This window comes from Ruegeria sp. HKCCE4148, from assembly GCF_017872495.1.
In the GTDB taxonomy this organism is placed as follows: domain Bacteria; phylum Pseudomonadota; class Alphaproteobacteria; order Rhodobacterales; family Rhodobacteraceae; genus Ruegeria.
The window spans coordinates 971,081-1,025,706 of record NZ_JAEDOS010000001.1 but is presented as its reverse complement, the minus strand read 5'-3'; the positions used below and the strand labels follow the sequence as shown (position 1 = coordinate 1,025,706).

Below are 54,626 nucleotides of genomic sequence, written 5' to 3'. Positions count from 1 at the left end.
TATCACTTGGCGCCTTCACTTTCTGAGAACAGAGGAGTCCACTGTGCCAACACCTCTTTTTAAGCCCGGTCATTCTGGCAATCCCGGCGGGCGACCCAAGCTGGACCCCGAGACAAGAAAGTTGATCCAGTCGAACGGCGAGATCGCTGTGAAACGCATGAACGATCTTTTGTCGATGGATGAGCTCTTCAATCGCATAGATGGGAACGGCGAATTTGTATCGGGAAAACTCTCTGGCAAAGAACAAATCGCTTTGTTGGCCTTAGCTCAGGACCGAGCCTTCGGACGCGCTGATGGCGTAAGCATCACACACACCCACAGCGGAACTGTAGGCATGAGCGTCAATCCAACACAGCGGCTCAAAGACATCAGCGACCGCCTTCCAGAGAGATTGGCTCAACAGAAGGTGATTGAGTCAAGACTGGATGACGACGAATAGTCTCCAACCATCACGTAGCTACTGCCGGGTTTAGAGGTTTGGGTTTGTGCCTACAGGCCATGCGCCCGCGCACGTAAGCCGCCTCGAGTTGACGACCCTATGTCGTATTTGATAGAAAAGCCGCCCTTTTCCAAAAAATTAGGAGGACCTGCAGATGTGGGTAGCATTCTCGACGCCCGAGGGTTCGGGCTTTTTCTCTGCCGTTGCAAAGGATGAGTACGGCAAAACCAGCGGGCCGAACATCGGTTCTCGCGTCTGTCTGCGGTTCCGCCGCGCTCAGGACGCCGAACTTCTGCGCGATTATGGTATGGACGGCGAGGTGATCGAAACACCGAGCGGCGACTATCGTTTCCGGGCGTTCATTCCACGCAACCACCTCGTGACCGTGCTGATGAACTTGGGCGACCGAATGGCCTACCCCAATTTCAAGGACAGCATTCCCGAGGACGATGTGGCGTTCGAGGGCGCATGCCACAAGGCGTGGGGGGTGTTCGGCGACTTACAGGATGGCGGGCCATACGGTGCAGGACAGTGATTGCACCGCTCTGACAATCGCTATATGAGACGCCTCGTGACTTTATCGTCGCCAAAAGCCACAAAACAGTGACGAGTGACACCGAGACGTCATAAAAAATTACTGTTTTCAAAATCTTAAATGGCGATACCCGCAACCGGGCGTTCAGTGGGCGCCAAACCGACGAGGAGAGCCGAACCATGGCCTTGGATTCAAAATCCGTCTCACTCACCTTCCCCGATGGCAATGCACGATCTTATGACGCAGGTATCACGCCCGCGCAGGTGGCCGCCGATATCTCGACCTCGCTGGCCAAAAAGGCTATCTCGGCCACCGTTGACGGCCAGCACTGGGACCTGCAATGGCCCATCGAAGCCGACGCGCAGATCGCAATCCACACCATGAAGGATGAAGATCAGGCCAATGAGCTGATCCGCCACGATCTGGCGCATATCATGGCGCGCGCCGTTCAGGAAATCTGGCCAGCCACCAAAGTCACCATCGGCCCTGTCATCGAAAATGGCTGGTACTATGATTTTGACCGGACCGAGCCGTTCACGCCCGAAGATCTCGGCCTGATCGAGAAAAAGATGAAAGAGATCATCAACAAGCGCGACCCCGTGACCACCGAGGTTTGGGACCGTGACCGCGCGATCGAATTTTATAAGGCCAATAATGAGCCTTATAAGGTCGAATTGATCGAATCCATCCCGGGCGACGAACCGCTGCGCATGTACTGGCATGGTCACTGGCAGGATCTCTGCCGAGGTCCACACCTGCAGCACACCGGTCAAGTGCCGGGCGACGCGTTCAAGCTGATGTCCATCGCTGGTGCCTATTGGCGTGGCGACAGTGACCGCGCGATGTTGCAGCGCATCTATGGCGTGGCCTTCACCGGCAAAGAAAAGCTAAAAGCCCACCTGCACATGTTGGAAGAGGCTGCCAAACGCGACCACCGCAAGCTTGGTCGTGAAATGGACCTGTTCCACATGCAGGAAGAGGCCCCCGGGCAGATTTTCTGGCATCCCAACGGTTGGACCATCTACACGCAATTGCAGGACTACATGCGCCGCCAGCAACGCAAGGGCGGCTATGTCGAGGTCAACACCCCTCAGGTCGTTGACCGCAAACTGTGGGAAGCCTCGGGTCACTGGGACAAATATCAGGAAAACATGTTCATCGTCGAAGTGGACGAAGAACATGCGCGTGAAAAGGCTATCAATGCCCTGAAACCGATGAACTGTCCGTGTCACGTGCAGATTTTCAATCAGGGTTTGAAATCCTATCGTGACCTGCCTCTGCGGATGGCAGAATTCGGATCATGCAACCGTTATGAGCCCTCGGGTGCCCTGCACGGTATCATGCGCGTGCGCGGCTTTACGCAGGATGATGGTCACATCTTCTGCACCGAAGATCAGATTGAATCCGAAACTGCCGAATTCATTCGCTTCCTTTCCGAAATCTACAAAGACCTCGGGTTCGAAAACTTCTCGGTCAAATTTTCGGATAGGCCCGAAAAGCGCTCTGGATCGGATGAGGTTTGGGACAAGGCCGAAGCTGCCCTGCTCAGCGCGACCCGTGCGGCGGGGATCGAACCGGAACTCAACTCCGGTGAAGGCGCGTTCTACGGCCCGAAGCTTGAATTTGTTCTGACCGATGCAATTGGCCGTGACTGGCAGTGCGGAACGCACCAGGTGGACTTTGTTCTGCCTGAACGTTTGGATGCGACTTATATCGGAGCCGACGGCGGCAAACACCGCCCTGTGATGTTGCACCGGGCAACTTTGGGTTCGTTCGAACGTTTCATCGGCATACTGATCGAGGAACACGCAGGCAAGCTGCCCTTCTGGCTGGCCCCGCGTCAGGTCGTGGTCGCCTCGATCACGTCCGAGGCCGACGCCTATGTTGCCGAGGTTGTTGAGACCCTGCGCGCCGCCGGGGTGCGGGCCGAAGCAGATATTCGCAACGAGAAGATCAACTACAAGGTCCGCGAGCACTCGGTTGGCAAAGTGCCGGTGATTCTGGCCGTTGGTCACCGCGAAGTTGAAGAACGCACCGTCAGCGTCCGGCGTCTGGGTGAAAAACAGACGCAGGTTCAACCGCTTGATGTTGTAACAAATGAGCTTTCGCACGCCGCCACACCACCAGATCTGCTGTAACAATCAGCGGCATATCGCTGGAAATCCGGCCCTTGAAACGGGGCCGGATTGTAACATTTCACTCTTTATTCATCAAAAACAATGTATTAGGCTTCAAGAGGGCGTGCCGCCCCCTGACGCGCTTGTGAGACACGGGCTCGTGAATTTAACTCTGGCCGACAAGCCACTAGTTTTGTCAGTGTCACAAGCAGACATACCCAGTCATCAAGAGGATCACCGAGATGTCGAACACAGCTAAATCCCTGGTTATCGCAACCGCAGTCGCAGCCGCCGTATCGGGTGCTGCAACCACAGCAACCGCACAAGCCAAAGAAAAGTGCTATGGCGTGTCTCTGGCCGGTCAGAACGACTGCGCAGCAGGCCCCGGCACCACATGTGCGGGTACCTCGACCGTTGACTATCAAGGCAACGCATGGACGCTGGTTGACGCTGGCACCTGCGCGGATATCGAACTTCCGGCACAGGCAGACGGCACACCGCGCAAAGGTTCACTGGAAGCCCAGGACCGCGACCTGCCGGCATAAGGTCGACCAAACGGATCAAGGGGGCGGGCCAGTTCGCCCGCCCCTTCCCTTTCGTGATCAAGGAACTGACCCATGTTGGATGATGCGCTCCGCTCGAACCGCCTGCCCGCTGCACCGGGCGTGGGGTACAAGCCGCAACACTTCGCTCAGATACTTGACCATGCACAGCCCGTTTCATGGCTGGAAATCCATGCCGAAAACTACATGGGCGATGGCGGACGCCCCTTGGCGCAACTGCGCCACCTTTCAGAACACTTTCCGATCTCGGTCCATGGCGTTGGCCTGTCCATCGGTGGCGATGGCCCATTGGATCCCGAACATCTGGCCCGCCTGAAACATCTGGTCGGCTGGCTGAAGCCCGCCAGTTTTTCCGAACATCTGGCCTGGTCCACCCATGACAGCCACTTTTACAACGACCTCTTGCCGCTTCCCTACACGGACGAGACGCTGACACGGGTCTGCGAGCACATCGATCAGGTGCAGGACACCGTTGGTCAACAGATGCTGCTTGAAAACCCATCCAGCTATCTGGCTTTTGAAGAAAGCACTTGGTCCGAGCCCGATTTCCTGCGCGAGATTGCCCAACGCACTGGTTGCGGCCTGTTGCTGGACGTGAACAACGTCTTTGTCTCTGCCACTAATCTGGACTTCTCGCCGCAAGGTTACATCGACGCCTATCCGCTTGAGAAACTGGGCGAAATCCATCTGGGCGGCCATGACGAAGATGAAGACGACCACGGCCATCCGCTTTTGATTGACAGTCATGGGCGCGAGGTCGTTGATCCGGTTTGGGCCTTGCTAGACTACGTCCTTGAACAATCCGGTCCCAAGCCGCTGCTGGTCGAATGGGACACCGATGTTCCCGACTGGCCGGTTTTGCGCGAGGAAGCGGTTCGCGCTCAGGCCGCACTGGACAAGGTACCGGCATGAGCGTGTCCCAGTCCGAGTTTCGCGCCGCCATGATGGATGCGTCCACGCCGGTTCCAGATGGGTTGCTAGACGCTGAGGCGCAACCGGCGGGCCGCAGGTTTAGTGTGTACCGCAACAACGTCGCGGTTTCCCTGACCGAAGCAATGCATCAGGCCTTCCCCGTTATCACCAAGCTGTTGGGCCCGCAGAACATGGACGGATTGGCCGGGATGTTCCTGCGCCAACATCCCCCGTCATCTCCGCTCATGATGTTCTATGGCGAGGCATTTCCTGGTTTTCTGGCCGGAATGCAGCAGCTTGCCCATCTTGGATACTTGCCCGACATTGCCCGGTTGGAATTGGCCTTGCGCCGGTCCTACCACGCGGCAGACAGTCAACCTGCACCCGCAGATGCATTGGCAGTTGATCCTGAACAGGTGATGCAGGCGCGATTGCAATTTGCCCCAGCTATGCACGTGATCCGATCGGACTGGCCGATTCATTCGATCTGGCGTTTCAACTCCGAAGCCGACGCGCCAAAACCTCAGGCGCGCGCCGAGGACGTACTGATCACGCGCCCTGAATACGATCCTGATCCTCATTTGCTGCCGTCAGGCGGGGCCGACTGGATTGGCCATATGCAAATCGGGGACACAATCGGTGCAGCGTTCGAAAAAGCCGCTGCCGAGGCACCCGAGTTTGACCTGGGAACCACTCTGGCACTGCTTTTGCAGGGCGGTGCTGTAACTTCCGTGACTATCGAAAGGCCGAAGACATGACTGCCCTGATCTCACTTCACAACTCTGCTCTTGAGAAGGTGGACAATGCGTCCAACTGGCTGACTCCGACACTTGCCCGGCTGGTCTTCATTGCAGTTCTGTTGGTTTACTACTGGAACTCAGCCATGCTGAAGATCGACGGTTCGATCTTTTCGCCATCCAGCGGAGCCTTCGGCCAGATTTTCCCCAAGGCTGCGGAAGCGGTGCTGTGGGATGTTTCGCAGATGACATTCTTCCAGCGTATCGTCATTTTCTTCGGAACAGTCGCTGAATTTGTTCTGCCTGCCCTGCTGCTGGTTGGGCTTTTCACACGCCTTGCCGCGTTGGGAATGATTGGATTCATATGGGTGCAAACCCTGGTTGACGTCACCGGCCACGGCGTGAAACTGGGCAGCCTGTTCGACGCGGCTCCCTCTATCATGGATCAGCGCACATTGTGGACCTTCCTGATGCTGGTCATTGTGATCAACGGCGCAGGACCGCTTTCGCTGGACCGTCTCCTGCGCCTGAAATGATCTAGAAATGTGCTTTGGGCTGGTCCGGTTTTCCTGCCGCCAGCCCAAGGAAGCCCGCAACGCTGGCGAATGCGATCGGGAACATGGTGAAGACACCAAACCCAAACGCATAGTACATAGTACCGGCTGAAATCAGCAGCAAAACCCCACTAATCAGAGCTCGCGCAGGCGCCATTGCCCCTCCGGCAATCGCCAGCAAGGGCGCGATAATCGAAAGGGCCTGGATCAGGCCAGGGTTATCGACCTGGCTTAAAACCCCATCAATCTCGCCAACATGGTCGACGACAACCACTTTGGCATACCCGAAAAAACCGACGATCATACCGATCAGCCCGGCAATAACGCCCAAAATCATTGCGGCATTGCGCATTGAAAATCCTCACTTCTGATCTTGGGCAAATAAGCACCCATTTAGGAAATGCCAAGCTGGGTGCGGGTTTCAGCGGTCCAGCCCAACAGAAGCTTACCGTCCTTCTCGATCAACGGGCGCTTCATCAACGTCGGGTGTTCTTTTAGCAGCTCCATCGGTGCTTTTTCGCGCTGGCTCTGGTCCAAACCGCGCCAAGTGGTTGACCTGGTATTGAGCAGAGCATTGCCGAACTCGACAAAAGCTTGCGACAGCACAGAGCCCGGAACACCATCCTGCCGGACATCAACAAGCTCTGCATCTGGCAACGATTTCAGAGCCTTACGACACGTGTCGCAAGTCTTTAACCCATAAAGCTTCATCTTTTTGATACTCCCGCTCGTGCTTCGATTTTAGGCAATCACGCCCGTTTTTGGCAGTTATTCTTGATTTTTTACTTCACCGTGCAATGTTGAAAAAGGTGAAACATGTAAATTGGACTGTTCTGCAAACGCGAAACAGTTGGGTTTACGATGACGCCAACCACAGCCCCCACCAATTTGTGGGACAATGCGCAAGTAGAAGGAGACACGGGACATGCCAACCGGCACCGTGAAATGGTTCAATACCACGAAAGGCTATGGGTTTATTGCCCCTGATGAGGGGGGCAAGGATGTGTTTGTTCATATCTCGGCCGTAGAACGGTCCGGCCTCACCGGACTCGCAGACAATCAAAAAGTCTCATACGAGTTGCAGGACGGACGCGACGGCCGCCAAATGGCAGCTGATTTGAAGCCGTTGTAACGCCACCCGCCTCGCGCGGAGTGAAAAATTTCAGGATGACGGCCAATTTCCGGCCGTCACCCGCCCCCCACCGGAATTGTTCCATTACCCTCGCGCGGGCTTTGACCTGTCGTGAGAAAACCAGTTGTCGCCCATGGCAACGATGCAGGACGTGCCGGTCGCATAGGTCACTACCATCGTCCAATCGCCGCGCTGGTTTGACCAAACTTCCATGATTTGTTCAGGTCCACGAACGCCAGTGGCCACGCGCTTGGACGCAAATTGGCCTTTTAATTTCTGGTGCAACCGGGGCGTCGGCTCACAGAGAATTTCAGCGATAGGAGACTGAGACTGCGCTGGCAAAGCTAGGCCAAAGACCAAACAAAAAGCAGTTTTAAAAACATGGGTCATGGAACCAACGTAACGATTCCATGACACAATGTATAGACAAGTGCTATGCGTTAATGCGCATTACTTACGAATGATCGCTTCGAACTCGCGCCATTCACGGGCAGTCATGCCAGAGTTTTCTTGCGTGACCGTCTCGCCAGCCAACATGTTCCGAAGGCTCTCCACCATCTGCGCGGAAAGGTTGACTGCGCCCAACCGGTAATCCTCGAACGCTTTGTAAGCAAACGGCACCCAGTCGGCGACGATCTTGCACATCGCATCCGCATATACGCGGATTTCGTATTGCGCATGAGGGTCCGCACGCAGACGCAGGAAATGGAACAGATTGTGCAAGTCGACCTTCCAATACCACTGTGTGTAGATATTCGCAGGAAGGTTCATCCGGGCCAGTTCACGCGCCAGACCCTGTTGCCCATCCTGGCTGATCATGGCCTCGTAATTGTCGTAGCAGCGGGTGCTGTCAGCTTTCAGGATTTCCAGGACACGGGCGGCTTCTTCGCCTTCCAACGCTGATCCGCGACCCTGATTGTTCACCTCAGACTGTGCTGCCACATGTTCGGGTGCAGGGATATAAAACTCGCGATCCAGAATCGAATAACGCGCTGAGTATTCGTTCACATTGGCCGTACGATGCCGAATCCACTGACGCGCCACGAAAACGGGCAGTTTTACATGCAGTTTGACCTCGCACATTTCGAACGGGGTCGAATGCCAGTGCCGCATCAAATACCGGATCAGTCCTTCGTCGTTCTGAACCGATTTGGTGCCTTTGCCGTAAGAAACACGGGCTGCCTGACAGATCGCTGCGTCATCGCCCATATAGTCGATCACGCGGACAAAGCCGTGGTCCAGAACCTGATGAGCGGTGTACAAATGGTCTTCCATTCCCGCTGAAACGACGCGACGTGTTGGATGCGATTGGGCGCGTTGCGCTTCGATCTCGGCCTGGTGGTCGGCGGACAGCGGCATGAAATCTTCCTTTCTGGCAATGAGTCGCCTTCTACTATATCTCGCTAATCGCAGCATCGGAACCGCGATATATGCCGCAACCTGCGCAATTTTTGATTTCGGTCGCAGGGCGCTCTCGACACATCAAACCAGTGCGCTAAGCTGCTGGCAAAACTAATCGAAAAAGGATGGCCGCAATGGCGCTGACATATCTGCACACTATGGTCCGGGTGAAGGATCTGGAAAAATCCATAGCGTTTTATGAGCTTTTGGGTCTCAAGGAAACGCGTCGGTATGACAGCGAAGCGGGGCGGTTCTCATTGATTTTCATGGCCCCTCCCGGCCAGGAAGACGCTCCGATTGAGCTGACGTACAACTGGGATGGCGATGATGACCTGCCCAGCGACAGCCGTCATTTTGGACACTTGGCTTATGGTGTCGATAACATCTACGAAGTGTGCCAGCATTTGCAGAACAATGGCGTGACCATCAATCGCCCTCCTCGCGATGGGCGCATGGCGTTTGTCCGTTCACCTGACAACATCTCGGTTGAGTTGCTGCAAAATGGCGACGCGCTTGAGCCGGCCGAGCCCTGGGCCAGCATGGAGAGCACTGGCCACTGGTGATCAGGTGGGTCATAACACTGGGGCTGGCCCTTGTGACCAGCCCAATCCAGGCCGAGCAGTGCCGTTTGGCACTGGCCCTGGCGATGGACATTTCAGTTTCGGTCGACGACGCGGAAGACATTTTGCAGCGACAGGGACTGGCTGCGGCACTTCTGGCACCTGAAGTGCAAGAAGCTTTCTTCTCATCTCCTCTACCTGTTGCATTGGCCGTCTATGAATGGAGCGGGCAAAGTACCCAGCACGTTATCCTCGACTGGCACTTGATCGAAAATCACAGAGATCTTGCGGCTGCGGCGACCCGGATAAGTCAGTCGATCCGGTCCAATGAAGGCTTGGCAACGGCCATGGGGCACGCTTTGCGGTTCGGGGCAGAACTATTCCAAAGCGCGCCTCCCTGTCTATTTCACACCATAGATCTGTCAGGAGACGGGTCCAACAATGACGGCTATGGACCCCAAATCGCGTATCAACGGTTCTTTGACCATGACATCGTCGTCAATGGCCTGGTGATAAACGCCGCTGATTTCGAAGGGGAACTTTTTCTCATCCCTTTTTTCGAAAACAACGTCCTGCATGGCCCGGGCGCCTTTCTGGAAGTCGCACAAGGCTTTGAAGACTTCGAACGCGCGATGCGTAGAAAACTGGAGCGGGAACTGAGCGGGCTGCAAATTGGTTCAGTACAGGTCGACGACCAATGACGGCGCGCCTGCTGGTCATTCTGTTTTGCCTGTTTTCAGAGCCCGCCCTTGCACAATGCCGGCATGCCTTGGCTTTGGGTCTGGATGTGTCGGCATCTGTCGATAGCGGTGAATACAGGTTGCAGGTCGAAGGTTTGGCTGCTGCTCTGCGCGATCCCGAAGTAAGCCAACTGATGCTGGCGAACGGTTCAACATCCATGCGGTTGGCGATTTTTGAATGGACGGAACCAGGGCATGAGAGGATGCTACTGAACTGGACCGAAATTCAAACCGCTGCCGATCTGAATGCAATCAGCCAGCGCCTCATCCAAACCTCGCGAAAGGCGACGGCCCAAGGGACGGCAGTGGGCGCTGCTATGGTGTTTGGGGTGGACCTGCTGAACCAGCAAAGAACATGCTGGCGGCGCACCCTGGATTTATCCGGTGACGGCAAACACAACCTCGGACCTCATCCGCGAGATGTGCGAACAGCCTTGCGCGACAGCGGTGTTACGATCAATGGGCTTGTTATTGGTGCGGATGATCCAAGTTCAGGTGACAGGCGCTATGTGCAAGTTGGAGAACTGTCGGCTTACTACAATACGTGGGTTATATCCGGTCCAAACGCGTTCGTTGAAGTCGCCCTCGGGTTTGAGGCCTACGCAGAGGCCATGACCCGCAAACTGATCCGAGAACTAGACAGTCTCGTTCTGTCCGAAGCCAGCCCTGATCAGTAGATATACCTGATTTGGTCGGTCCAGTACCGTTCGACGCGGCGTAGCGATGTCGTGATGTCTTCAATCCCTTCTAGTTCCAGCACCCCCCTGCCCTGAAGACCTTCGGCATGGCGCGCAAACAGATCGGAAACGATATCGCGGATTTCCCTGCCACGCGGCGTCAGGCGCACGCGCACGGATCGGCGGTCGATCTCACACCGTTGGTGGTGCATATATCCCATCTCAACCAGTTTCTTAAGGTTGTAGCTGACATTGCTGCCTTGATAGTAGCCGCGGCTTTTCAATTCACCCGCCGTGACTTCATGATCACCAATGTTGAACAACAGCAGCGCCTGTACAGCGTTGATTTCCAATACGCCGACGCGCTCAAACTCATCCTTGATGACGTCCAACAGCAACCTGTGCAACCGTTCCACAAGGGCCAGCGCCTCAAGATAGCTGGTCATAAAGCCCTTGGTTCCCGGTCCGGAGACCTGCATTTCCATACTCATCCGACCCTCCGATTCAGTCGTGCTGTTTGGGACACGATGAATGGAAAGTCCGAAAATTCAGTTAAGTTGGAATGTCCCTTACTTCTGAAAAGTTTGCGCGATGTTCGACACAAGATCTGCGAACTTTTGAGGCGGCGGCACCTGCCCTGTCACCCATTGATAAAGATCCTGATCGTTTTCATGAAGCAGCGCGTCAAAGACATCCAACCCAGCGTCGTCCATGTCGGCGAGATTGCGATCTGCATAGGCCGACAGGATAATATCCATTTCCTTGATTCCACGCCGCATCGAGCGCATTTTCATACGCTTGATCCGCACCTCCCGGGGTTCGCTCAATGCTTCTGCTCCAACATCAGGCGCATTTTCTTCTCAAGCCGCGCCGCACGCTCGGCGCAGGCGCGCATTTCCCCGCGAATGGCGCGCAACTCAGCGACTGCGGTGGACAACTCCATGCCGCCTTCACCTTCTTCGACCGGAGCATCCATGCCTTCGCCTTCACCGGTCAGAAGCCACATGATCGACACGTTGACCATCCCGGCCATCATCGACAAGCGGTTCGCCCGAGGCTCGGACAGATCGTTTTCCCAATCGGAAACAGTTGCCTTTTTTACCCCAAGTCGACGCGCCAATTGCACCTGTGTCATGCCCGCAGCTTCGCGCGCCCCTGCCAGGCGATCCCCAAATGTCGCAGAATCCGGACCATACCAGTCGTTTTCATCAGTCACTTGGGTCTCCAATTCAGAGTTTCTATACAACTTGAACGTCTTTCAGGCGCACCCTATGACAGTCGGGTTGAACATACAAACCGAGGCCGACTATGAGTTTCCTGTCTGCGACACTGTCACGCGTCAAACCATCGCCCACCATCGCCATGACGGCAAAAGCAGCCGAATTGAAGGCCGCCGGGCGAGACGTTATCGGCCTCAGCGCGGGTGAGCCAGATTTCGACACGCCACAGAACATAAAAGACGCAGCCGTTGCGGCCATCGCAGCAGGAAAGACCAAGTACACCGCACCCGACGGTATCCCCGAGCTGAAACAGGCAGCTTGCGCCAAGATGAAGCGTGATCATGGGCTGGACTATGCGCCTGCGCAAATCTCGGTAGGCACCGGTGGCAAGCAGACGCTGTACAACGCTCTGATGGCCACGATGAATGAGGGTGATGAGGTCGTAATCCCCGCCCCTTACTGGGTCAGCTATCCAGATATGGTCTTGCTGGCGGGTGGTACGCCGGTGATTGCGGAAACGTCGCTGCAAACCAATTTCAAACTGACTGCCGATCAGCTTGAAGCAGCGATCACGCCAAAAACCAAATGGTTTATCTTTAACTCTCCATCGAACCCCACCGGTGCGGGCTATAGCCGTGAAGAGCTGAAAGAGCTGACAGATGTTTTGATGCGCCATCCCCATGTCTGGATCATGTCGGACGATATGTATGAGCACCTTGCTTATGACGGGTTTGAATTCTGCACCCCCGCCGAAGTGGAGCCCCGCCTGTATGACCGGACGCTCACCTGCAACGGGGTTTCCAAAGCGTATGCGATGACGGGTTGGCGCATCGGCTATGCCGCAGGTCCGGTCGAGATCATCGCGGCGATGCGCAAAATCCAGTCTCAATCCACGTCGAACCCCTGTACGGTCAGCCAATGGGCAGCGGTTGAGGCGTTGAACGGCACGCAGGAATTTCTGGCCCCAAATAACGAGATGTTTAAACGCCGCCGCGATCTTGTCGTGCGGATGCTGAACGAGATCGACGGCATCACCTGCCCGACGCCGGAGGGTGCGTTTTATGTTTATCCCTCAATCGCCGGGCTGATTGGTAAAACAACTCCTGCCGGAACGGTCATCGACACGGACGAAGCTTTTGCTACTGCCCTGTTGGAAGAGGCAGATGTTGCCATTGTCTTCGGCGCTGCCTTTGGTCTTTCGCCAAATTTCCGGGTCAGCTACGCTACGTCCGATGCGGCGCTGACCGAGGCTTGCAGCCGCATTCAGCGTTTCTGTGCTTCCTTGAGGTGACCATGTCTGCCGATCTTCCCGAATATTACTTTCGCATCCGTGAAAACGGGGCTGCAGTGTTTCGGGTCGATACGGAAAATCGCCAACGTCGAATTGAGATGGACCAGATTGCGGTCATCAATATCCGAAATGGCGACGTCAAACCGCAAGGACAGCGAACACTTTCAGACCAGGATCACGCTGAAATAGACCGGTGGATGCAAGAGCGCCGGGCCTTGTTGGCCCAGCGCGATATCGACGACATACACCGCGCCGTGGACTACCTGAACCTGACCACACAATGGGCTCAGTCTAAGGCAACTGACGCGCAATTGGAAGACGTGACTGACAGGTTGCTTATGGCAATGCATGACCTGCGCACCGTCCTGGTTCGTAAAAAGGCAGACCGGCTGAGCAAGGATTAAGCTGGCTCAGCCGCTGCGGGCATTTGACGAACCGAGTGCATCCAGAACCGGGCCATCAACAACACGGCTGCGAAGGCCAGACCGAGCACCAGCCCAAGCCAGACACCGATGCCGTCCATCTGACGGACAAAACCAAAATAGTACGACGCCGGGATTCCAACGACCCAATAGCTGAGCGCTGCCATGACCATGGGAATCTTGGCATCCTGCAACCCGCGCAGCAGGCCCAGCGCAATGACCTGCGCCCCATCGACCAGTTGAAACAAAGCTGCCATTGCCAACAACCCGGTTCCAATGGCCAGGATTTGTCCACGCTGGGGATCATCCGCCTCCATGAACAGGGAAATCAATGGTTCAGCACAGGTCAGAAACAGGATGACTGTGAAAACAGACATAACCAGCGACATGCCCGTCACCGCAATTGCGCCTTTCTCCAGATGCGCCCGATCCCGACGTCCAAGCGCATTTCCGGCCCGGATGGTGGCCGCATTTGACAACCCCAGATGCACCATGAAAGTGGCCGACGCGAGGTTCAGCGCGATCCCATGCGCCGCCAGCGGAACCTGCCCCAACCAACCCATCATCACAGCCGATGTTGCAAACAGCGACACCTCGGCCAACGTGGTCAGGCCAATCGGGACCCCAAGCTTCCATACACTGGCGAACATCTCCCAATCCGGTCGCCAGAAACGCTGAAAAAGGCTGTGTTCCGGCAGTGTTCGAACAACGTAGATGACAACAGCGATTAGCGAAACGACCTGCGTCGCGATTGAGGCGATTGCTGCACCCATCACACCCAATTCCGGTGCCCCCCAATTGCCGAAGATCAGCGCATAGTTGGTCACCGCGTTCACAAATGCCGCCGCGACTGTGATCCACAGCACGATCTGCGTTCGCTCCAAGGCCGCAAGGTAGGATTTGAGCACCATCACGATAAGGGCCGGAAACAACCCCCAACCAGCTACGCGCAAATACTCGGATGCTGTTTCAGCAACCTGCGGCTCCTGCTTCATGGCGATCAGGATTGGATAAGACCACCACAGCAACGGCATGACCACTATTGCGTACAGCAAAGACAGCCAAAGACCCATGCGGGTTGAGCGGCGGATGCTGGTTTCGTCCCCTTCCGCCGCAGCGGTGGCAACCATTGGCATGACCGCCCAGCCGAACCCGGCCCCAAACAAAAACAGCACAAAGTAATAGCTGCTGGCCAACGTGACCGCAGCAAGTGCCTCGACCCCGTACCAACCCAGCATGATGGTATCGGTCAAACCGATGGCAAACTGCGCCAGATGACCACCGACCAGCGGCAAGCCAAGCACGGCAATCGCCCGAAAATGGGCGGGGTATGTCATCACTTTTGTCATTGCACCAGCCATATGCGCGGGCTTGGCGCGGGACAAGAGCGGATCAATAAAATTTCACTATGAGACTATAGCGCCCGCCTCACCATTAAAAACGGGCGCGTTGAGGATTAGCGGGCATCCGGATGCAATGTTGCGCCCAGAATATGCTCGGACCGGTGGATGACGTGGTGGGCTTGTCCAACGATCAATGGATCAGGCTCCCCCACTACGTTCAAGTTCTTGCCTGGGTAATCCAGCGTCGACAGGAAATGACGCATACAATTCAGGCGCGCGCGTTTCTTGTCATTCGACTTGATGATCGTCCATGGCGCGTCTGCGGTGTCTGTATAAAAGAACATCGCCTCTTTCGCCTCGGTATAGTCGTCCCATTTGCTGAGGCTGGCCTTGTCGATCGGCGACAGCTTCCACTGCTTCAGAGGATCGGTCTCGCGGCTTTTGAAACGGCGCTGCTGCTCTTCCTGCGTGACCGAGAACCAGTACTTGTACAGCTGAATACCCGAGCGCACCAGCATCCGTTCCAGTTCCGGCGTCTGGCGCATGAATTCCAGATACTCGTTAGGCGAGCAGAATCCCATCACCCGCTCAACACCCGCGCGGTTGTACCAAGACCGGTCATAGAACACCATTTCCCCAACCGTCGGCAGTTCCTGAAGGTAGCGCTGATAGTACCACTGCCCCTTTTCTTCCCAGGTCGGTTTGTTCAAAGCGACCACACGCGCCTGACGCGGATTCAGGTGTTCCATAAACCGTTTGATCGTACCGCCCTTGCCAGCGGCATCGCGGCCTTCGAACAACAAAACAAAACGCTGCCCCGTGTCCTGCGCCCATAGCTGAACCTTCAAAAGCTCCGCCTGCAGCTTTGCCTTCTGCGCCTCATAGGTCGACCGCGCCATCTTGCGGCCATAGGGGTATTTTCCGCTTTCGAACGCCTGCCGGATCTTTTCGGGGCTGGGTTCTGCCGCGTTTGCCGCCTCGACCTCTACGGCTTTGATCTGAGGGGATTTTGCTTCGACCGGAGCAATGGCTTCCATACAACTTATCCTTTTTCTGCTGTCCTGAATGAGGGCTAGCAGAAACGCCGAATATCCGCTTTGATTGGTGTCAAATTGATGCCTCAAAAACCCATAAATTCCTCAGCGGATCAGAGGTTCCGATGCACACATCTTTTGCCAACCTCAATGGCCAGCCATTTTACGTCCGAACTTGGGGCAAACCGGAAGCGCCACCGCTTTTGATGCTGCATGGTTTCCCGGAATTCGGCGGCGCGTGGGCGGATCTCACCCCTTATCTGGCGGATCGCTTCTACTGCATTGCACCGGACCAACGTGGATATGGCCAAAGCTGGTGCCCTGAAGGGGTGCAGAGCTATGCCCTATCTCAACTGGTGTCCGACATGGCCGCTTTGATTCAGAGCCACGGTGCACCGTTTACCATACTAGGTCATGACTGGGGCGCGTCGGTGGCCTATGGCCTTGCAATGTATCGGCCAGATCTCGTGAGGCAACTTATCATAGCCAACGGCGTGCATCCGGTTCCGTTTCAACGCGCCATGGCCGCAGGCGGTGCGCAATCAGAGGCCTCGCAATACATCAACCAACTGCGGGCGCCCGATGCAGCGCAAAAATTGTCCGAAAACAACTTTGCATTGCTTGAAAGGTTCTTTCGCCACGGCATGGGACTGGATTGGCTGATCGAAAGCCGGATGGCCGAATACCGAGTCGAATGGGCGCGACCAGACCGGTTAGAGGCGATGCTGAACTGGTATCGCGCCTCTCCACTGGTTGTCGCTCAGCCGGGGCTTCCCGCAACAGACCTGCCGGATCTACCCTTTGATCGACTGCACGTCCGATGTCCGCATTTGTTGCTTTGGGGACCAGATGACAAAGCCCTTTTGCCCGAGGCAACTGAAGGCTTGGAAACCTTCGCGCCCAACCTAACCCGGATCACGATCCCTGAAACTGATCACTGGCTGCATCACCAAAAACCGCAGGACGTTGCACAGGCCATTCTGGATTGGGTCCAAACGGCCTGACCTTTCTAGTGTCTTAACGATGCCCCCAATCGTCGGGGTTGTCAGAATTGTTCGGCGACAAACCCAATTCGTCGCCATCGGTTGAACATCCCAACCCCAGCACCGTCCGGTTTGCATAAGAGAAGTACGAACAGACCTGATTGACCTCAAGGATCTCTCCGTCGTCCCATCCGGCCTCGCGCAGGGCGATCACATCCGCCTCGACCATATCCCCCGGCGTTTCGGTCAGTTTACGGGCATAGATCATGGCAGCCAGCTGCGCTGCATCCAGCGGAGCAGCAGCCGGATCGCGCGCCTCAATCGCCGCCCGGATCGCTTTGCCTTTCGCTTCATCGCCAAGTAACCGCTGTAAGCCGGCAAAATGATGTTCCACGCAGTACCCGCAACGGTTCAGAGAGCTCACCCACACGCCCAGGACCTCAAGAAACCATTTCGGGATCTTGTTGCCCGAGTGATGCAGCACTGCCTTGTAGATCGCCATATGACCTTCCATCGAATGCGGCCGCAGGCTGTGCGCCATCATGATGTTGTCCACATTGTTGTCTGGGCCTGTCACACGGTCGTAGAGTTTGCGCAGCCTGCCCGTGGCCTCAGCGAAGGGGATGGTTTTGATCCAGCTCATTTGGGGTCCTGTTGTAGTGTTTGCTTAATGGCCAGAGACTATGAGCGCTTTGAGCTGGTGGCGAGACGAATTCGGCAAATCACGACGATGAGCCCAATCTGGACATAGATGAGCGTTCATGCGCAGTGTCATTCATGCCGCTGACGCAAGACTTGAAGCTAATTTTGGAAACTGTCCTGCCAACCGATCCCAGTTTTCGGCGGGTCAATGAGGCTGAAGTAGACAGCTACATCAATGACTGCCGGCGATGCGCTTTGGCGGGCTCCATTGACGCTTTTTTGTTGTCCGCGATGCGCCTGTTGGCACTTCCAAACAATGGTCACACACGGCTGATCCCGAATGATGCGATCTCGGTGCTACCGCTGAGGTTTGTGAGCATAGGGCGTTCCGTTCAAGTCATTGCGGCGGCATCAGGAGAAACTGCACTGCGAGGAGAGTTGATAGCAGTCAACGGTGCGGCTTTGAGCCAAATCGAAGCCGCGGCAGAGAAATTTCTGGCGGGAACGTCCCAAAGAAAACGGGTCGTCGGACCGCTTCTTCTGGCTTGGCCATACGCATTGGCACGTTTGGGTTTTTCTGCAAAAGACGCGACGACCGAGTATCGTGTGCGGAACAAAAATGGGCAGATAACCAAACTGAAAATGGCGAACAGAAATACTGCTCCTGCCTCGTCGCTCTACCCCAGAAACGAGCACGGCAAGACTGATCCCGCCTGGGAACCCGAAACCTTCGTAGCGATAAAGGGCTGGCAAGGGCTTGGGCTTTCGATGCAGTTGCCAAGTTTCTTTGACCCTGGTGAAACTGCACTTCCTAAAGCCATCTCAGGTGCAGCGGACCGCGTGAGAGCCTGCTCAAACAAAACGCTCTTAATTGACGTTCGCGGAAACACCGGCGGCAATTTTCTTATGGCGATGCCCTTGATCGAGGCGATTTCGCAAAGCGCAATTGAGCAGGTTGTGGTGCTTGTCGATAAATTCACGTTCTCCGCAGCGATCGTGTTTGTAGCCATCCTGAAACATCGTTTGGGACATCGACTCAAACTCATCGGGGAAGAAATGGGCGACGGTTTGATGTTCTTTGCCGAAGGCGGCTTGCTCAACTTGCCGACGAGCGGAGCCGTCGTGCGGTATTCGTCAGCCTTTCACGACTGGGAAGGTGGAACGTCTGGCGAAACCACACCGCCCGAAATAGCCCGGCAAATCGTACCCGCAGGAGCACTGAATTTGGACCGGGAATGGGTCGAGGGACCTATTGGTGAGGATGCACAAGGCGCGTTCTATCAACGCGTTCTCAAAAGTATGAGCGATTAGACGAACGGCCGTCAAATCCTGCAGCGCTGTCAAAAGCAAAGCCAGGCGTCGCAAGCACAGCAATGAGTCCGTTTGGTGCCCAGCGCAACCCAAAGCTTCCACAACACCTCGCGCCCCTCTTCCCCCGGACCACGTCACCTGCCATAATAGGAGAAACTCAAAAACAAGAGCAGCACCCATGCCCGACGATCTGTTGACGCCCGAAGCGACCAATACCTATGACGCCTCCTCGATCGAGGTGCTTGAAGGGCTGGAACCGGTCCGCAAACGCCCCGGCATGTATATCGGCGGCACCGATGAGCGCGCGCTGCATCATATGGTGGCTGAAATCCTCGACAACTCGATGGACGAGGCAGTGGCGGGCCATGCCAACCGGATCGAGGTCGAGCTGCACGCGGATTACGCGCTGACCGTGCGCGACAACGGGCGCGGCATTCCGATTGATCCGCACCCCAAGTTCCCCGACAAATCCGCGCTTGAGGTTATCCTGTGTACCCTGCACGCGGGTGGTAAATTCTCGGGCAAGGCATACCAGACCTCGGGCGGTCTGCACGGTGTGGGTGCATCCGTGGTGAACGCGCTGTCGGATTCAATGGTCGTGCAGGTGGCGCGTGACAAGACGCTTTTCGAACAGCGGTTCTCACGTGGTGTTCCGCTGGGCCCCGTGGAAAAGGTCGGCGCGGCCCCCAACCGGCGCGGCACGACCGTCACCTTTCACGCGGATGCGGACATCTTCGGCCACCACAAGTTCAAACCCGCACGCCTGTTCAAATCCATCCGCTCCAAGGCCTACCTGTTCTCGGGCGTCGAAATCCGCTGGAAATCCGCCATCGACGACGGTGAAACACCGACCGAGGCCACCTTCCACTTCCCCGGCGGCCTGTCGGATTACCTGAAAGAGACGATGAACGGCTCGTCCACCTATGCCGAGCAGCCCTTTGCAGGTACCGTCGATTTCAACGAAAAATTCGGAACCCCCGGTAAGGTCGAATGGGCGATCAACTGGACGCCCTCGCGCGATGGGTTCATCCAATCCTACTGTAACACCGTGCCCACGCCCGAAGGCGGCACCCATGTGGCGGGGTTCTGGGCCGCGATCCTAAAGGGGATCAAGGCTTACGGAGAACTGATCAACAACAAGAAGGCCGGTCAGATCACTCGCGATGACTTGATCACCGGCGGCTGCGCGCTGGTATCTTGCTTTATCCGCGAACCGGAATTCGTAGGCCAGACCAAAGACCGTCTGGCCACGGTCGAGGCCCAGCGGCTGGTCGAAAACTCGGTCCGAGACCATTTCGACAACTGGTTGGCCGCCGACACGAAATCCGCCGGCGCGATCCTGGATTTCCTCATCCTGCGAGCTGAGGAACGCCTGCGCCGACGGGCCGAGAAGGAAACACAACGCAAGTCCGCCACTAAGAAACTTCGTCTTCCCGGCAAGTTGGTGGACTGTAGTAGTTCAACACGGGACGGCACGGAATTATTCATCGTCGAGGGCGATTCTGCGGGCGGTTCGGCAAAAATGGGTCGGGACCGAAAAACGCAGGCCCTACTGCCCCTGCGCGGTAAGATTCTGAACGTGCTGGGCGCGGCCAGTTCGAAACTGGGCACCAACGCCGAGATCAACGATCTGACCCAAGCGCTGGGTGTGGGTCTTGGCACCAAATTCAACGTCGACGACCTGCGCTATGACAAGGTCATCATCATGACCGACGCGGATGTGGACGGGGCGCATATCGCCTCGCTGCTGATGACGTTCTTCTTTACCCAGATGCGCCCGATGATCGACGCGGGCCACCTGTACCTCGCCTGCCCGCCTCTGTACCGCCTGACCCAAGGCGCCAAACGCGTTTATTGTCTGGATGAGGCCGAGCGCGACGAGTGGCTTGAGAAAGGTCTCGGCGGCAAGGGCAAGATCGACGTATCGCGTTTCAAAGGTCTGGGCGAGATGGACGCCAAGGACCTGAAAGAGACCACAATGGACCCCAAATCCCGGAAATTGATCCGGGTCACCATCGACGAGGACGAACCCGGCGAGACCGGTGATCTGGTCGAGCGCCTGATGGGCAAAAAACCCGAACTGCGGTTCCAGTATATTCAGGAGAACGCGCGGTTTGTGGAGGAGTTGGATGTTTGACCAACTATCTTGATACACGCCGGAATCGACTGCCCTTTTCAAAAACTGAGAAGATTGCATCTTTTGCTTTCTCCCAAGCATCCGAACTGGAGTAGATCAAGTCGTAGTCTTTGAGAACTACCTGCTCCACATCAGCGCCGAGCAAAAACTCAGCCCGTAACTGCTCGCGCTTAAGACCGATAGAATTTGCCGATTTGGCAAACAGATTAACAACTCCGGGGGGTAGCATTGACCTTCTGGGTTGGAATGCGGCTTCCGTCGCATCGAAAGGCTTACCGTTTGATAGCGCAACGTTGTTTGGACCATTGAGAGAAATGAACAAGTGTCGTGCGGAGCCTGTCAAAACCGCCTGGTAGTTTGCAGTCTTTCGCGCCTTCTCTATCTCAACAAACAAAGAATTTGCATAAAGTCCAAGCTGACGGTTTTTCAGATGCAAGGCTATTTGGCTTGTCAAATTACAGCTCCAACTTTGGTTTCGTAAGATGCGTGTTCGCACCCGGTACTTTGCCTGCAATGATTTTGGTGTAAACACCCTTCCTACCTAAAACGAAACTTCGCGCCCGGCCCGAGGGCGCGTGCTTGATGCTGCGCATCTAGCATTGTTTGGATAGGAAGACGCACCAACCCCACACACGCCTTCAAAAAACCAAAATCTACTGCAATTCAAATCCCTTCGGTTTACTAATCAAACCAAGACCCGGCTTCCTTGTGACAAGCTGGCTTGGATTTAACGATTAAGGATTTGCAATGGCCCGCCTTTATGACAGTCGAAAACGTGTTCTCGTAACCGGTGGGGCCGGTTTTCTGGGCTCGCATCTGTGCGACCGGCTTCTGGATCAGGGGCACGAGGTTTTGTGCGTCGACAACCTGTTCACCGGCACCAAGCGCAACATTGACCATCTGCACAACAACCCGCGGTTCGAGTTCATGCGCCATGATGTAACCTTCCCGCTGTTTGTGGAGGTCGACGAGATCTATAACCTCGCCTGTCCGGCCTCACCCGTGCATTACCAGCACGACCCGGTGCAGACGACCAAGACCAGCGTGCATGGCGCGATCAACATGCTGGGGCTGGCGAAGCGGCTGAAATGCAAGATCTTTCAGGCCTCAACTTCTGAGGTCTATGGCGATCCGACCATCCATCCGCAGACCGAAGATTATTGGGGTAACGTCAACCCGGTTGGTCCGCGCTCTTGCTATGACGAGGGCAAGCGCTGCGCCGAGACGTTGTTTTTCGACTATCACCGGCAGATGGGGTTAGAGATCAAGGTGGCTCGCATCTTCAACACCTACGGCCCCCGAATGCACCCTGCCGATGGGCGCGTCGTGTCGAACTTCATCATGCAGGCCCTGACGGGTGAGCCGATCACGATCTTTGGCGACGGTACACAAACCCGGTCTTTCTGTTATGTGGATGATCTGATCGAAGGGTTCATCCGGTTGATGGAGACCGACAAAGACGTCACCGGCCCGGTCAATCTGGGCAATCCCAATGAATTCTCGATGAACGAGCTGGCCAGTGAGGTTCAGGCGCTTGTGGGCACCGACACACCGATCAGTTTCAAGGACCTTCCGCAGGATGACCCCAAGCAACGCCAGCCCGACATCACTCTGGCCCGGACCTTGCTGAACTGGGAACCCAAGGTGCAGTTGAAGGAAGGGTTGGAAGCAACAATCAGCTATTTCAGAAAGCTACAGTCCGAAGCCGCGTCCCACTGAACAAGGGGGTGCATTCCCCCTATTGGACAGGATAGCTCAGGTCTGTGCCTGGGCATCAACAGGCTGGCACGCAGGAACGGTGGCAACTTCTTGTTGCCTAAACCTTTGACCCCGTTCACACTTACCGCAACATACCAACAATGGCTTGAGGTCCGGGCGTCCAATAATTTTTTACCGACTACGATTTTAAGACGGGAGGACGACATGAAAACTTTAACCTTCGGACTGGCCCTGACCCTGCTGGCCTCACAAGCCCCTGCGCAGCAGATGCTCAGCACTGCATCCCCCATTCCGGACGGGGCCGAAAGCCGGTTTTGTTATTACGAAGGCATGGCCTATTCCGAAGACGCCTTTGTCTTGATGGTCGGCGATAACACAGTCACGACCACAGTCAGCACGGTTCAGGAACGCTTGCTGCGCTGCCACCGCAACAGCGACGGCACTTTGAAATGGAAACCACAGAGCACATTCTCGACCAACAACTAAGCGCTGCGCCCCTGATCAGACAGCGAGTCCAATCAAAGCAACCCCAGCGGCCATGAGCACGGCGGCCCCCAGCCGTCGTATCCAATTGCCTTCTTTGAGGAAGATGAACCCGATCAGCGCAGCAAAGATGACCGAGGTTTCCCGCAGCGCCGAGACAGCGCCCAATGGGGCAAAGTTCTTGGCATAAAGCACCAGCCCATAGGCGGTCATCGAAACCAGCCCGCCCAGAATGCCTGTCATCCAGACCTTGGTCGGCAGGTATCTCAAGCTTGCACGCTTCTTAATCCCGACAAAGCCTGCAATGAACAGATGCAGGAAAGCCCCCCAGGCCCAATAGCTGAGCGTATTGCCTGACAGCCGAACGCCGATCCCATCCACAACCGAGTAGATCGAAATACAGAACCCGGTGCCCAGCGCAAAGCCCAACGCGCTGCGCCCCACGCCCGAGCGCAGCGCCTTCCAACTGCTTAGCTGAATGCCAAATGCAATCAGGGCAATGCCACCCCAAGCTTGCAAGGGCAGCACCTCCCCTACCAGAAGCATCGCCCAAAGCGAAACCAGTGCCGGAACGATGCCCCGCGCAATGGGGTAGACCACACTCAGATCGCCATGCTGATAGGCTTTGCCCAGCATGAAGTAATACCCGAAATGCACAACGGTCGAGAGCAGGATGTAAATAAAGCTTTCAGCACTGGGCAATGGCAGGACCATCACCATCACGGCTGCCGGCAACACGTGGCCCAAAGCAACAAGGCCCAACATCGTCGTGCGATCCGCCGCTGTCTTGACGATGGCGTTCCAGACCGCATGCAGCAGTGCCGCAGACAGAATGATAAGGATGACAAACAGGGTCATGCCCGGACCTTTCCCGCAGATACTATGCGCAAAAAGGGTCTCTGGCCCTATTCACTTGGCGCGATCTCGGCCAAAACGCCGATTTTTGTCAACCCGGTTTCACATGGGCTGTTGACCAAGCCAGCTTTCGATTTGCTCAGCAGGCCCCTGCCAGCCCGGCTCCATAAACAGAAAATGTGCGTGGTCCGGAATCAGCAAAAAGGTTCCGCGTTTCCCGTACCGCTCTGCCAATGCGCGGCAGGTGTCGGGGTTTACCGCCCGGTCTTCTGCACCGGAAACGACTAGAACCGGGCAGTCGACCTTTTCGAAATCGACCTTTATCGCGTGATCGTCATCAAACATCCAAAAGAACATTTCGAACATCACGCGCCCGCTTTCAGCCCCCAATTGATCGAACACGGCGTGTTGCTGGGCCACGTCCATTTTATTTAGGGCAAAGGGCGCCATCAGGTCGAACTCAACCCGCATGGGCTGTTTCCAGAAGGCCCCGCCTTCCATCAACGCCCGCGGCACGGCGCGTTCGTCGTCTGTTTCTGGCAACGTGCCCCAGGGTGCATTCGGATTAATCAACACGATAGCGTTGGCCAAACCGCGTGAGGCCACCTGCTGCGCGACAACACCCGCGATGGCGTGACCCAGCAGAACCGGCTTGCTGTCCAGACCCTGTACAATTTCCGCTATGTCATTGGTGTAATCCAACACGCTGGTTTCAGTCAGCCCGGGGTCAGGGTCTGCTTTCGGATCACCGCCATGATGGCGCAAGGCGGGGGTGTGTACAGTCCATCCCCGATCCCGAAAGAAGGTCGCGTAATCTTGCATACACCAGGGTCCGGCAAATGCCCCATGAATCAGAACAATTTCTTTTGTCATCGAAATCTCCCGTGGCTCTTCGGTCAGTATGAGCATCCGGTAAGATGTTACAACTGCCCGTGATCCCTGTTGCAGGACGCAGGTCAGGTCCTAAGATCGAATTCATGAGTTTTGTGACCGACAACCAACTGCCTTTGCTGATTCTGTTTTTTGTAGTGGGATCGATCGGAACGGCATTTCTGTTCCGCAAACCGGCGGGGCATCGGGCTTGGAAGCTGGCCGACCTGGTTTGGGTCGTTCTGGGCGGCATTGGGGCGCTGGTCGCTGTTCTGGCCGGGCTGTACACCTCGGACAGCTCTCGGTTGGATCGTCAGATCGACGTGGCCTATGCGGCCACTCTGGCTTTTGATCGCGACGCGGCACGGTTTCGCCTGCGCTTTTGTGATCCTGCCTTTGATCCGGACACGGCCGTTTTGTGCGACAAGGTCGAGTTCCTGTCGGCTTCAACGGCCAGCAATTCAGAATTGCCGTTGTTCATTGCCGTCACCAATGAGGTCGCCCCATTACAAGGCCTGCATTTCCTGTTCGGACGTCAAGCCAAGGATGACATGGATGAAATGCGCAGCGCTGCCGCGCAGGCTGACGCCTTCGATATCGACCAGTTTCTGGTCTTCACCTCGCTGGACGACGAAACGCAGACCGCTATCGACAACATGCGCCGGAAAGTACCAGCCATTGCCGGGGACTACCTGATCCTGGCCCAAAGCTATGATGATCTGATCGATCAGGTCGGCAAATTGAAAGACGAATGGGAATATTTGCAGGCCAATGCTCATATACTGGTTCTGCAAATCGTGGCCCTTTGCCTTGTCAGCTTTGCGGCCCCGTTTCGGTTGGGGAAATCGCTGGTCGAGCTGCGTACGACACTTATCGCCGATACGCCTGCGCCAACACCTGCGGATCCGTCCCCAGAAAATAACGCAGCAGAGTCCACAGATTCCGACTACCCCGCCGAATCCAGCCCGCCTGCTCATACCGCTCCGCGCTCGTAAAGGCACGCGCATCCAGAAGTGTGATCCGGGGTAAACTACGTACCAGCGCCACGTCCTCCATCAAAGGTTGGTCGGGATAGCCGCCTGCAGCGTGATAGATTTCGCGTGGCACCAAAAGCCCCTGATCCCCATACGGCAGCCTGAAAACCCGGCTGCGCAGATTGGCCCAGCCCGAGACCCATCCCGGCGCAATACCCCGCGCTCGGAAAGCCAACCGGAAAGCCGCAGGTCCTGTGCTGGATAGATGGGCGCTCACCGCCTCGCTCCAGCCCCTTTCCAATACGGTGTCAGCATGCAGGATCAGCACCCAATCCCCACCAGCCTCTGCGCAACCCCGTCGCAACTGCCCGCCGCGCGAAGGCGTACCTGTCACAATCCGGGCTCCGGCCTCTTCCGCGATTTCCAGTGTTAGGTCGGCAGACCCGCCATCGCTTATGATTAGGTCCCGGATTAGCCCGGCGTGCAGCCCTTCCATCAATGCCCCAAGGCATTCGGGCAAGGCATCGGCAGCGTTCAGGGTCGGAATAACAACAGAGATCGGGGCTGGCACGTCTGATACCCTCTGGTCTTGGCGGCGGATCTTCCTATATCACGAGGCCAAGGGAAATGACGAGGACCAAGCCATGCCCACCCGCCGCATCCTGCGCCTGACCGGCTCGGACACCGAAAGCTTTTTGCAGGACCTGATCACCAATGACATTCAGGGTTTAAATGACGGGCTTGTTTATGCCGCGCTGTTGACGCCGCAAGGCAAGTATCTGGCAGACTTCTTCCTCAAGCGCGATGGCGATGGCGTTCTGCTGGATGTGGCCGAGCACCTTGCCGATGATCTGATCAAACGTCTGAGCATGTACAAGCTGCGTGCAGATGTGGCGATCGAAAGCACCGACCTGAACCTGCACCGCGGGTCAGGTTGCGCGCCAGAGAACGCGTTGCCCGACCCGCGGCACCCTGCCTTGGGCTGGCGTATGTATTCTGCGGCACCCGAACAGGATGATGGCACCGATTTCGATGCCCTGCGCGTTCAGCACTGCATTCCCGAAGCGGGTACTGAGCTGACCCAGGACAGCTATATCCTCGAATCTGGGTTCGAAGCGCTGAACGGCGTGGATTTCAAAAAGGGCTGCTATGTAGGTCAGGAAGTGACCGCGCGCATGAAGCACAAGACCGAATTGCGTAAGGGCCTGCGTCGCGTTGTTGTCGACGGCACCGCGCCCGTGGGGACCGAGATCACAGCCAACGGCAAATCGGCCGGCACCCTGTTCACTCAATCTGGGGGCCACGCCATCGCCTATTTGCGTTTCGACCGCGCAGGCGGCGAAATGCAGGCGGGCGAGGCGACGGTGCGACTTACCGACTAAGTACCGCTTGTTGCCTAATCAGCACGAACTCCTCGTCGACACACATCCCCAAGTTTGAACCTGTTCCCCAGCCCTGCCAAACTGAGGGAAACAGGTCAAACCGGATACACCCATGTTTCGACTATATTCCGCGATCTGGCGCGCCAGTGCCGGACGGCAGATCATCCTTATCGTACTGTCCATCGCCATTGCGGCGCTTGCCGCCGTTCCGCTGGAGTTTCAACGCGATATCGTCAACCATCTGACGGCGGATGATGTCGGCACTGAAAAGCTGATCCAATTGGGTATTGGTATGATGGCCGTTATCCTGCTGAGCCTGGGGCTGAAATGGGTTTTAGGGTACCGCGCGGGTACCTTAGGTGAAGACATGATCCGACTGATCCGGCAGCGCCTGCTATGGCGTTCAACCGATCTGAAGGAAACGGGCGCGGACCTGCGCAAAGGCACCATGACCACGGCCATTTCCGCCGAAGCCGAAGAACTGGGGAAATTTGCGGGCGGCGCATTCTCGGATCCGGTGGTTCAGATCGGTACGCTGATAAGCGTAATCGGCTATATTTCATCCACGCAACCGGGACTTGGGCTGATCGCCTTCTCGATGATCGTGCCGCAGATCATCATCGTTCTGGTTTCGCAACGCAAAGTGAACACTTTCGTGGCAGAGCGTGTCCATATCCTGCGCGGCGCCACAGACCGGCTGACGACCGAGGATATGGAAGCGGTTGAGCGGGACATCAACATTATGTTTGACGACATTTATGACACGCGGCGACGTATGTTCCTGTGGAAACTGTCGGCCAAATTCCTGCTAAGCGTGATCAACGGAGCGGGAACCGTCGGCATTCTGATGTTGGGCGGTTATCTGGTGTTACAGGGGAAAACGGATGTGGGCACCGTTGTGGCCGCCGCCAGTGGCCTTAGCCGTATACAGGGGCCGACTGCATTTCTGATCGCTTTCTATCGCCAGGTCAGCGCCAATCGCATCAAGTATGAACTGATGCTGGAACTGTTTGGACCCGACCCAACACGGTATCGTCATCGCCCTAACGCATAAAAAAAGACCGCGCGGCGAATGCCTGCGCGGTCTCTTGTAAAAAGTGACGAAACGTCACGCGCGTTCGGAATACTCCATCGTTTCGGTATTCACGACGATCATTTCGTCCTGTCCGATGAAAGGCGGCACCATGACCTTCACGCCGTTGTCCAGTACCGCAGGCTTAAACGAATTTGCCGCCGTCTGGCCCTTTACGACAGGCTCGGTCTCGACGATCTGGCAAGTCACTTTCTGCGGCAGCGTCGCGTTCAGCGCTTCGCTTTCGTAGAATTCAACGACGATGGTCATGCCATCTTGCAGGAACGGACGACGTTCGCCCAGCAAATCTGCTGGCAATTCAATCTGTTCGTAGGTCTCGGTATCCATGAACACCAGCATCCCGTCGGATTCGTACAGGAATTGCTGGTCCTTCTGTTCCAGGCGGACGCGTTCAACCTTGTCCGCTGACCGGAAGCGTTCGTTCAATTTCGAGCCATTGCGCAGGTTGCGCAGTTCCACTTGGGCAAATGCCCCGCCTTTGCCGGGCTTTACATGGTCTACCTTGACCGCTGCCCACAGGCCGTCGTTATGCTCAAGCACATTGCCGGGGCGAATTTCGTTCCCATTTATCTTGGGCATTACATAAATCCTTCACAAACGGTTGATGCATCAGTTGCGGTCCCTATATCTGGCGGGACCACACCTGACAAGACAACGACACCTAGTGCTGCACTTGCAGCAAGCCATGCAAGTGACGCAACGCAACTATGCATTTTAGCTGTATCCGAATCGCACCTAATAGGTCATAAGGACCCTCACGCCGAAAATGCAAGAGCAAGAACAACAAGGAAGACGAGATGAGAGATTTCGTTGACGGCACTGCCTTTAACAACGAGCAAGGCAATCGTGCGCGCAAACTTTTCGCGGCCGTTGTGTTGGCTGCACTTGACGATGCTATCGCCGACGACAAGAAATACGGCAATGGCCCCGAACAAATCGCCCGCTGGGCACGTTCGCGCGATGGTCGCGAGGTGTTGTCCTGCGCAGGTATTGACCCTAACGAACGGGTTGTCAGCGGACTGATGGAGTTCGTTGGCCGTGGCGTGCGGACCTCGGTCGCATTGTCACGCGAAGAAAGCGAGCGTCGCAATGCCGCTCAGCAGGCTGAAGCCGCCTGATCCCAGGCGATTTCGCACCAGAAAAAACGCGCTCTGCCCGTCAAAGCGCGTTTTTCTTTGCTTTGTTTCGCGGTTTTCGCGCCTAAAAAAACAACAGCCACTGGCGCGCCACCCAAATTTCAGCCGCCAACATGATACCAAACATGGCCCTGCCCCAAACAGGCAGGCCACGCTGCCAAAGCACAACATAGGCGGCCAAACACACTGCCGCAGAAACTGGTGCCACCCACAAAGCGTGATGGCTGCTGTCCCAATAGCTGACTGGGCTGTGAAACACCCAATCGCTCAGAGGCCAGAACTGGGGTCGTCCGTCACCGGCGTGCAGGAAGAAGTCTGTCGCTAGATGCAAAAGACCTGCCGCAGCCCCGACAGCGACAAAGTGCCAGCGACGCCAAACTGCCAATATCAGTGCACACCCCCAGATGATAAAGGAGTTGTCGATGGCAAAGACGGTCTGCCAGGCCTGCGAATAGTACAGTTGCCCAAAGACCACCTGTTCCGGAATACCCAGAACAAACAGCGACACCGTCGCCATGAGATACAGAGACAGATCCGGCAGCACCGCCCCGAGCAAGGCGGCCAACAAGATACGCCCCTGCGGCGGCCGGGCAAAAGCGGCGGCACCGATCAAAAGATGCGCTGGCGTGTTCATCCGGGGCTTTCCCTTCCGGTTCAAATCAGGTCATCTGCGCCCCGACATATAGGAGACAAACCATGGTTCGCGCCATCATGATTCAAGGCACTGGCAGCAATGTCGGAAAATCGGTTCTTGTGGCCGGGCTTGCGCGGGCCTTTACCCGGCGAGGCATGCGGATTGCTCCGTTTAAACCACAAAACATGTCGAACAACGCAGCGGTCACCGAGAACGGGGGCGAGATCGGCCGCGCGCAAGCGCTTCAGGCCCGTGCAGCGCGGCGGGCGACCCATACTGACATGAACCCCATCCTGCTAAAGCCCGAGACGGACACTGGCGCTCAAATCATCGTGCAAGGGCAGCGCGCGGGAACTATGAAGGCCGGAGATTACCGCAAGGACAAGTCCAAGCTGCTGGGGGCCGCGCTGGAAAGCTTCGACCGGCTTTGTGCAGATGCTGATCTGGTCCTGATCGAAGGCGCGGGAAGTCCAGCCGAAACCAATCTGCGCAAGGGTGATATCGCCAATATGGGCTTTGCCTGTACCGCAGGTATTCCGGTGGTTCTGGTCGGTGACATTCATCGCGGCGGCGTGATCGCGCAGATCGTCGGCACGCAGGCCGTGCTGGACGACGGCGATCTGGCCCAGATTCGGGGCTTTGCCGTTAACCGGTTCAAAGGGGATGTGTCCTTGTTCGACGAAGGGCGCGACGACATTGCCGTCCGCACAGGCTGGCCGTGTTTGGGCGTGGTTCCATGGTTTCACGACGCATGGAAATTGCCTGCCGAGGATATGATGGACATTCGGTCCCATACCGGAGGTAAGTGCAAGGTCGTCGTGCCTCAGCTCGAACGTATGGCCAATTTCGATGACCTCGACCCGCTGTCAGCTGAGCCTGGTGTGAGCGTTGAGATCATTCCCGCAGGACGCCCCCTGCCCGGCGACGCTGATCTGGTTCTGCTGCCCGGCAGCAAGTCCACCATAGGGGATCTGACTTACTTCAGGGCGCAGGGGTGGGATATCGATCTTTACGGCCATGTCCGGCGTGGCGGGCATGTTCTGGGACTGTGCGGTGGGTATCAGATGCTGGGCAAGACCATCTCTGATCCAGATGGCGTCGATGGCAGACCCGGAAAGGTCGACGGGTTGGGTTTACTGGACGTTCACACCGTTATGGGCGGACAGAAACAAGTCATTCTGCGTTCGGCTCATGCCCTGCCTGACCGGGAACCGGTCAGCGGGTATGAAATCCACATGGGTCACACCAACGGCTCTGATTGCGACCGGGCGTGGCTGGAGGTCGATGGAAAACCGGAAGGTGCCGCCAGCGCCAATGGACGGATCAAGGGCAGTTACCTGCACGGCATCTTTTCGTCCGACGCGTTCCGGGCACGTTATCTTTCAAAGTTGGGCGTGACCTCTGACGTCACTTATGAGGACGGCGTGGAACAGGCGCTGGACGATCTGGCAGATCATCTTGAACGCCACATGGACCTTGATCTGCTGCTAAGCCTTGCCCAGCCGCCTCAGCGCGGTTGAGGTTCAATCCAGTTCTTTTGCGGCCAAGGCGCGCGCAATCTCGCGTCTGACCATCTTGCGAACATTTCGCGTTATCCGCTCGCCCATCGTGCCCTGTAATTCCTGCCGGACAACTTCAGCGATCAAAGCGCGCAAATCGTCTTCATCCATATCGATCGTTCGATCTTTGTCGGCAGCCTCTGCAACCACTTCGGATTCTTCCCGCGGCGCGCGGATGAACTCTGCCTTTACGTGTGCGTCGCCCTCTTCCTCGATGCCGCCAGTTAGGTTGACGTCATTCGAGCCTATGGACTCGGCTGCAGCAAATTCTTCTTCCACATTCCAAGGCAAAGATTGCGACCGCGTTCCGGAATAGGCGTCTTCGCTGTCACCATCCGGTTCCCATTGATCTTCTGTCTGCGCGATCGCAGCTTCTAGGGCTTCGATCTTGGCGCTCAGGCTGGATGCAGCATCCGCCGATCGCGCAGGCTTTGGCGCGTCGGACTCGTCCTGTGCAGCATTGGCCGACTGCTTGCCCGCCTGCACAATATCACAGGACCGAAGCAACATAGGTTTGGCCGAGTCGGAAACCTCAGAATCCGAGTCGGCCTGAGCAGAAACCACATTGGCCTGATTGGAAGAGCTGACACGCAAAGCATCCGTCAAAACCAGCCGTCCTGGCTTTTTTGTTGCAGGCTGTTGATCCAAGACGGATTTATTGCGGGTGTCTTCGCTTACCAAACGTTTGACCGAAGACAGAACGTCTTCGATCCCTGCTTTTACGACATTATCAGTCATTGTTCTCTACCGCTCTATCCTTGGATCGAGTGTAGCTAAACAATCCCAACCTCACAACAAATAGTATAGTCGATCAGTCCCGACGCAACGCTTTGAGGACGCGATCCAGATCCTTGCTTTGTTTGCTGACCCGTGCTGGTGCATTTTTCACCAAGTTATAGTATAAGGTCGGATCATAGATCTGAACCGCCAGACCCAAACGCTCGGCCGTCAACAAACCTTGCGCTTGCAACAACTGATAGGCCGCGCGGGACCGCTCGGTGCGCGATGCCACTTCGGCCAACTGCGCATCCAGCAGGTCTTGCTGTGCGTTCAAAACATCCAAGGTCGTCCGAGCACCCAATGTCGCTTCTTCGCGAATGCCGTCGAAAGCCACTTGCGAGGCGCGAACTCGTTCGGTTGACGCCCTAAGGCTGGCACTGGCGGCCTGAAACGCCGCGTAGCGATCGGTGACACCTTGAGTGATGTTTTTCTGCACATTCAGCAAGTTTGCACGCGACGCATCCCGTGTCGCCATTGCCCGACGAATATTCGCCGCTAACCGGCCACCCGCATAGATGGGTTGATTGAAATTCAGCGAGATGGTCGCATCGTTGATGTAATCATTGTTGTCGTAGCTTTCTGTCACCCCTGCGTCTGCGTTCAGGCTGACATTCGGACCAAGATTGGCCCGTTGTTGCTCCACGATCAGGTCAAAAGCGCGAACCTGATGTTGCGCCGACAGGATCGCCGGATGGTTGCGTTGGGCCAGGCTGATGGCCTCAGCCTCGGATCGCGGCAGGTTGGGCAGGCTCGGCTGACCCGCTGTGCGCCCCGGCGCTTTACCAACCGCATTCACATATTCGGCCTGCGCGATGCTCAACTCACCACGGGCGACCGCCAGATCCGCCTGCGAGCTCGCCAATTGCGCTTCGGACAGGGCAACGTCTGTCCGGGTCACTTCGCCAACTTCAAATCGGTCATTCGACGCCCTGAGTTCTTCAGCTGAAACCTCGACGTTGTTCTGGCGGATTTGAACGGTTTCTTCCTGCAGCAGCACGCCCAAGTAAGCGTTTGCCGCGCGGATCAAAATCTGCTGCTCAATATCGATCAGGCTTTGTCGGGTCGACAACACCGTTTCCTGCGCAGACTGTTTGCCCAGAATCGACGCGCCGCCATCATACAAAAGCTGACCCAGGGTCAGACCCGTAAAGAACCGAGAAGGTTCGTTGGTCGTAACCACATTGTTAGTCCGTGAACGGGTATAGTCCTGGCTGACCTGCACGGTCCAGTTGATGATGGGCCGCAACGCCGACAGCGCAATAGCTACATCTTCATCCGCAGCCCGCAACAGCGCCCTGTTCTGTTCCAGCAAACCACTTGTGTTATACGCGCCAATGAAGGCGTCTGTTATGTTGTCTGCCCACGCTACACGCCCTGGCATCACGCTGATGGCAAGTCCTGCGGTCGCTGCAAGCGCCCTGACCAGCTTACCTGTCGCCGTACCACGCATACCGAAATCCTCTCAAAACGAAATTACACTGCCCTGCAGGCAGTTTGCGGCCTTGTTTTCAACTAATCAAGGCGGCAGTAGAATCTATCGGCGGACTATAGCGAAAATGCACACTCGGCCGAAAAACCCTCAAGAACAGGTGCGCTGGCGTTAAACGCATCGCGCCAGCTGACCTGACCGCCCGACTTCCGACCGATCCGCACAGTGCCGAGGTTGCCTTCGACGAACAAACAAGCGATTCGACCATGTTCCTTGAGCTGGTCCAGCAATTCTGCGGGGATCTGCTCAACCCCGCCTTGAACCATGATCACGTCATACGGTCCATGTTCAGCAACGCCCTGCTCAAGCGGCCCCACATGGATAATGGCATTGTCGACATCCGCCTCGGCCAGAAGGCTCTGCGCCTCAGCGGCAAGCGCCTCGTCGCTTTCCACTCCTACGACCAACTGCGCCATCCGCGCAGCCACGGCCGTGGAATATCCCATGGCAGGCGCGATATCGAGCACCATCTCATCGTTCGAAATGTTCAGCGCATCCAGTATCTTGGCCAGGGTGCGCGGCTCAATCATCGCGCGCCCGTTCCCCATATCGATCACTGCATCGGCATAGGCCGCTTCACGCTGAGAATTTGGCACAAAGTTTTCGCGAGGGACGTGCAGCATCGCGTCAATGATCGGGAATTTGGTGACGTCAGAGGGTCGAACCTGTGTATCAACCATTGTGCGGCGCCGGGCTGCGAAATCTTTCATTGGATATCTCGTCTCATTCCCAAGGATGTCCGGCTTGTGCCACATCCTGACCCGGCCAGCAACGGCCCTGTTGCCGCAACCCAACTTCATCGTTGTCGAATTCAGTCATGAGGTACCGCGAATTTCAATCTTGTCGCCAAATTTGCACGCAATCCACTGGACGACCCTGAGGAAAGCTGCTAAAACCCCACGCACACCACGGCAAGTATTTGATTTTACTTGAAAAGGCGAGTTGGCGGAGTGGTGACGCAGCGGATTGCAAATCCGTGTACACCGGTTCGATTCCGGTACTCGCCTCCACAAAACATCCGTTGCAGATCAACGGATTACTCTAACGAGCGCGGTGACACGGTATTTCCCGGCTCCTCCGATACACGGATGGGCGAGGCTATGGCCGAGATTTGGGAAATCCTAAATGACTACTTTGACGATCATTTGGTTGATTTGAAGTACGGTGAGGAACGATTGCGGCAGTTGCGCCGTGTGTTCGCCAATTTCACCGACATTGAGAACGTCACCCAACGCGATTTGACCCTCGTTTTGGGCCGGTGGAAGGGTGCGACTCATAACCGCTACGTCGCCGCCCTCACCCACTTTTTTAAATGGTGCCGACTGCGCGAACTGACCGATTTGCGGCCCGAGTTCCAAAATCGGCGTGAGGCGTCGAGGGACACCGTGATGAGCCTTGGGCAGGTTCGGCGTCTGTTGGGCGCTGTGGAGGCCGCAGGTGACGAGTGGTCACCCTTCTGCGCCATGTTGGTCCTCACGGGGCAGAGGCGCGGCGAGGTGCGGGATTTGATTGTGGATGATGTGGACGATGACACGTGGTTCATTCAGGACACCAAGAACGGAAACCCGCACGTGGTTCACTTGTCGGAAACGGCCCAAGGTTGGGTTGATCGTTGGGTGCCGCCCTCGGGCAATTTCAACTGCATGAAACTCCGGTGGTTCAAGGCGGCGGGCGTGGACGCGACCCGGTACAGGTTCCACGACATCCGCCGCTCGTTCGCCACGCATCTTGTGGAGGACGGACAAGACCCGCAAGTGGTGGACCGCATCCTGAACCACTGCGGCGGGGCCAGAGGCGTGGCGCGCGTCTACAATCGGGCGCAAATGCTGCCCCAAAGGCGCGCGGCCATGCTGCGTTGGGACGAAATGTTGGCAGGAAATCAAAACACTTTGGCTCAAACGCGCACGGTGCGCGCGGCTGAATAACCCAAGTCGTTCTGTAGACCTTTCACGGGTCTGGTCGGGCGAGGGGTAGCTCCCCCATGACCCCGGCCACCGTGAAAGTGGTAAACGTGAAGGGATGAACACATGAAAGCTGTATTTGCTGCGGCCCTTGTGGCCGCGACTACTTTGGGCGGCTGTGCTGCTTACGAGGACGCCGTGGGCGCAGTGGCCCAACTTTATCAGGCGCAATGCAGAGCCATCGGCTATGCAGACGGGACACCCGAACAACGCGATTGCGTTTTGAGCCGGATGAACGCGTCGGCGTCCTCGTCGTCCTCCGGGTATGACCACAGTTACACCCAGAACCGCAACCGTGACCTGATTATGCAGCACGGCGCGGGTGGTTGTACGCCCAACTTCGCCACCGGGGGGTGCCTGTAATGAAACTGTTCACGACTGTAATGGTTGCAGCAATCGCATCTGCGGCTGCGGCCCACGCAGAATTGGTCTGCGAAACAGACTATGAAAACGAACTGAAAATTATGCAAATCGGCGACGCCGTAATTAGTACCCACCGCGATTTGGAAACCGGTGAACTGATAACCAGTGCTTTGAAATGCAACGATCAAGAAACATGTGTCAATTCGTTTGATATTGGCCATATGCTGATAAAACTATACCCCGAACGAGGCTTGATAGTTACTGCTATCTTCCCGACCTTGGAAACGTTGCTAAACAAGCATAGCCGAATTGAAGTCCTTGACGCTAAATGCACCACAAAATAGCACTCTACACCCTCGCTAGGCGGGGGTTTTTTCTTTTTTCGCGTGATACTTGGCGTTCGCCCACACCCGCTGTTTGCACTGTTTGGAACACCACATTTTCTGAGGGCTTGGGTTCGGGCCGAGGTCTGCGCCACAGCCCACACATCCCTTTTTCTGGTCGTGGCCATTCCGACCGGTGGCCAGCTTTCTCAACGCCTGAATGTCCAAACCCTTTTCGCTTGGGTCGTCGCGCATCTGGCGGATCACGAACAGCCTCAGATGGTCCTCGGACACGCCCGCCCACTCGCAAACCATCGCGCGGTCCTCGGCGTACTCTGGCAGCGCCAGCCACTCGAAATGGGTGCCGTTAGATTCGACTTCATCCAGAATTGCGCGGGCTAGAACAGCGGTCCAAAGGTCGCGTTCGCTCATCAGTTCCCCCCTAGCAAACCCCCGCCCAAGCCGAGGCCACCCGCGCCCATCATGTATGGAATGAGGCGGTCGGCTGTGCCGCTGTTGCCGATACCGGCTTTGTCTTGGGTGAAATCGACCACCATCAGGTCATTCTCGAAATCACCGGCCACGTAGCCTTTGCGGACCAACGGGTTCTGGCGCAGATAGGTGTTGCGGAATGTACGAGGATTGACCTTGCCGCCCGCGTCTGCGGCCCGCATGGACCCCTCAACCGCCTTCACCATTTTCCACTGTTTCAGCGCCTCATCGAACTCGGCCAGATCATCCGGCGACATCAGTTCGCGCAGACGGCGGTTGAACACGCTTTCAATCTGGTCGAGGGCCAGACCCGCATCGTAAGTGGACCCCTTGGCAATCAGGCGGTCGCGGGTTTCGTTGAGCGTATTACGCACCGTGTTCAACTCTTTCCCACTCACCATGCCGCGTTCCAAAATTTTGTCGATGTCCTCGGCAATTCTGCGGAAAGACCCGGTTTCAGCGATGGCCGGAACATCGGCAACCGCGTCCTGAATGGCTTGGATGTCCTGCTGATTGAGGCGGATTTCCATGCTTTCATCGCCGCGCTTCAACACCCGGTCAAACGTGTTGCCGATGCGGACGCGCTCCTTGTTCACGTTGGGTATGGTCAGGCGTTCGAGGTTGGGGTTGCCCATCGCGGTCGCCACGCGCTGCGTCAACCACTCCTCTTGCTGGTCGCGGATGGAATTGACCGTCCGCCCCATCACACTCGCCGGGTTCGACCGCGCCAGTTCCTCATCGGTGCGCAGACGCGCGCCTGTGGTCGCGTCGTCGGTGTTTCGGGCCATACCCTCGGTCACATCGCCTTGGGTCAATCTGAGGCCGCGCTGTGCGGCTCCCTCAAAGTCCAGACCCATCAGGGTGTCCGATGCCTCATACGGGGCCGCGTCCGACCCTCTGGCGGCTGCGGACAGGCTCCTCAGCGCCCCGGAACGGCCCGCATCCACATCGGATAGCCCAACGGTGCGCGGAATGCGCCTCACGGCGTCCACGGCGGGCTGTGCGAACTCACCGAACCGCCCCATGCTTTCCAGATTGATGTTGGCCCCAACCTTGGCCGCTTTCGCCATATTCAGGCCGCGCATCACACCCGGCCCCACGCCCGCAGACACGCCGCCAATGGTCGCGCCGATGGCAAAGGCCGTGCCGGGGTTATCCGGCGACCGTGCGGCGTTCAGAGCGCCCTCAAGCACCGCTGTGGTGCCGACACGCTTGGCGATGGTCCCGGTGCCGCCTGTGGCCAAACCCAAGGCCACATCGGGCGCAAATGCGCCGGTGTACCCGGCCCACGGGTTCACGCCTTGGCGCACCATCTGGCTTTCCACCAACTGGTCGTAGGCATCGCGTGAGGTTTCGCTGCCCATGATCGCCCCGGCACCAGTGGCCACTTGGCCCAAGCTGTTGCCCGCCGCGTTCATGAACGCCTCAAGCCCACCCTCTTGGGCAACCTGCGCCTGTTCCGGCGAGATTTGCTGATAGTCATCCGAACCGGGTAGGCGAATGTAGTTCTGCCCCGTCTTGGGGTTGTGAACGAGGTCGAATGCGTCTGCCATGGCTTACCGTCCCAAGCTGTCGAGATACTGCTGGATGTCCGAACCGGGCGCGTTGGGCCGTGGCAACGGCACGAACGGCATACCGGGGTCGCCCTGCTGAACGGGTGCGGCACCGGCCACGGTTCCGGGTGGGCGTTTGGCTTGGCCCAAGAGGAGTTGGTTCCGTTCCCGTTCGGTCAGACGGCCACCATTCATGCCGCGCAGCGCATCGCGCGAAATGACACCGGCCTCGACCAGTTTCCGGGTGGATTTGTACTCGGCCATTTTCTGGTTTTCCGCCCGAATAAGGGCAAAGGCCCGCCGCGTGAGTTCGCGGTTTTCCCACATCCCACCGGGGGTGCGGAACACCTTTTCCAAGTCGCGCAGGACGCCGGGGGGCGGTTCCGCCTCGCCGTAAACTTCTTTCTTCCAGTCAAAGAACGCCTCTTTCGCGGCTTTCTCGGCCTCCATCGCGGTGAGGCGGCTGGATTCATCGTTCAGGAACGCATCACCCAAGCGGAAACTCTCGTCCACGCCGTCAATGACACGTTGGGCTGTGTCGGCCTGTTCCACGTATGGTGTGGCCGCGTCCTGCGCCTCCAATAGCGTACCGGACACCGCAGCCTCGCGTTGCCGTAGCGCCTCGTTCTGGCCCGCGTTGCGCAGGTAATTGCCCCAAACTTTCTGGGTGTATTCCTGCGTGGACAGGTTCCCATCGTGGCGTTTCTCCTTGATGGCCTGTTCCAGCCCAACGCCGCTGTGCCACATGCTGATGGCGTCCACCGGGCCGTACTGCTGAACCATGTCCATCATGCGGCCTTGGTAAATCTTGTCCTGCAATTCCGGGTTGGCGAGGAACTGTTCGGGCGTGATTTCCTCACCGAGATACTTGGCGGACCATGGGCCGATGTTCGCCCCCATGATCTGGTATTTGCCATAGGCGCGGTCGCCGCTGTCGGCCACCTTGCCCAACGCGCCGTAGTCGCCGCCCGACTCGACCGTGACGAGGGCGTTGGTAAACGCCTGTGGGTCGAATGCACCGGTGGAATAGAACTCGTTTCCTTGCTGCATAAGCTGCCAACCGCGTTCGAGGTCGGCTTGGTTTCCGGCCCACTCCTGTCGCTGTAACTGCAAGTCCATCGCGCCCGCGTTGCGCAATTCCTGCAACGCCACGCTGTTGTTGAAGTCGGCCAACCGGTTCTGTTCCGTGAACCCACGGGCCATGAACTCGTCAGGCGAAAGGAGGCCCGCGCCAACCAAGGCCCGTGCAGCCTCGTCGGGGCCGTCTGTGTCTGCCAACAGGCCGTCGATTTCCCGACCTGTCCTGCGCCGCTGCCATCGTTCCCACTCAGGTTTGATGGCGGCGTGTGTGCCGAGCATGGCTGCGCCCACGCCCAACAAACCTAGAAGCGGAATAGCCATTTACTTGAACCCCAGACTTAGTTTGTTGCTGTCAGAACTGCCGCTGGAAATCGCCTCGCCCTCAGACTGGCTAAGGTTGAACGAGTTGCCGAGCGTGATGGCAGGACCGAGGAGGCCCGCCATGGCTTGCAGTGGTGCGAACTCGGCCATGCGACCCGCTTCACCGAGATTGAACAGGCTGTTGCCCATCTGTGTGCCAAGACCGGCGGCTTGCATCGCCTGATTGCGGGCATTGGCCATGATGTCGCCCTTACCTTGGACGAGGGCTTGGCTAATCTCGCCGCCCAAGCTGGCCTCGGCCACACCGTGCCGCGCGCCGCCGAACGCGCCGGATGTCACGGCATCACTGGCGATGTTGTTGCGGCCTTGGTTCCAGAAATCGGATAGACCCGAGGTCAGGCTTTCCATTTGGGCGTCAACCTGCCCCTGCCAGTCCGTGAGGCCCTGAACTTGGTCCAGCATGGCGTTGCCGCGTTCGAGGAACGGCGCGGTGTCAGTGGGTCCGCTGATGTTGTCCACGACATTCTGTCCGCCTTGCCAGAGGTTTTCGAGGAACGGCAGTTGGCCCCCGAAAATCTCCTGCTGAGAACCGCCCACGCTTTGGGATTTGTTCCAAGCCTCCGACCACTGGTTACTTTCGCTTGATGATCCTCCGAAACTCATCCGACCATCCTTTCCAATCTGATGTTTGCGTATGTCTCGTAACTGTCGGCGGCTTCGTTGCTGCCCGAGGTGATGAGAAACAGCGGGTCTTTGCCCTCATAGCCAGCCGGAACGTCGATATATTTGGAGATGGCCCACAACTCGCCGTTCTGGCTGGAAATCATCCCGCCACTAGACCGCTGATACCCGTCAGGCACCGGGCCGTCCTCAATCTCGAATGAACTGTCCAGCAAGGCGGTGCCTTTGGGCTTGTCGGTCAGGATGCCGTCCACAAACGTGTTCACCACGTCCACATAGAGGCGATACCGCCCGCCTTTCGGGTCATCCAGCTTGAACCCAATCTGCGCGCCGGGGCCGGTCAGGCGGTACTGTCCGCCGCCCTCGTCCGTGACGCCCTTGATGGATTGCACGGTGAACGCCACGGGCGCTGAGGCCCTGCGATTGGGGATAATGAACCGGCGGTTACCGTTGTGAGGGAACACACCCGTGATGGCCCGCTGATGCGGGCGTATGGTGGTTCCTGCTGGTCTTATGATGGCCATCCCAGCGCCTCCGCACGGGCCTGAACGTCCGCCCGATAGTTCGGGTCAACGGCGTCATTGGCCAAGAACGTTTCGAGTGGTTGGCGAACATCCGGGTCAGGATCAACGTCGATGTCCCACCAGATGAACCAGTTCTGGCTTGCATCGCGTTGCAGCCAGTAATCAGCGCCATGGGGCGAGGTGTTCGGGCCGTCCACTATGGGTTCGGGAATGGGTACGGGTGCGCCGCCGCCTCCTGCGCTACCAGCGCCCTCCCCCATGTACATGCGCAGCGCGATGATGCTGCCAGCCCCTTGCAGACTGACATCCACGTTGCCCGCCGTAGGCGTGGCTAGGATGCCGTCAATACTGCCCAAGGCTGCGGCAATGGCTGCGGCCACTTCCGTCGCCGTGGACCCGCTAGGAACGGACCAGCCGACTGTTTCGTTGATCTGGCCCCCGGCCCAATCAGCAACCACCCAAAACGCGCCCTGTACGGCGGTTGAGGTGGGTCCGCCGGTGACGGCGACGGTGCCGGAATTGCCGGGGATGCCGCTGCGCGTGAGCGTGATACCTGAAACCGAGATGGGGTTATTGTCCATCAACAGAAATTCGGTCACCGCTTTCCAGCGGCGAATGTCATAGGCGTAGTCCTCGCCCATAGCTAGGAACAGTTTTCCAGTCATCTATTTCACCCGAAACATCCGCCCCTCGGACGAGTTGGCGAACGTTTTCCAATGTTTCAAACGTGTTGCGGGGTCGAGGGACGTGTCGAACAATTCCGGCTTTAGTTTTTGCAGAATTTCGTACTCATCCATCGTGAATGAGAACGCCTCATTCCATGGAGAATTGGAGTCGGGGCGAGCATCGCTCGCCCCAATCATGTCGCGCGTTTGACGGCGCATGGCATTGCCAACGTCGAGGTCCGCGCTGTCGCGCCTTACGATGCGGTCAGGCCCAAACCTGAGTTCGTGTGCCATGCGCTCAACCTCACGCCGTTACCGCTGCGGCGATGTCGATGTCACCGATTTTGCCGTGGGCGTCACGGTTCAGAACCTTCAAGGTCACGTCGCCGGAAATCTGGCGCTGGTCGGCCAGACCGACTTTCGCCAGAGGCTCAACGTGGAACCCTTCAAGGTAACCGTGGCGCAGGTACGCCGGGTCGATGATGTACACGTTGGCGGCATCGCCAGTGGTTCCGCCCAAGCTGTCGTGCGGCTGTTGCAGACGGTTCGGGACCATTTTCAGTTCAACACCAAAGTCGGTCAGGAACACGTTCACGCTGCCGACTGCCTTGGCAGGAGACTCTTGGTTCGTCTCTGCCGTCAGGGTCGCAATCCGCGCCGAGGCCGTGAACATATAGGACGAAAGGTTCCGCACCACCGATGGCACTGACATCAGACAGGACGGGTCGCCGCCTTGCTCCCAAACCTGTTGGGCTACATCGCGCACCATCGTTTCGGTCAACGCGCGCTTGGTGCCGGGTGTGTACGCCGTCACAACGCCGTTGGCGAACCCGCCGCCGGTTGCGTCAACGGGAACATCACCTTGGGTGATATACGCCCCCAGAGCGCCCAAGAGGCCGGGAACGGCATCGCCGTCATCGGCTTGCGAACCTTGGTTCGTCAGGCTGATGGCCTCCAAATCGCGGCGGATTTCGCGGTTCCGCATCATGATCTGATACGCAAGTTCGTCCGCCCGCCCAATGGTGTCGCTCGACTGAGCGCGCTGCGTGACTTGCAGCACTTTGTCGAGAATCTGGCAGTGGTTTCCGATGCGCGCACCACCGGCGGCGTCGTTGCCGGATGCGTCTTGGCCGTCCACGTTCGCGTTCGAGGTGTCAGGCTGTGCCAGCTTGTCCTCGGTCCACTCGGTATAGGCGTTGTCCACGTTGTCGCTGCCGATCATGTCGGACAGGGGCAGTGGAATGCGCGAAATATCGAAAATTTCGTTGAGTACATCCTCGTGGATTAACCCGTTGTGATCTACGCCTTTAAGGTCGGCGCTCGACCAATAGTCTGCGGTAGCCATCAGCCACCTCCTCGTAACAGGGCGGCAACGCCTTGGACCTTATCCGTTTCGGTGGCCCCTGCGCTGCGCGCACGATTTATAGCCTTGTCGCGGTTCCCTGCGGGCTTGCGGCGTCCGGTCGGCTTGTGGGCTTTCTGTTCCGCTGGTCGGGTGCGTTCTTCCTCAAGACTGCCCACCCGTTTGATGAGTTTCTGCATCCGCATCGCATCGCGGATGGCCAAAATCATTCGGTGGTCCCGAATGTCCAACTCATGCGGTTTGAAACCGTATGCCGACATGAACTCAACGGTGTCATCCCTGAACTGATTGAACGCGGTCGCGTCCTTAAATTCGGGGATGGCTTGCAACATTTTATGGCGCTCTCGCGCCTCGTTCTGTTGCTGCCGGGTCTGCAAACTTTGCACCATCTCTGGTGACAAGTGGTCGCGCAGTTCGTTCACGACATCTGAGAACATGGATTGTTCTCGGTTCAGAGCGGCCTCCCGCTCGTTCAGGCTTGCCTCTCGTGCTACGCTCTCGCGTTGGGCTTCCTGCATCTCGCTGGCTTGGTCCTTCATCTGGCCCAAGGTCAGCGGCTCCTCGTCTCCGAGGTTGAATTTCAACGAATTGTAGATTGTTTCGGCATCTGTGCCAAGCGCGTCGGCCAGACCGGACACGCTCCAATCTGTGATGACGGGGGCATCACTAGCTAGGTCTGGGTTGGAACTGAGTAACCCACTGCCCCCGTCATCAGCACTGGACTCGGGCGGTTGCCCTGATGGAGTGTGAGATTCACCGCCCCCGTCCGTGCTTTCTGGTATTCCGTCGCGCAACAGCGCGGACACATCCGCCAATTTCTGGCTTTCAGTCCTCGGCTGTTCCGCTGTTTCCTGCCGCCGTATTCCGGGCGAGGGTGACGAACGCTCTTGCACCTCGGACGCGCTGGATGGCGTCGGTTCTGGCGTCGGCGTCGGTGCCGGGGCTGACGATTGTCTCGAACGACTGCGTTTCGACATTATTCAGTAACTCCTCCATTGCGGGCAGCGCCTTCATCAGCGCCTCTCTGTTGCGCTCTCTCACGCTGTTCTCCTTGCAGTTGGGCCTTGGTCAGGTCCGTGGTGGATTGCGCCACCACCTTGGCCTCCTCAGTCTCCGATTTCAGGCGGTCGGACCAATATTTGTAGGCCATCTCATCACGGTGCTTGAGCAATTCGATTTCGCCTTTGACTTTCTCGGCTGTCTCAAGCTGCTTGGCTTGCATCTGGGCCAACTGCATCTGGATTTGCTGCATCTGCTGGCCCTGTTGGGCGCGCTGTTGCTTGGTCTGCATGGCCTGTTCAGACGCCGGGTTCACAAGGTAACTATCCGGGTTGTCGAGGTCTGAGGCGTAAGCCCAATCCGCCATGGCGTTGTACAGACTGCCCTCGTCCGTCAGGATTCCATCCTTGCCGTTGGTCAACATGCCAATCTGCATCTGGATCATCTGGTTCAGGGCGGCGGTCTTGCGGGATTTCTCGCCCGCACTCAGCCCAACCTTGATGTTCATGCGGGTCCGCTTGCGCCACTGGCGCGGGTCCACCGTCTGCCACTCACCATTGAGTTTCATTTCCATGGGCGAGTTGGAATACATGCGCAGGAAGTCGTGCATCAGGCGATAGGTGCGCCGCACCAGCGTTTCGCCCAAGTTTCGGGCCATCATCGCCGTCAACATCTCGCGTAGAGACACCTGACGCTCAATCCCGTGGGCCGTCTCGCCGTGTATCTGCATCTCGGCGGCTTGCATGTCCAAAGCGGCTCCACCGCGCTCTGAGCGCAGCTTGTCTTGGTATTCGAGGGCCGTCTGGAACTGCGCATCGCTGTTGTGTTGGGCCACAGGTATTACAGCCTGTGTCGGGTTCTGCGACCGGATCACACCGGACCAGTTCAACACGTCATCCATGCGGGTCTGTGTCTCGTCCACCACGAAACGCCCGTATGTGTTCTTCTGCATTTCATCCAAGCTGTAGCGCAGAATCTTGGTCTTGCTGATCTGGATTTGCCACAGGCGGTCGAACAGGCTTTCGCCGGTGATCCTGTGCGGCGATATAAACGGGCTTCCAGTGGCGTAAGGCACCAATTCGGCCCGTTCGTACCCGAGGCACACTTGACCCTCGTCACCGGCTGTAAATACCCGGTACAGTTCGGCCACGCCGTCATTGTCCATGTCCACTTTCAGGTAACACTCGTGGCACTGGATGGCCTCTTGGTCAGGCGTCTCACCAATGTGCGTTTCCTCGGAACTCTTGTTCCGGTAGCGGCTCTGAATGTTGGTTTCGTCCGTGGTCTGGTTCAGGGCGTAGACCTCGCGCTTGGAATACCCCATCTCAACCAGTTCCGAGCGCGTGAGGATCATGCGTTCGGCGATAAACCGCAGTTCATCCACGTCATTGCTGTCCTCGTTCGCGTTGTACGTGATGTTCTCGGTTGGAACGGCGCAGCACCGGAACTTTTTGCGCGTGGTCGTAATCCGAATGCCCAAGCCATCGTTGATCATCTCACGCTCCTCACCCGGCCGCTTGGGTGTGGTGAGAATGTTGATTTCCTCGGCGGTTTCGTCACCTTCCAAGGCCATCTCGCGCACTTCGATGTCGTCCTCAACAAACACTTTGGTCCAGCCGTTGCGCAGCAACAGGGCATCGTGGAACGCCGTCGAGAACGTCACATAGCCCGCGTTATCACTCTGGATGACGTTATCCACCGCTTGGCTTTCCGCCCGTGCGCTGTCCTCGTCCTGCGCGCCCTCTGGCTCGAACTGGATGGCACAATCCGTGGTCAACATCGGCGTCATCTGCGCCAGACACGCATTCACCATGTCCGCCACGTCTGCCGACTGGTCTATGGCCTGTCCATTGTCCAAGCGGCTGTCGTCGCCCTCAAGCGGGGCGAGGCGATACGCGGCCAATGCCGAGGCACGGTTCGCACCCACGTCATGGGCGTCCCGCGATTCCGCGCGGCTGAGTTCATTGCGAACGATGCTGGCGAACTTCTGCTTTTTCCTAGTGGACGCCATGGGTGACCTCTTTCAGCATTGTGATGGTGTAAAAATCCCAGCCTTGGCCGGTCATGACACGTTCCCAGCCCTTGCGACCGGAACCGGCGAGATGGCTGCAACCCAACGCATGGGCGTCCACCATCAACTGATCCTCCCAACGCAACACGGCGTCTTTGACCCCGCCTGTGACCCACACGTTGTAGAATTTCGCCTGTGGCAGGTTGATGATTTCAGTGACAACAAAGCTGTCCTCGTCCGCGTACAGCCGCGCCTTGCCCATCATGATGTGCTGCGCGACATCATCGAACGTGGCGGTGTTGTTCGCGTGGTCGAGGGCGCGTTCGATGGTGTCCTGATGGTACACCAGCCAGTCGATTTGCGCCTGAACCGCTTCGAGTGTTGGGCTGCTCATGCGCCCCTCCTGTATCCGTAATTGTCTGGTTGTGGGGTTGCCCTGCCCTGACCCGGCCAATGCAGCCTGTCGGGGCTTGTCTGGCGCTGTATGCGGCCCAAGGCATAGGTCTGGACCGCATCGAAATAGTGGCTGGACCAATCATGCACCGGCGTCACCTTCGACACGCGCCTCACTTCATCGTACTCGGCCCTGTATGCGTTCAGTGCCTCCACCAGAATGTGGCACTCGGTTTGGTCGAACCAGCAATGGGGCAGCAACATGCGGACCTGTTCGATGCCCTCGTGTTTCTCACGCACCCGGTTGGCGATACGCACCGGCTTGCCCTTCATCATGGACCTGAACACGTCCTCGCGTGTCTGGCCTGAAATCATCTCGTGCTGTTTCGCGTCGTGCGGCAGAATTACGTTGTCGATTTCAAAGGGCAGCTTGCCCCAATCGCGGATCATGTCGGCGATGTTCGTTTCGGCGTATGCCTTCACCCCGAGAAAATGGTGTTCCGTGCCTACCTGTTGCACGAACACGCACACCATCAGGTCTGACCAGCCCAAGTCGAGGGCAACTGTCACATCCGCTGCCGGGTCGTATTTAACCTGCGTGATGCGGTTCTGTTCGTCCGCAATCCGCATTTCTTTGGACAGATACGCGCCACGGATGGCCGCGTTGAACGAACACAAGAGTTCCTGTTCGTACTCGGCCTCGCTCATCTCGCGTTTCATCGCCTCAATCTCGGTCGGATGCAGGATGTCCGTGTCCGTGACAGGCACCACGACGCCCGACCATGCCGGGTCGTCACCGGTCTTGGCCTGTTGCAGCAACTCGAACAGGAGGTTCATGCGGCCCGCCGGTGTCCCTTGCACCACCAGTGAGCCTTGGCGGTCGGCCAACATGGGTCGAATGACCTGAGTGTAGGCCGCTGTTGGGATCAACTGAGCCTCGTCCAGAACCGCGTGGTCCGCGTACTGGCCCCTCAGACTGTCGTACCGCTCTGCACCCAACAGGCGGATACGTGCGCCATTGTACAGGTCAATCCTTAGTTCGGCCTCGTTGATCTTGGTGCCGGGTATCTCGGACGTGAATGCCTTGAGGTAGTCCCAAGCAACGCTTTTCGCCTGAACATAAGACGGCGCGACGTAGATGCCGCGCCAGTCATTGCGCTTGGTGGTGAGCGCCAAGACGAGGAGTTCGACAATGGCCACCCAAGTCTTACCCATTCGGCGATGGCAGACACGCACCGTGAAACGTGTGCGGGCGTCATACAGGGCCTCTTGTTCGGGTCTGAGGTCAATGTCGAGTTCCAAGTTCATTGGGGCTTGCCCCCAATCTTGATGGTCATGTTCAGGTCACCATCAACCGTCATGTCCACAGATTTGCGCTTGGCCCTCACATACGGCAGCAACTCCAACGCAAGGTCTTGCCGCTGCTTTTCGGTCATGCGGTCATTGCACCATCGCGCAAATAGCCAATCGAAAATCTCGTCAGGAGACTTACCCTGACGTATCGCGGCACTGCCACGCCGCTGTTTGGATGCCTTAGCCCCGCGTGTCTTTGTCGCCATGGGTGCGCTTTTCCACTTGCAGTTGCGGATTAGCCCAAGGTTTTAGCAATAATTTTGATAATCGGCCAGCTTTTTCAAATAAACCAATGTAATACAGCACCTTGTCAACTTAGGCGTCAAGTAAAGCGACAACCTAAGCGACAACCAAAGCGACAACTAAACTGACAACCAACACCCAAGGCGACAACTAAAGCGACAACTGATGTGTGATGGGGGGTCTGGGGGGTATTCCAGAACCCTTGGGTATACACACATCACACAGATCAGTTGTCGATTAGGTTGTCAGGGTCAGCCATGCCACATCATCGGCATCCGTGGTGAGTTTGACGCGCCCACTCATCAGAAGGTCGCCAATGGCTTTATTGACCGCTTGGGCAGATACATCGCGCTTGCGCATGACCTCCACTCTGACCTCGCTGCGGCGTCTGCCATCGGGGAACTCGTCCAAGATTTGAACAATATCTGAACGGGAACTCCCATTTTTGCGCGTGTTCTTCACAATCTCTGCCATGCGAACCTGCGCCGGGGTCATCTGCTGGAACCGTGCCTCGTCTTTGTCGAAATGCACCCGTATCGCGTCATCGTCTTTGAAACCGCGCCCCATACGCTGGATCATGCCATATGGCGTTGGGGCCTTGGTTTCCGGGTCGAGGATGCGCGATACGGTCACCAGACCCTCCACTGTCCCTGCGATGAGGTTGGACCCGGCGACTGATGAAAGCTGTGACCTGACCCCCTCGCGCCCGTTCGGGTCTTTGTTGGTGTGTGCCACCGCAATGACGGCGATGCCGGTTTGAACGCACCAGCTTTGCAGTGGTTCCAGTTTCGCAAAGTCTTTGTCTTGGGCATTGCCTTCCATCGCCACGGGTGGCCCGCTCATCCACCGCAGAGTGTCCAGAACGATGCACCCGATAGTGGGGTCTTTGCTGCATTCCTCGGACAGGAGTTCAATCAAATCCTCAATCGTCTCGGGTAGCGGCCCCATGTTCACGTCTTTGAACCTGAATTGAACATCCCCGCTGAGGTTCATTTGCCTGAGACGCTCCACGGTGACCTGTAGGCCGTTCTCAGGCGCAAAGTAGAGAACGCGCGTGGCTTTGGTCGCGTGATTTCCCCACAGCGCCTTGCCCAAACTGACGGCCTCAGCCATCTGCATCGCCACGAATGATTTCCCGGCCTTTGGGTCGCCCACGAGATAGGTGAGATGCGCCGAAACCAGATTCTCAATCAACGGCTCTGCGGCGCGCACATCCGAGTTCACCAGCGCGTCGATTGAGAAATCTGTGATTTCGATTTCCTCGGGTTTTTCGCCGCGCGCCTCGGCCACGTTTTTTGCGAAATTGGCCATGCGTTCCGGGTCGGGTGGCGTGGTGGCGCTGTTGTTCTCCCACGCGCGCTGTAACGCGCGCTCTGGTTCGTTGGGTTGTTCTTCCACGTGCGCGCGGGCGTTGCCGCTCATGCACATCACCACAGCCGCGTATTCATGCGGTTTGAACCCCGCGCGCTTGAGGTGGTAGGCGATACTCGACAAGGCCGCGCTGCGGTCGTTGACGCCATGTCCCATGGCCTTGTCGAATTTCTGGTTGCCCATTCTGAGGCGACCCACGCGCTTTTTCAGCGCGTCATCCGGTTCGTTCCACCCGAAATCATACATCTGGGTTTTGAACTCGGTGGCCTCAACGCGCTTGTCCAGCGTGGCGCAGACCGCACGGGGCAGCATGGCGCGCGGAACGTCATTTACCACCTCGTACCCCTCGCCAAACGCTATCCACCCGCCAGCGCCCCGCGTATCAAGCCCTCGGACCACGTTGTTGCGGGTCCGTAAGTCCTCATAGCCCTCGGGTAGGTCGAAAAGGAACTGTTCGCCGCCTGAGACGGTCTTGATGACTAGCGTTTCCTCGGTCACGCCATGCTCGTCAAACCAATCCCAGACCTCGTGGCCTTCCTTGTACGTGTCCGCGTCAATCGCATAGCGCCCGTTGCCCATGGGCATCCCGAATCCGTTGGCCTCGGTCCAATCGAACTGGTCAACGTCCGTGGAGGCGTCCTTGTGGCCGTGCTGAGTGAGCGGTTTTTTCTGGTACTTGCCCGCCTCGTCATCCCAGAAAATCGAGATTGGGAACACTGGAACACCCGCCGCGCGGGCCTGTTCTTTCCAATCAGTCATCAGGCACCGCCTTTCAGGTCCACCACCTGTACCGGGTAGACGTTCATGGCCTTGGGCTTTTTCAGACCGACATAGGCGAATTTGGACCCGGTGTTGGTCGGTATCACCGGCACGTCCAATTCAATACAGGCGAGGATGAACGCGCCGTTGGTGATCTGAGGCGCGAGACCCACGGCCTTAGACCAACTGGAAACGGTCTTGGCCCAATGTTCGCTTTTCAGCCGATACGAGGGCGCGCTCGTTATCTCCTGCGTCATGATGAACGCCTTGGCGATGTCCACTTGCGCGCGGTCGGGCGCGCGGTCCTCACCGAGGCGCTTCACGAACCCGGTGGCCGAGACCAAGGGAATTTCGACTTTGTGATGTGGGGCTAGTCTGGTATTCATTATGTGATCCTCTGTTTGGCTTAGTCACCATCCGAGGGCATTTGCAGGGAAGCCCGTCGCATTCGCGGCGGGTTTCTTGTTTGCGCATCCCCCGTCCATCGAAAATGCCAAAACCTCCGCTTGCAATCAATGCAGCGGAGTGAGAAAAATATCTGTATTACAGTAGGTTAGGAGAAATGCAGATGTCTACAAATTCGGAGTTACTAAAGTTAGCGGCTCAAATTCTCTTGTCATCGGATGATCCAAGTATTGCAAATCCGTGTACACCGGTTCGATTCCGGTACTCGCCTCCAATAAAATCAATGACTTGCGTCATTCCCCTTCTCCTTCACTGCCATTTTTGAAACAAGCGTTGAAACTTTCACGTTTCGGTCTTGCTTCGTTCCATTTGATTTCTTGCCTCTTGGGCGCGCTTCGCCAGCTCTCTTTGCCGGATCGGCCCGCCATATTTTTTCAGCATCTCAACGCCTGAATGACCGGTGACAGCTTTGACCATCTCGTCATCGCATCCAGCCAGATAAAGCTCGATCGTTGCGTTTTTTCTGAGCCCGTGCGTTTTGTAGTAGCTCGCCTTCTCGTGCTTCATCTTCTTTTTGATGGCACGCATTTCCTCGGCGACTATACGGTAGCTCACTGGTTGACCCTTCGCGTCGGTCACAACAGTGCCGTCTGTTCGCGCAATTCCGTCGAGATGGGCCTTCAGCCGGTCGGTAAGCGGGATCCACAGCGGCTTGTCGGTTTTACCCTGAGTGAAATCGAATCCCTCATCCGAAAAGTGCGCCCACTTCATCTTCACGACATCGCCAATGCGCTGGCCCGTGCCAACGCAAAGCTCGTAGACCAGCCGCGCGCGTTTTGAAGCCAGGGCTTCGAACTCTGCTCGAACATCGTCTGGCCAAGGCTCCCACCCGTCGCTTTGCTGCTTGAAGAGCGGAATGCCCTTCGCCGGATTGCCATGCTCTTTCTTGATAAAACCAATCAGACGGGCGTGGTTCATCAAGACGACCATGACCTGGACGAGATAGTTGGCTTGCCGCCAGTGATCCGCATTTGCCCGGTGCAGTTCATAAATGTGATGGGTTTCGATCCTAGCCGGGTCTTTGTCGGCCCAGATCTCACGAATGTGGCTGATATACCGCCGATAGTCGGATCTCGTACGGGGCTTCAGCTTCTTGTAGGCGTCGCTCTCGTAGTAGCTAAGAATCAACGCCTCAAAATTGCGTTTCACCGGCGCTGGCGCTGGTTTTCCCTTCAGCAGGCGATTGTAATGATCCCAAAATTCCGGCGTGCCCGCTTCCTCGTGCATCATGACCGAGATACCGCGTGAACGCCGGATGAACCGTAGGTAGCCCCTGTCATTATAGACGTATTTTGGCAGGCTCTTTCGGGTCATTCGCCCATTCTCAAGTCACTATTGAGAAAGTCGTCGGCTGCCTCTGGCGCGACCATGTTGGCATCGACGATGACGCTGCCGTCAGGCTTAATCTCGAACTTCGCGCGCTGCCAGCCTGCCTCCCGCGCCTCACGGATGAAGGCCGAGGCTGCCTGCTTCGCCTTTGTCTGTGCACTAGCTTTGGTCATCTTATCGACACCTCTCTCGCCTCGTTAACAACGCGCACTATCACATTGATCCATATTGATATTTCCGATTGCTCCGCGCGTAGAACGTCTGTCTTTCGCCGCGCGAATGGCGCGGATCACTTCTGAATTTTGGGAGTTTCCATTGCGATCGGACTCCGCTTTGATCCACTCCTTGAGCTCTTGCGGAAGCCGAAGCTGCATTGGTTTACGACTGTTCATGAAACGCCTCCAGGTTGAAACCACACCCCGTTAGTGGCACTTAGCCACTATTGCGTCAATCGCTTTTCATGGCACAGTGCCACTATGCCAGATCAAAGCTCTCAAACTCAGGATAAATTCATCGTGCGTCTGCCCGACGGCCTGCGCGATCGAATACGCCTCGCAGCCGAGGCCAACCACCGTAGTATGAATGCCGAGGTTGTTGCCCTACTCGAAGAAAACTATCCGGCCCCAGTGCCGGAAAAACTGGACGACCCCGCCGCGCGACTGTTGTTTTGGCTCGCCAAACGCATCCGCAGAAGGAACCCGAAGCCCGGAACTCCCAGAGACAAGCAAGCCGCCCTGTATGAGCGCATTGCGGGCGATATCGCGGAACGTATGAAGGACATCGGCGAATAGCCTTAGTAGGCCACCCACTCATATCCATGGTTGCCTTCGTGATCTTCCCATTCGACACCGACCCCGCGACGCCAGCTTGACGACGAACAGCGCCGTGACGGCAGAACCCATTGCGGGGCGGCCGTTGGTGTCGTGCGGTGCCAGCCAAATTCGCCTTGTGTGCCGTAGGTCCCGAGGCGCATGTTATAACTCTCAGAACAATCATCGTCGCGGCCACGTTCGCGATGGCTGTAGTGCCGAACATCCCAAACACGGATCGAGCGCACAAAATCGAATTCCAGACCACTGATGTCGATATCGGCACCGTCTTCGACCACCTGTGCCAGAATAATGTGGCCGAGCATTTGACCATTTTGGTTGCTGGCCTCCCAGACTTTAGGGGCCATACTTTGCAACGGCGCGCGCTCAGAAACATTCATCGGGCAGCGCCAGATTTGCAACGGCGGCTCAATCGGCCAGGGCGTGATCCGACGGATAAACACGGCGCGGGCATGGGCACATTCTGCTGACGCGGGCCACCCACCAGCCAGGCAAAGCAGAATGGCGCAGTCAACCTGATAGGCTTTTGCCGCTTGTGGAGCCACGGTTGAAAGCAAAGCCAAAGCAACTCCGGCAGTCCAATTCCTGATAAGTTTGCACCGCATATCAATCAATACCTTTCGACTACATTACTGTATTATTGATACACTAGCTCCAACCTCAACAGTCACACCATATGCGAGCATAGGGTTTATGATGTTCGCGCGCGTTTTGTGGAATATATTCCGTAGAGCGGTTCTTGTGATCTGGCCGAATACAGGCCATGAAATTACGGGAACAAGTAGGGTTAAATATCCGGAATATAAGAAATTCCAGAGGGTTGAGCCAAGAACAATTAGCATTAGCTGCCGACCTAGATCGTAGCTACATCAGCGAGATCGAACTCGCGAAATTCTCAGCATCGATCGATGTTCTAGAGCGGATTGCTCGTGCTCTCGACATCGCTCCCAAGGAACTGTTTAACGAGAGGGGCTGGTTTTGCCCGAACTTGACAGTGTTCGCACAACGGCCGAGGCCATCGGTCGCATTACGTGTATCAGGACTGGCGAAGAAATAGGTCTGCTGTATCAGTGGAATAACGGCGAGACGCAGGCCGCGTTATACGATGGCGGCCATCCCAATACACCACACCGCTCAGATCATCCCGCTGAACCGGACCTTGGTGCAAAACGCAGCTAACGGCGGGAAAGAGCCCTAAGTTCAAATTTCTGCACCGTGCATCAATGCCGAAAGTGCAGAAGAAAGCTGTCGTTGAGTGTTATATTCAAACCGCACCTTCTTCACTTTTTAGGTTGTGCTTTTGCTCCCAAGGGGTGTCTCATACAAATTGTAATGTGATCATTGGATCTTAGCCGTGTTCGACGCGTCGACATACCTCGCGATAACATCGATTGCAGTCATCGGCACTGTTCACGTCTTCTGCGTGTCTTTTTACCGGAGATTCCCCGCCCTAGCAGGCTGGCTTTCTGATTTTTCATCAGGGATCGGACTTGGCTATTCTTTTCTTTTCCTGCTGCCAAAAATTGGTGAATTGTCCACCGGTTTAGCTGCAAGCGGGAAATGGGAAAACTCGCTGTTCGGTTATTCGCTCCTAGGATTTCTCATTTACTACTTGCTGGAGGCCAGTCGCGACGTAGGGGCCGACAACAAGTTGTCGCTTGGCTTGGACACAGTGGCCCTCGGGACCTATAACTGCTTGCTTGCCATTACCGTCATGCAAACGACGGGAACATCACCTGAGCTGTACGCTGTTGGAACGTTGGCCTATTCATTGCATTTGTTTGGGGTGAATATCTTTCTCTATAAGACCCACCCCGGACACA

66 protein-coding genes, 1 tRNA gene and 1 pseudogene (1 of these 68 cut by a window edge) are annotated in these 54,626 nt (G+C 56.9%); 31 read left to right on the top strand and 37 right to left on the bottom strand.

Annotated elements, in window-relative coordinates; all coding sequences use genetic code 11:
- Positions 1-43 precede the first annotated feature (43 nt).
- From I9187_RS05070 to I9187_RS05040, 7 genes are all read left to right on the top strand, one after another.
- On the top strand, positions 44-439 hold the full coding sequence (locus I9187_RS05070; protein ID WP_171237168.1) for a hypothetical protein: 396 nt from the start codon (positions 44-46) through the stop codon (positions 437-439).
- 154 nt (positions 440-593) lie between these two features.
- Complete coding sequence (locus I9187_RS05065; RefSeq protein WP_171177388.1) at positions 594-974, top strand: hypothetical protein; 381 nt, start codon at positions 594-596, stop codon at positions 972-974.
- Between the two features lie 179 nt (positions 975-1,153).
- A complete protein-coding gene (gene thrS / locus I9187_RS05060; RefSeq protein WP_209509609.1) occupies positions 1,154-3,112 on the top strand; it encodes a threonine--tRNA ligase in 1,959 nt (652 codons plus the stop codon).
- Between the two features lie 221 nt (positions 3,113-3,333).
- Positions 3,334-3,636 carry a DUF2282 domain-containing protein gene (locus I9187_RS05055; RefSeq protein ID WP_171177392.1) on the top strand — a complete coding sequence of 101 codons (303 nt, stop codon included), beginning with the start codon at positions 3,334-3,336 and terminating at the stop codon, positions 3,634-3,636.
- Between the two features lie 72 nt (positions 3,637-3,708).
- The gene (locus I9187_RS05050; RefSeq protein WP_209509608.1) at positions 3,709-4,566 is read left to right on the top strand and encodes a DUF692 domain-containing protein; all 858 of its coding nucleotides are present in this window, start codon (positions 3,709-3,711) and stop codon (positions 4,564-4,566) included.
- Positions 4,563-5,324, top strand: a complete 762-nt coding sequence (locus I9187_RS05045; RefSeq protein WP_209509607.1) for a DNA-binding domain-containing protein — start codon at positions 4,563-4,565, stop codon at positions 5,322-5,324. Before I9187_RS05050 ends, I9187_RS05045 begins: the two co-directional genes overlap by 4 nt.
- On the top strand, positions 5,321-5,839 hold the full coding sequence (locus I9187_RS05040) for a DoxX family protein (RefSeq protein ID WP_171177405.1): 519 nt from the start codon (positions 5,321-5,323) through the stop codon (positions 5,837-5,839). The genes I9187_RS05045 and I9187_RS05040 overlap by 4 nt, the downstream gene beginning before the upstream one ends.
- 1 nt (position 5,840) lies before the next feature.
- Here I9187_RS05040 and I9187_RS05035 read toward each other — a convergent pair whose 3' ends face one another.
- Both I9187_RS05035 and I9187_RS05030 read right to left on the bottom strand, forming a co-directional pair.
- Positions 5,841-6,209, bottom strand: coding sequence for a hypothetical protein (locus I9187_RS05035; protein WP_209509606.1), 369 nt, complete (start codon positions 6,207-6,209; stop codon positions 5,841-5,843).
- 41 nt (positions 6,210-6,250) lie between these two features.
- The gene (locus I9187_RS05030) at positions 6,251-6,568 is read right to left on the bottom strand and encodes an ArsC/Spx/MgsR family protein (RefSeq protein ID WP_171177409.1); all 318 of its coding nucleotides are present in this window, start codon (positions 6,566-6,568) and stop codon (positions 6,251-6,253) included.
- Between the two features lie 214 nt (positions 6,569-6,782).
- Between I9187_RS05030 and I9187_RS05025 the strand changes: the two genes are divergently transcribed.
- Positions 6,783-6,989, top strand: coding sequence for a cold-shock protein (locus I9187_RS05025; RefSeq protein WP_008758035.1), 207 nt, complete (start codon positions 6,783-6,785; stop codon positions 6,987-6,989).
- Positions 6,990-7,439: 450 nt separating this feature from the next.
- Here I9187_RS05025 and thyX read toward each other — a convergent pair whose 3' ends face one another.
- The gene (gene thyX, locus I9187_RS05020) at positions 7,440-8,348 is read right to left on the bottom strand and encodes an FAD-dependent thymidylate synthase (protein WP_171177413.1); all 909 of its coding nucleotides are present in this window, start codon (positions 8,346-8,348) and stop codon (positions 7,440-7,442) included.
- A gap of 176 nt (positions 8,349-8,524) precedes the next feature.
- Here thyX and I9187_RS05015 point away from each other — a divergent pair, with 176 nt between their 5' ends.
- The 3 genes from I9187_RS05015 to I9187_RS05005 are packed head-to-tail and all read left to right on the top strand — an operon-like array spanning position 8,525 to position 10,367.
- On the top strand, positions 8,525-8,953 hold the full coding sequence (locus I9187_RS05015; RefSeq protein WP_171177416.1) for a VOC family protein: 429 nt from the start codon (positions 8,525-8,527) through the stop codon (positions 8,951-8,953).
- A complete protein-coding gene (locus tag I9187_RS05010) occupies positions 8,950-9,651 on the top strand; it encodes a DUF1194 domain-containing protein (protein WP_171177418.1) in 702 nt (233 codons plus the stop codon). The genes I9187_RS05015 and I9187_RS05010 overlap by 4 nt, the downstream gene beginning before the upstream one ends.
- A complete protein-coding gene (locus I9187_RS05005) occupies positions 9,648-10,367 on the top strand; it encodes a DUF1194 domain-containing protein (protein WP_171177420.1) in 720 nt (239 codons plus the stop codon). The genes I9187_RS05010 and I9187_RS05005 overlap by 4 nt, the downstream gene beginning before the upstream one ends.
- Here the strand turns inward: I9187_RS05005 and I9187_RS05000 are convergent.
- From I9187_RS05000 to I9187_RS04990, 3 genes are all read right to left on the bottom strand, one after another.
- Positions 10,361-10,858, bottom strand: coding sequence for a winged helix DNA-binding protein (locus I9187_RS05000; protein WP_171177423.1), 498 nt, complete (start codon positions 10,856-10,858; stop codon positions 10,361-10,363). The genes I9187_RS05005 and I9187_RS05000 overlap by 7 nt on opposite strands.
- A gap of 78 nt (positions 10,859-10,936) precedes the next feature.
- Positions 10,937-11,194, bottom strand: coding sequence for a succinate dehydrogenase assembly factor 2 (locus tag I9187_RS04995; RefSeq protein ID WP_171236801.1), 258 nt, complete (start codon positions 11,192-11,194; stop codon positions 10,937-10,939).
- Complete coding sequence (locus I9187_RS04990; RefSeq protein ID WP_171177427.1) at positions 11,191-11,583, bottom strand: helix-turn-helix transcriptional regulator; 393 nt, start codon at positions 11,581-11,583, stop codon at positions 11,191-11,193. The genes I9187_RS04995 and I9187_RS04990 overlap by 4 nt, the downstream gene beginning before the upstream one ends.
- 92 nt (positions 11,584-11,675) lie before the next feature.
- Here I9187_RS04990 and I9187_RS04985 point away from each other — a divergent pair, with 92 nt between their 5' ends.
- Complete coding sequence (locus tag I9187_RS04985; RefSeq protein WP_171177429.1) at positions 11,676-12,878, top strand: pyridoxal phosphate-dependent aminotransferase; 1,203 nt, start codon at positions 11,676-11,678, stop codon at positions 12,876-12,878.
- A 2-nt stretch (positions 12,879-12,880) separates the two neighbouring features.
- Positions 12,881-13,282: a hypothetical protein gene (locus I9187_RS04980; RefSeq protein ID WP_171177431.1), complete on the top strand. Its 402-nt coding sequence runs from the start codon at positions 12,881-12,883 to the stop codon at positions 13,280-13,282.
- On the opposite strand, the gene I9187_RS04975 is transcribed toward I9187_RS04980, so the two are convergent.
- Together I9187_RS04975 and ppk2 are read right to left on the bottom strand one after the other, a co-directional pair.
- A complete protein-coding gene (locus tag I9187_RS04975) occupies positions 13,279-14,649 on the bottom strand; it encodes an MATE family efflux transporter (RefSeq protein WP_171177433.1) in 1,371 nt (456 codons plus the stop codon). The two genes, I9187_RS04980 and I9187_RS04975, sit on opposite strands and share 4 nt — an antisense overlap.
- A 107-nt stretch (positions 14,650-14,756) precedes the next feature.
- Positions 14,757-15,680, bottom strand: coding sequence for a polyphosphate kinase 2 (gene ppk2, locus I9187_RS04970; RefSeq protein ID WP_171177435.1), 924 nt, complete (start codon positions 15,678-15,680; stop codon positions 14,757-14,759).
- A 122-nt stretch (positions 15,681-15,802) separates the two neighbouring features.
- Between ppk2 and I9187_RS04965 the strand changes: the two genes are divergently transcribed.
- Positions 15,803-16,681 (top strand): alpha/beta hydrolase, encoded by an 879-nt coding sequence (locus I9187_RS04965; protein ID WP_209940097.1) that lies wholly within the window; start codon positions 15,803-15,805, stop codon positions 16,679-16,681.
- 13 nt (positions 16,682-16,694) lie between these two features.
- On the opposite strand, the gene I9187_RS04960 is transcribed toward I9187_RS04965, so the two are convergent.
- On the bottom strand, positions 16,695-17,303 hold the full coding sequence (locus tag I9187_RS04960; RefSeq protein ID WP_171177439.1) for a peroxidase-related enzyme: 609 nt from the start codon (positions 17,301-17,303) through the stop codon (positions 16,695-16,697).
- 134 nt (positions 17,304-17,437) lie between these two features.
- On the opposite strand from I9187_RS04960, the gene I9187_RS04955 reads away from it, so the two are divergent.
- Positions 17,438-18,613: a peptidase S41 gene (locus I9187_RS04955; RefSeq protein WP_171177440.1), complete on the top strand. Its 1,176-nt coding sequence runs from the start codon at positions 17,438-17,440 to the stop codon at positions 18,611-18,613.
- A 178-nt stretch (positions 18,614-18,791) separates the two neighbouring features.
- Positions 18,792-20,750: a DNA topoisomerase IV subunit B gene (gene parE / locus I9187_RS04950; RefSeq protein WP_171177441.1), complete on the top strand. Its 1,959-nt coding sequence runs from the start codon at positions 18,792-18,794 to the stop codon at positions 20,748-20,750.
- 4 nt (positions 20,751-20,754) lie between these two features.
- Here the strand turns inward: parE and I9187_RS04945 are convergent, their stop codons facing one another.
- Positions 20,755-21,204 carry a hypothetical protein gene (locus tag I9187_RS04945; protein WP_171727554.1) on the bottom strand — a complete coding sequence of 150 codons (450 nt, stop codon included), beginning with the start codon at positions 21,202-21,204 and terminating at the stop codon, positions 20,755-20,757.
- A gap of 293 nt (positions 21,205-21,497) precedes the next feature.
- On the opposite strand from I9187_RS04945, the gene I9187_RS04940 reads away from it, so the two are divergent.
- Both I9187_RS04940 and I9187_RS04935 read left to right on the top strand, forming a co-directional pair.
- Positions 21,498-22,469 (top strand): UDP-glucuronic acid decarboxylase family protein, encoded by a 972-nt coding sequence (locus I9187_RS04940; protein ID WP_171177446.1) that lies wholly within the window; start codon positions 21,498-21,500, stop codon positions 22,467-22,469.
- Positions 22,470-22,673: 204 nt separating this feature from the next.
- Positions 22,674-22,955, top strand: coding sequence for a hypothetical protein (locus I9187_RS04935; protein ID WP_171177448.1), 282 nt, complete (start codon positions 22,674-22,676; stop codon positions 22,953-22,955).
- A 15-nt stretch (positions 22,956-22,970) separates the two neighbouring features.
- Here the strand turns inward: I9187_RS04935 and I9187_RS04930 are convergent, their stop codons facing one another.
- Positions 22,971-23,810 carry a DMT family transporter gene (locus tag I9187_RS04930; protein WP_171177450.1) on the bottom strand — a complete coding sequence of 280 codons (840 nt, stop codon included), beginning with the start codon at positions 23,808-23,810 and terminating at the stop codon, positions 22,971-22,973.
- Positions 23,811-23,909: 99 nt separating this feature from the next.
- A complete protein-coding gene (locus tag I9187_RS04925) occupies positions 23,910-24,680 on the bottom strand; it encodes an alpha/beta hydrolase (RefSeq protein ID WP_171177452.1) in 771 nt (256 codons plus the stop codon).
- 104 nt (positions 24,681-24,784) lie between these two features.
- On the opposite strand from I9187_RS04925, the pseudogene I9187_RS04920 reads away from it, so the two are divergent.
- Positions 24,785-25,540, top strand: a pseudogene (locus I9187_RS04920) (hypothetical protein); the annotation flags it as partial.
- A 7-nt stretch (positions 25,541-25,547) separates the two neighbouring features.
- Here I9187_RS04920 and I9187_RS04915 read toward each other — a convergent pair.
- The gene (locus I9187_RS04915; RefSeq protein WP_171177454.1) at positions 25,548-26,222 is read right to left on the bottom strand and encodes a TIGR04283 family arsenosugar biosynthesis glycosyltransferase; all 675 of its coding nucleotides are present in this window, start codon (positions 26,220-26,222) and stop codon (positions 25,548-25,550) included.
- Between the two features lie 73 nt (positions 26,223-26,295).
- Here I9187_RS04915 and I9187_RS04910 point away from each other — a divergent pair, with 73 nt between their 5' ends.
- Together I9187_RS04910 and I9187_RS04905 are read left to right on the top strand one after the other, a co-directional pair.
- Positions 26,296-27,033, top strand: coding sequence for a folate-binding protein YgfZ (locus I9187_RS04910; protein ID WP_171177457.1), 738 nt, complete (start codon positions 26,296-26,298; stop codon positions 27,031-27,033).
- A gap of 112 nt (positions 27,034-27,145) precedes the next feature.
- On the top strand, positions 27,146-28,087 hold the full coding sequence (locus tag I9187_RS04905; RefSeq protein WP_171177459.1) for an ABC transporter transmembrane domain-containing protein: 942 nt from the start codon (positions 27,146-27,148) through the stop codon (positions 28,085-28,087).
- 54 nt (positions 28,088-28,141) lie between these two features.
- Here I9187_RS04905 and efp read toward each other — a convergent pair whose 3' ends face one another.
- Positions 28,142-28,705 carry an elongation factor P gene (gene efp, locus I9187_RS04900; RefSeq protein ID WP_171177461.1) on the bottom strand — a complete coding sequence of 188 codons (564 nt, stop codon included), beginning with the start codon at positions 28,703-28,705 and terminating at the stop codon, positions 28,142-28,144.
- Between the two features lie 218 nt (positions 28,706-28,923).
- Between efp and I9187_RS04895 the strand changes: the two genes are divergently transcribed.
- Complete coding sequence (locus I9187_RS04895) at positions 28,924-29,244, top strand: DUF6280 family protein (RefSeq protein WP_037310273.1); 321 nt, start codon at positions 28,924-28,926, stop codon at positions 29,242-29,244.
- 82 nt (positions 29,245-29,326) lie between these two features.
- On the opposite strand, the gene I9187_RS04890 is transcribed toward I9187_RS04895, so the two are convergent.
- Complete coding sequence (locus I9187_RS04890; RefSeq protein WP_171727557.1) at positions 29,327-29,896, bottom strand: cobalamin biosynthesis protein CobQ; 570 nt, start codon at positions 29,894-29,896, stop codon at positions 29,327-29,329.
- 62 nt (positions 29,897-29,958) lie between these two features.
- Between I9187_RS04890 and I9187_RS04885 the strand changes: the two genes are divergently transcribed.
- Entirely contained in the window at positions 29,959-31,416 is a 1,458-nt protein-coding gene (locus I9187_RS04885) for a cobyric acid synthase (RefSeq protein ID WP_171177465.1), read from the top strand.
- A gap of 3 nt (positions 31,417-31,419) precedes the next feature.
- Here I9187_RS04885 and I9187_RS04880 read toward each other — a convergent pair whose 3' ends face one another.
- From I9187_RS04880 to I9187_RS04870, 3 genes are all read right to left on the bottom strand, one after another.
- Positions 31,420-32,193 (bottom strand): hypothetical protein, encoded by a 774-nt coding sequence (locus tag I9187_RS04880; protein ID WP_171177467.1) that lies wholly within the window; start codon positions 32,191-32,193, stop codon positions 31,420-31,422.
- A 73-nt stretch (positions 32,194-32,266) separates the two neighbouring features.
- A complete protein-coding gene (locus tag I9187_RS04875; protein WP_209509603.1) occupies positions 32,267-33,685 on the bottom strand; it encodes a TolC family outer membrane protein in 1,419 nt (472 codons plus the stop codon).
- Between the two features lie 95 nt (positions 33,686-33,780).
- Complete coding sequence (locus I9187_RS04870) at positions 33,781-34,434, bottom strand: protein-L-isoaspartate O-methyltransferase (protein WP_171177471.1); 654 nt, start codon at positions 34,432-34,434, stop codon at positions 33,781-33,783.
- Positions 34,435-34,660: 226 nt separating this feature from the next.
- Here I9187_RS04870 and I9187_RS04865 point away from each other — a divergent pair.
- From I9187_RS04865 to I9187_RS04850, 4 genes are all read left to right on the top strand, one after another.
- Positions 34,661-34,734 (top strand) — tRNA-Cys (locus I9187_RS04865).
- A 90-nt stretch (positions 34,735-34,824) separates the two neighbouring features.
- The gene (locus I9187_RS04860) at positions 34,825-35,649 is read left to right on the top strand and encodes a tyrosine-type recombinase/integrase (protein WP_209940096.1); all 825 of its coding nucleotides are present in this window, start codon (positions 34,825-34,827) and stop codon (positions 35,647-35,649) included.
- Between the two features lie 102 nt (positions 35,650-35,751).
- Entirely contained in the window at positions 35,752-36,048 is a 297-nt protein-coding gene (locus I9187_RS04855; RefSeq protein ID WP_209940095.1) for a hypothetical protein, read from the top strand.
- A complete protein-coding gene (locus I9187_RS04850) occupies positions 36,048-36,392 on the top strand; it encodes a hypothetical protein (RefSeq protein WP_209940094.1) in 345 nt (114 codons plus the stop codon). Before I9187_RS04855 ends, I9187_RS04850 begins: the two co-directional genes overlap by 1 nt.
- 15 nt (positions 36,393-36,407) lie before the next feature.
- On the opposite strand, the gene I9187_RS04845 is transcribed toward I9187_RS04850, so the two are convergent.
- The 18 genes from I9187_RS04845 to I9187_RS04760 form a co-directional block, all read right to left on the bottom strand.
- Complete coding sequence (locus I9187_RS04845) at positions 36,408-36,803, bottom strand: hypothetical protein (protein WP_209940093.1); 396 nt, start codon at positions 36,801-36,803, stop codon at positions 36,408-36,410.
- Positions 36,803-38,416 (bottom strand): hypothetical protein, encoded by a 1,614-nt coding sequence (locus I9187_RS04840; protein ID WP_209940092.1) that lies wholly within the window; start codon positions 38,414-38,416, stop codon positions 36,803-36,805. The genes I9187_RS04845 and I9187_RS04840 overlap by 1 nt, the downstream gene beginning before the upstream one ends.
- Positions 38,417-38,419: 3 nt before the next feature.
- A complete protein-coding gene (locus I9187_RS04835; protein WP_209940091.1) occupies positions 38,420-39,817 on the bottom strand; it encodes a hypothetical protein in 1,398 nt (465 codons plus the stop codon).
- Complete coding sequence (locus I9187_RS04830; protein ID WP_209940090.1) at positions 39,818-40,480, bottom strand: hypothetical protein; 663 nt, start codon at positions 40,478-40,480, stop codon at positions 39,818-39,820.
- Positions 40,477-41,022: a hypothetical protein gene (locus I9187_RS04825; RefSeq protein WP_209940089.1), complete on the bottom strand. Its 546-nt coding sequence runs from the start codon at positions 41,020-41,022 to the stop codon at positions 40,477-40,479. Before I9187_RS04825 ends, I9187_RS04830 begins: the two co-directional genes overlap by 4 nt.
- The gene (locus tag I9187_RS04820; RefSeq protein ID WP_209940088.1) at positions 41,010-41,687 is read right to left on the bottom strand and encodes a hypothetical protein; all 678 of its coding nucleotides are present in this window, start codon (positions 41,685-41,687) and stop codon (positions 41,010-41,012) included. The genes I9187_RS04825 and I9187_RS04820 overlap by 13 nt, the downstream gene beginning before the upstream one ends.
- Entirely contained in the window at positions 41,688-41,981 is a 294-nt protein-coding gene (locus I9187_RS04815; protein ID WP_209940087.1) for a hypothetical protein, read from the bottom strand. It lies immediately after the preceding gene.
- A 10-nt stretch (positions 41,982-41,991) separates the two neighbouring features.
- Positions 41,992-43,032 (bottom strand): DUF5309 family protein, encoded by a 1,041-nt coding sequence (locus I9187_RS04810; RefSeq protein WP_209940086.1) that lies wholly within the window; start codon positions 43,030-43,032, stop codon positions 41,992-41,994.
- Positions 43,032-44,027, bottom strand: coding sequence for a hypothetical protein (locus I9187_RS04805; protein WP_209940085.1), 996 nt, complete (start codon positions 44,025-44,027; stop codon positions 43,032-43,034). Before I9187_RS04805 ends, I9187_RS04810 begins: the two co-directional genes overlap by 1 nt.
- Positions 44,027-46,060, bottom strand: coding sequence for a hypothetical protein (locus I9187_RS04800; RefSeq protein WP_209940084.1), 2,034 nt, complete (start codon positions 46,058-46,060; stop codon positions 44,027-44,029). The genes I9187_RS04805 and I9187_RS04800 overlap by 1 nt, the downstream gene beginning before the upstream one ends.
- Positions 46,047-46,454 carry a hypothetical protein gene (locus I9187_RS04795; protein WP_209940083.1) on the bottom strand — a complete coding sequence of 136 codons (408 nt, stop codon included), beginning with the start codon at positions 46,452-46,454 and terminating at the stop codon, positions 46,047-46,049. Before I9187_RS04795 ends, I9187_RS04800 begins: the two co-directional genes overlap by 14 nt.
- Positions 46,451-47,761: a terminase family protein gene (locus I9187_RS04790; RefSeq protein ID WP_209940082.1), complete on the bottom strand. Its 1,311-nt coding sequence runs from the start codon at positions 47,759-47,761 to the stop codon at positions 46,451-46,453. The genes I9187_RS04795 and I9187_RS04790 overlap by 4 nt, the downstream gene beginning before the upstream one ends.
- Positions 47,758-48,012 (bottom strand): hypothetical protein, encoded by a 255-nt coding sequence (locus I9187_RS04785; RefSeq protein ID WP_209940081.1) that lies wholly within the window; start codon positions 48,010-48,012, stop codon positions 47,758-47,760. The genes I9187_RS04790 and I9187_RS04785 overlap by 4 nt, the downstream gene beginning before the upstream one ends.
- A 274-nt stretch (positions 48,013-48,286) precedes the next feature.
- Positions 48,287-50,179: an AAA family ATPase gene (locus tag I9187_RS04780; protein ID WP_209940080.1), complete on the bottom strand. Its 1,893-nt coding sequence runs from the start codon at positions 50,177-50,179 to the stop codon at positions 48,287-48,289.
- On the bottom strand, positions 50,179-50,565 hold the full coding sequence (locus I9187_RS04775) for a hypothetical protein (protein ID WP_209940079.1): 387 nt from the start codon (positions 50,563-50,565) through the stop codon (positions 50,179-50,181). Before I9187_RS04775 ends, I9187_RS04780 begins: the two co-directional genes overlap by 1 nt.
- 361 nt (positions 50,566-50,926) lie before the next feature.
- On the bottom strand, positions 50,927-51,874 hold the full coding sequence (locus I9187_RS04770; RefSeq protein ID WP_245223046.1) for a tyrosine-type recombinase/integrase: 948 nt from the start codon (positions 51,872-51,874) through the stop codon (positions 50,927-50,929).
- 80 nt (positions 51,875-51,954) lie between these two features.
- Complete coding sequence (locus I9187_RS04765; protein WP_024096637.1) at positions 51,955-52,146, bottom strand: hypothetical protein; 192 nt, start codon at positions 52,144-52,146, stop codon at positions 51,955-51,957.
- A 24-nt stretch (positions 52,147-52,170) separates the two neighbouring features.
- Positions 52,171-52,365, bottom strand: a complete 195-nt coding sequence (locus tag I9187_RS04760) for an Arc family DNA-binding protein (protein ID WP_209509601.1) — start codon at positions 52,363-52,365, stop codon at positions 52,171-52,173.
- Positions 52,366-52,449: 84 nt separating this feature from the next.
- Between I9187_RS04760 and I9187_RS04755 the strand changes: the two genes are divergently transcribed.
- Positions 52,450-52,764 (top strand): Arc family DNA-binding protein, encoded by a 315-nt coding sequence (locus I9187_RS04755; RefSeq protein WP_091429061.1) that lies wholly within the window; start codon positions 52,450-52,452, stop codon positions 52,762-52,764.
- A gap of 2 nt (positions 52,765-52,766) precedes the next feature.
- Here the strand turns inward: I9187_RS04755 and I9187_RS04750 are convergent, their stop codons facing one another.
- Positions 52,767-53,366 (bottom strand): hypothetical protein, encoded by a 600-nt coding sequence (locus I9187_RS04750; RefSeq protein WP_245223008.1) that lies wholly within the window; start codon positions 53,364-53,366, stop codon positions 52,767-52,769.
- A gap of 200 nt (positions 53,367-53,566) precedes the next feature.
- On the opposite strand from I9187_RS04750, the gene I9187_RS04745 reads away from it, so the two are divergent.
- From I9187_RS04745 to I9187_RS04735, 3 genes are all read left to right on the top strand, one after another.
- Positions 53,567-53,860 carry a helix-turn-helix transcriptional regulator gene (locus I9187_RS04745; RefSeq protein WP_209940078.1) on the top strand — a complete coding sequence of 98 codons (294 nt, stop codon included), beginning with the start codon at positions 53,567-53,569 and terminating at the stop codon, positions 53,858-53,860.
- On the top strand, positions 53,782-53,982 hold the full coding sequence (locus I9187_RS04740; RefSeq protein ID WP_209509599.1) for a hypothetical protein: 201 nt from the start codon (positions 53,782-53,784) through the stop codon (positions 53,980-53,982). Before I9187_RS04745 ends, I9187_RS04740 begins: the two co-directional genes overlap by 79 nt.
- 175 nt (positions 53,983-54,157) lie before the next feature.
- Positions 54,158-54,626 carry the 5' portion of a hypothetical protein gene (locus I9187_RS04735; protein ID WP_209940077.1) on the top strand. The gene runs 233 nt beyond the window's last position, so the window shows 469 of its 702 coding nt (coding positions 1-469); the start codon lies at positions 54,158-54,160; its stop codon lies off the right edge, out of view.

Coding starts and splice junctions, on each gene's coding strand:
- I9187_RS04760 (WP_209509601.1), bottom strand. CDS start 52,365: ATGAACAGTCGTAAACCAATGCAGCTTCGGCTTCCGCAAGAGCTCAAG.
- I9187_RS04980 (WP_171177431.1), top strand. CDS start 12,881: ATGTCTGCCGATCTTCCCGAATATTACTTTCGCATCCGTGAAAACGGG.
- I9187_RS04890 (WP_171727557.1), bottom strand. CDS start 29,896: ATGAACACGCCAGCGCATCTTTTGATCGGTGCCGCCGCTTTTGCCCGG.
- I9187_RS05005 (WP_171177420.1), top strand. CDS start 9,648: ATGACGGCGCGCCTGCTGGTCATTCTGTTTTGCCTGTTTTCAGAGCCC.
- I9187_RS04820 (WP_209940088.1), bottom strand. CDS start 41,687: ATGACTGGAAAACTGTTCCTAGCTATGGGCGAGGACTACGCCTATGAC.
- I9187_RS04870 (WP_171177471.1), bottom strand. CDS start 34,434: ATGAAAGATTTCGCAGCCCGGCGCCGCACAATGGTTGATACACAGGTT.
- I9187_RS04855 (WP_209940095.1), top strand. CDS start 35,752: ATGAAAGCTGTATTTGCTGCGGCCCTTGTGGCCGCGACTACTTTGGGC.
- ppk2 (WP_171177435.1), bottom strand. CDS start 15,680: ATGGAAGCCATTGCTCCGGTCGAAGCAAAATCCCCTCAGATCAAAGCC.
- I9187_RS04925 (WP_171177452.1), bottom strand. CDS start 24,680: ATGACAAAAGAAATTGTTCTGATTCATGGGGCATTTGCCGGACCCTGG.
- I9187_RS04745 (WP_209940078.1), top strand. CDS start 53,567: ATGAAATTACGGGAACAAGTAGGGTTAAATATCCGGAATATAAGAAAT.
- I9187_RS04975 (WP_171177433.1), bottom strand. CDS start 14,649: ATGACAAAAGTGATGACATACCCCGCCCATTTTCGGGCGATTGCCGTG.
- I9187_RS04790 (WP_209940082.1), bottom strand. CDS start 47,761: ATGAACTTGGAACTCGACATTGACCTCAGACCCGAACAAGAGGCCCTG.
- I9187_RS05045 (WP_209509607.1), top strand. CDS start 4,563: ATGAGCGTGTCCCAGTCCGAGTTTCGCGCCGCCATGATGGATGCGTCC.
- I9187_RS04795 (WP_209940083.1), bottom strand. CDS start 46,454: ATGAGCAGCCCAACACTCGAAGCGGTTCAGGCGCAAATCGACTGGCTG.
- I9187_RS04905 (WP_171177459.1), top strand. CDS start 27,146: ATGTTTCGACTATATTCCGCGATCTGGCGCGCCAGTGCCGGACGGCAG.
- I9187_RS04775 (WP_209940079.1), bottom strand. CDS start 50,565: ATGAATACCAGACTAGCCCCACATCACAAAGTCGAAATTCCCTTGGTC.
- I9187_RS04755 (WP_091429061.1), top strand. CDS start 52,450: ATGCCAGATCAAAGCTCTCAAACTCAGGATAAATTCATCGTGCGTCTG.
- I9187_RS05065 (WP_171177388.1), top strand. CDS start 594: ATGTGGGTAGCATTCTCGACGCCCGAGGGTTCGGGCTTTTTCTCTGCC.
- I9187_RS04810 (WP_209940086.1), bottom strand. CDS start 43,032: ATGGCTACCGCAGACTATTGGTCGAGCGCCGACCTTAAAGGCGTAGAT.
- I9187_RS04935 (WP_171177448.1), top strand. CDS start 22,674: ATGAAAACTTTAACCTTCGGACTGGCCCTGACCCTGCTGGCCTCACAA.
- I9187_RS04815 (WP_209940087.1), bottom strand. CDS start 41,981: ATGGCACACGAACTCAGGTTTGGGCCTGACCGCATCGTAAGGCGCGAC.
- I9187_RS05040 (WP_171177405.1), top strand. CDS start 5,321: ATGACTGCCCTGATCTCACTTCACAACTCTGCTCTTGAGAAGGTGGAC.
- I9187_RS04875 (WP_209509603.1), bottom strand. CDS start 33,685: ATGCGTGGTACGGCGACAGGTAAGCTGGTCAGGGCGCTTGCAGCGACC.
- I9187_RS04780 (WP_209940080.1), bottom strand. CDS start 50,179: ATGACTGATTGGAAAGAACAGGCCCGCGCGGCGGGTGTTCCAGTGTTC.
- I9187_RS04955 (WP_171177440.1), top strand. CDS start 17,438: ATGCCGCTGACGCAAGACTTGAAGCTAATTTTGGAAACTGTCCTGCCA.
- I9187_RS04860 (WP_209940096.1), top strand. CDS start 34,825: ATGGCCGAGATTTGGGAAATCCTAAATGACTACTTTGACGATCATTTG.
- I9187_RS04850 (WP_209940094.1), top strand. CDS start 36,048: ATGAAACTGTTCACGACTGTAATGGTTGCAGCAATCGCATCTGCGGCT.
- I9187_RS04830 (WP_209940090.1), bottom strand. CDS start 40,480: ATGAGTTTCGGAGGATCATCAAGCGAAAGTAACCAGTGGTCGGAGGCT.
- I9187_RS05055 (WP_171177392.1), top strand. CDS start 3,334: ATGTCGAACACAGCTAAATCCCTGGTTATCGCAACCGCAGTCGCAGCC.
- parE (WP_171177441.1), top strand. CDS start 18,792: ATGCCCGACGATCTGTTGACGCCCGAAGCGACCAATACCTATGACGCC.
- I9187_RS04880 (WP_171177467.1), bottom strand. CDS start 32,193: ATGACTGATAATGTCGTAAAAGCAGGGATCGAAGACGTTCTGTCTTCG.
- I9187_RS04825 (WP_209940089.1), bottom strand. CDS start 41,022: ATGGCCATCATAAGACCAGCAGGAACCACCATACGCCCGCATCAGCGG.
- thyX (WP_171177413.1), bottom strand. CDS start 8,348: ATGCCGCTGTCCGCCGACCACCAGGCCGAGATCGAAGCGCAACGCGCC.
- I9187_RS04805 (WP_209940085.1), bottom strand. CDS start 44,027: ATGTCGAAACGCAGTCGTTCGAGACAATCGTCAGCCCCGGCACCGACG.
- I9187_RS05030 (WP_171177409.1), bottom strand. CDS start 6,568: ATGAAGCTTTATGGGTTAAAGACTTGCGACACGTGTCGTAAGGCTCTG.
- I9187_RS04765 (WP_024096637.1), bottom strand. CDS start 52,146: ATGACCAAAGCTAGTGCACAGACAAAGGCGAAGCAGGCAGCCTCGGCC.
- I9187_RS04930 (WP_171177450.1), bottom strand. CDS start 23,810: ATGACCCTGTTTGTCATCCTTATCATTCTGTCTGCGGCACTGCTGCAT.
- I9187_RS04840 (WP_209940092.1), bottom strand. CDS start 38,416: ATGGCAGACGCATTCGACCTCGTTCACAACCCCAAGACGGGGCAGAAC.
- I9187_RS05015 (WP_171177416.1), top strand. CDS start 8,525: ATGGCGCTGACATATCTGCACACTATGGTCCGGGTGAAGGATCTGGAA.
- I9187_RS05025 (WP_008758035.1), top strand. CDS start 6,783: ATGCCAACCGGCACCGTGAAATGGTTCAATACCACGAAAGGCTATGGG.
- I9187_RS05000 (WP_171177423.1), bottom strand. CDS start 10,858: ATGAGTATGGAAATGCAGGTCTCCGGACCGGGAACCAAGGGCTTTATG.
- I9187_RS04845 (WP_209940093.1), bottom strand. CDS start 36,803: ATGAGCGAACGCGACCTTTGGACCGCTGTTCTAGCCCGCGCAATTCTG.
- thrS (WP_209509609.1), top strand. CDS start 1,154: ATGGCCTTGGATTCAAAATCCGTCTCACTCACCTTCCCCGATGGCAAT.
- I9187_RS05050 (WP_209509608.1), top strand. CDS start 3,709: ATGTTGGATGATGCGCTCCGCTCGAACCGCCTGCCCGCTGCACCGGGC.
- efp (WP_171177461.1), bottom strand. CDS start 28,705: ATGCCCAAGATAAATGGGAACGAAATTCGCCCCGGCAATGTGCTTGAG.
- I9187_RS05035 (WP_209509606.1), bottom strand. CDS start 6,209: ATGCGCAATGCCGCAATGATTTTGGGCGTTATTGCCGGGCTGATCGGT.
- I9187_RS04985 (WP_171177429.1), top strand. CDS start 11,676: ATGAGTTTCCTGTCTGCGACACTGTCACGCGTCAAACCATCGCCCACC.
- I9187_RS04885 (WP_171177465.1), top strand. CDS start 29,959: ATGGTTCGCGCCATCATGATTCAAGGCACTGGCAGCAATGTCGGAAAA.
- I9187_RS04910 (WP_171177457.1), top strand. CDS start 26,296: ATGCCCACCCGCCGCATCCTGCGCCTGACCGGCTCGGACACCGAAAGC.
- I9187_RS04940 (WP_171177446.1), top strand. CDS start 21,498: ATGGCCCGCCTTTATGACAGTCGAAAACGTGTTCTCGTAACCGGTGGG.
- I9187_RS04770 (WP_245223046.1), bottom strand. CDS start 51,874: ATGATGCACGAGGAAGCGGGCACGCCGGAATTTTGGGATCATTACAAT.
- I9187_RS04965 (WP_209940097.1), top strand. CDS start 15,803: ATGCACACATCTTTTGCCAACCTCAATGGCCAGCCATTTTACGTCCGA.
- I9187_RS04895 (WP_037310273.1), top strand. CDS start 28,924: ATGAGAGATTTCGTTGACGGCACTGCCTTTAACAACGAGCAAGGCAAT.
- I9187_RS04960 (WP_171177439.1), bottom strand. CDS start 17,303: ATGAGCTGGATCAAAACCATCCCCTTCGCTGAGGCCACGGGCAGGCTG.
- I9187_RS04800 (WP_209940084.1), bottom strand. CDS start 46,060: ATGGCGTCCACTAGGAAAAAGCAGAAGTTCGCCAGCATCGTTCGCAAT.
- I9187_RS04835 (WP_209940091.1), bottom strand. CDS start 39,817: ATGGCTATTCCGCTTCTAGGTTTGTTGGGCGTGGGCGCAGCCATGCTC.
- I9187_RS04785 (WP_209940081.1), bottom strand. CDS start 48,012: ATGGCGACAAAGACACGCGGGGCTAAGGCATCCAAACAGCGGCGTGGC.